46 protein-coding genes, 1 pseudogene and 2 riboswitches are annotated in these 56,815 nt (G+C 75.2%); of the genes and pseudogenes, 23 read left to right on the top strand and 24 right to left on the bottom strand.

Going from position 1 to position 56,815, the window contains the following annotated elements:
- Positions 1-180: 180 nt before the first annotated feature.
- From ACFXAM_RS05595 to ACFXAM_RS05605, 3 genes and pseudogenes are all read right to left on the bottom strand, one after another.
- Entirely contained in the window at positions 181-1,674 is a 1,494-nt protein-coding gene (locus tag ACFXAM_RS05595) for an MFS transporter (protein WP_380287717.1), read from the bottom strand.
- A gap of 140 nt (positions 1,675-1,814) precedes the next feature.
- Complete coding sequence (locus ACFXAM_RS05600; RefSeq protein ID WP_380287813.1) at positions 1,815-2,264, bottom strand: DUF2382 domain-containing protein; 450 nt, start codon at positions 2,262-2,264, stop codon at positions 1,815-1,817.
- Positions 2,265-2,744: 480 nt separating this feature from the next.
- Positions 2,745-3,119, bottom strand: a pseudogene (locus ACFXAM_RS05605) (PRC-barrel domain-containing protein); the annotation flags it as partial.
- Between the two features lie 216 nt (positions 3,120-3,335).
- Positions 3,336-3,439: riboswitch (glycine riboswitch) on the top strand.
- A 237-nt stretch (positions 3,440-3,676) separates the two neighbouring features.
- Between ACFXAM_RS05605 and gcvP the strand changes: the two are divergent.
- Positions 3,677-6,577 carry an aminomethyl-transferring glycine dehydrogenase gene (gcvP, locus tag ACFXAM_RS05610; RefSeq protein ID WP_380287718.1) on the top strand — a complete coding sequence of 967 codons (2,901 nt, stop codon included), beginning with the start codon at positions 3,677-3,679 and terminating at the stop codon, positions 6,575-6,577.
- A gap of 110 nt (positions 6,578-6,687) precedes the next feature.
- Here the strand turns inward: gcvP and ACFXAM_RS05615 are convergent, their stop codons facing one another.
- Together ACFXAM_RS05615 and ACFXAM_RS05620 are read right to left on the bottom strand one after the other, a co-directional pair.
- Positions 6,688-6,879 (bottom strand): DUF5999 family protein, encoded by a 192-nt coding sequence (locus ACFXAM_RS05615; protein WP_266273201.1) that lies wholly within the window; start codon positions 6,877-6,879, stop codon positions 6,688-6,690.
- A gap of 341 nt (positions 6,880-7,220) precedes the next feature.
- Positions 7,221-7,835: a hypothetical protein gene (locus ACFXAM_RS05620; RefSeq protein WP_380287719.1), complete on the bottom strand. Its 615-nt coding sequence runs from the start codon at positions 7,833-7,835 to the stop codon at positions 7,221-7,223.
- 365 nt (positions 7,836-8,200) lie between these two features.
- Here ACFXAM_RS05620 and ACFXAM_RS05625 point away from each other — a divergent pair, with 365 nt between their 5' ends.
- Both ACFXAM_RS05625 and ACFXAM_RS05630 read left to right on the top strand, forming a co-directional pair.
- Positions 8,201-9,706 carry a glutamate--cysteine ligase gene (locus ACFXAM_RS05625; RefSeq protein ID WP_380287720.1) on the top strand — a complete coding sequence of 502 codons (1,506 nt, stop codon included), beginning with the start codon at positions 8,201-8,203 and terminating at the stop codon, positions 9,704-9,706.
- 157 nt (positions 9,707-9,863) lie between these two features.
- Positions 9,864-10,652: a CPBP family intramembrane glutamic endopeptidase gene (locus tag ACFXAM_RS05630; RefSeq protein WP_380287721.1), complete on the top strand. Its 789-nt coding sequence runs from the start codon at positions 9,864-9,866 to the stop codon at positions 10,650-10,652.
- On the opposite strand, the gene ACFXAM_RS05635 is transcribed toward ACFXAM_RS05630, so the two are convergent.
- The 6 genes from ACFXAM_RS05635 to ACFXAM_RS05660 form a co-directional block, all read right to left on the bottom strand.
- Positions 10,630-11,085, bottom strand: coding sequence for an HAD domain-containing protein (locus ACFXAM_RS05635; protein ID WP_380287722.1), 456 nt, complete (start codon positions 11,083-11,085; stop codon positions 10,630-10,632). The two genes, ACFXAM_RS05630 and ACFXAM_RS05635, sit on opposite strands and share 23 nt — an antisense overlap.
- Before the next feature lie 109 nt (positions 11,086-11,194).
- Positions 11,195-12,472 (bottom strand): MFS transporter, encoded by a 1,278-nt coding sequence (locus ACFXAM_RS05640; RefSeq protein ID WP_380287723.1) that lies wholly within the window; start codon positions 12,470-12,472, stop codon positions 11,195-11,197.
- 84 nt (positions 12,473-12,556) lie between these two features.
- Positions 12,557-13,258, bottom strand: a complete 702-nt coding sequence (locus ACFXAM_RS05645; protein WP_380287724.1) for a dienelactone hydrolase family protein — start codon at positions 13,256-13,258, stop codon at positions 12,557-12,559.
- 78 nt (positions 13,259-13,336) lie between these two features.
- Positions 13,337-14,749, bottom strand: a complete 1,413-nt coding sequence (locus ACFXAM_RS05650) for a sugar porter family MFS transporter (RefSeq protein ID WP_380287725.1) — start codon at positions 14,747-14,749, stop codon at positions 13,337-13,339.
- 119 nt (positions 14,750-14,868) lie between these two features.
- Positions 14,869-15,522, bottom strand: coding sequence for an FMN-binding negative transcriptional regulator (locus tag ACFXAM_RS05655; protein ID WP_380287726.1), 654 nt, complete (start codon positions 15,520-15,522; stop codon positions 14,869-14,871).
- Between the two features lie 12 nt (positions 15,523-15,534).
- The gene (locus ACFXAM_RS05660; protein ID WP_380287727.1) at positions 15,535-16,218 is read right to left on the bottom strand and encodes a pyridoxamine 5'-phosphate oxidase family protein; all 684 of its coding nucleotides are present in this window, start codon (positions 16,216-16,218) and stop codon (positions 15,535-15,537) included.
- A gap of 35 nt (positions 16,219-16,253) precedes the next feature.
- Here ACFXAM_RS05660 and ACFXAM_RS05665 point away from each other — a divergent pair, with 35 nt between their 5' ends.
- Positions 16,254-17,618 carry an aminotransferase class I/II-fold pyridoxal phosphate-dependent enzyme gene (locus ACFXAM_RS05665; protein WP_380287728.1) on the top strand — a complete coding sequence of 455 codons (1,365 nt, stop codon included), beginning with the start codon at positions 16,254-16,256 and terminating at the stop codon, positions 17,616-17,618.
- 23 nt (positions 17,619-17,641) lie between these two features.
- Here ACFXAM_RS05665 and ACFXAM_RS05670 read toward each other — a convergent pair whose 3' ends face one another.
- A complete protein-coding gene (locus ACFXAM_RS05670; protein WP_380287729.1) occupies positions 17,642-19,000 on the bottom strand; it encodes an NAD(P)/FAD-dependent oxidoreductase in 1,359 nt (452 codons plus the stop codon).
- A 205-nt stretch (positions 19,001-19,205) separates the two neighbouring features.
- Here ACFXAM_RS05670 and ACFXAM_RS05675 point away from each other — a divergent pair, with 205 nt between their 5' ends.
- The 3 genes from ACFXAM_RS05675 (at position 19,206) to ACFXAM_RS05685 (ending at position 21,011) form a co-directional block, all read left to right on the top strand.
- A complete protein-coding gene (locus ACFXAM_RS05675) occupies positions 19,206-19,961 on the top strand; it encodes a HipA family kinase (RefSeq protein ID WP_380287730.1) in 756 nt (251 codons plus the stop codon).
- 125 nt (positions 19,962-20,086) lie between these two features.
- Positions 20,087-20,473: a DUF3037 domain-containing protein gene (locus ACFXAM_RS05680; RefSeq protein ID WP_380287815.1), complete on the top strand. Its 387-nt coding sequence runs from the start codon at positions 20,087-20,089 to the stop codon at positions 20,471-20,473.
- Between the two features lie 94 nt (positions 20,474-20,567).
- The gene (locus ACFXAM_RS05685) at positions 20,568-21,011 is read left to right on the top strand and encodes a MarR family winged helix-turn-helix transcriptional regulator (RefSeq protein ID WP_380287731.1); all 444 of its coding nucleotides are present in this window, start codon (positions 20,568-20,570) and stop codon (positions 21,009-21,011) included.
- Here the strand turns inward: ACFXAM_RS05685 and ACFXAM_RS05690 are convergent.
- Positions 21,005-23,194, bottom strand: coding sequence for a HelD family protein (locus tag ACFXAM_RS05690; protein WP_380287817.1), 2,190 nt, complete (start codon positions 23,192-23,194; stop codon positions 21,005-21,007). The two genes, ACFXAM_RS05685 and ACFXAM_RS05690, sit on opposite strands and share 7 nt — an antisense overlap.
- Before the next feature lie 172 nt (positions 23,195-23,366).
- Between ACFXAM_RS05690 and purB the strand changes: the two genes are divergently transcribed.
- On the top strand, positions 23,367-24,806 hold the full coding sequence (gene purB / locus ACFXAM_RS05695; RefSeq protein WP_380287732.1) for an adenylosuccinate lyase: 1,440 nt from the start codon (positions 23,367-23,369) through the stop codon (positions 24,804-24,806).
- A gap of 67 nt (positions 24,807-24,873) precedes the next feature.
- On the opposite strand, the gene ACFXAM_RS05700 is transcribed toward purB, so the two are convergent.
- A complete protein-coding gene (locus ACFXAM_RS05700; protein ID WP_380287733.1) occupies positions 24,874-26,400 on the bottom strand; it encodes an MFS transporter in 1,527 nt (508 codons plus the stop codon).
- Between the two features lie 312 nt (positions 26,401-26,712).
- A riboswitch (cyclic di-AMP (ydaO/yuaA leader) is annotated at positions 26,713-26,873 on the top strand.
- 2 nt (positions 26,874-26,875) lie between these two features.
- On the opposite strand from ACFXAM_RS05700, the gene ACFXAM_RS05705 reads away from it, so the two are divergent.
- Both ACFXAM_RS05705 and ACFXAM_RS05710 read left to right on the top strand, forming a co-directional pair.
- Positions 26,876-27,883, top strand: coding sequence for a peptidoglycan DD-metalloendopeptidase family protein (locus ACFXAM_RS05705; RefSeq protein WP_380287734.1), 1,008 nt, complete (start codon positions 26,876-26,878; stop codon positions 27,881-27,883).
- A 357-nt stretch (positions 27,884-28,240) separates the two neighbouring features.
- Positions 28,241-29,848 (top strand): APC family permease, encoded by a 1,608-nt coding sequence (locus tag ACFXAM_RS05710; RefSeq protein ID WP_380287735.1) that lies wholly within the window; start codon positions 28,241-28,243, stop codon positions 29,846-29,848.
- A 102-nt stretch (positions 29,849-29,950) separates the two neighbouring features.
- On the opposite strand, the gene ACFXAM_RS05715 is transcribed toward ACFXAM_RS05710, so the two are convergent.
- The 4 genes from ACFXAM_RS05715 to ACFXAM_RS05730 all read right to left on the bottom strand — a co-directional run bounded on the left by ACFXAM_RS05715 (position 29,951) and on the right by ACFXAM_RS05730 (position 33,241).
- A complete protein-coding gene (locus tag ACFXAM_RS05715) occupies positions 29,951-30,679 on the bottom strand; it encodes a DUF2470 domain-containing protein (RefSeq protein ID WP_380287736.1) in 729 nt (242 codons plus the stop codon).
- Positions 30,680-30,826: 147 nt separating this feature from the next.
- Positions 30,827-31,234 carry a RidA family protein gene (locus ACFXAM_RS05720; RefSeq protein WP_380287737.1) on the bottom strand — a complete coding sequence of 136 codons (408 nt, stop codon included), beginning with the start codon at positions 31,232-31,234 and terminating at the stop codon, positions 30,827-30,829.
- Positions 31,235-31,283: 49 nt separating this feature from the next.
- Positions 31,284-32,036, bottom strand: a complete 753-nt coding sequence (locus ACFXAM_RS05725; RefSeq protein WP_380287738.1) for an IclR family transcriptional regulator — start codon at positions 32,034-32,036, stop codon at positions 31,284-31,286.
- Positions 32,033-33,241 (bottom strand): sugar kinase, encoded by a 1,209-nt coding sequence (locus ACFXAM_RS05730; RefSeq protein WP_380287739.1) that lies wholly within the window; start codon positions 33,239-33,241, stop codon positions 32,033-32,035. The genes ACFXAM_RS05725 and ACFXAM_RS05730 overlap by 4 nt, the downstream gene beginning before the upstream one ends.
- Before the next feature lie 181 nt (positions 33,242-33,422).
- On the opposite strand from ACFXAM_RS05730, the gene ACFXAM_RS05735 reads away from it, so the two are divergent.
- The 6 genes from ACFXAM_RS05735 to ACFXAM_RS05760 all read left to right on the top strand — a co-directional run bounded on the left by ACFXAM_RS05735 (position 33,423) and on the right by ACFXAM_RS05760 (position 41,802).
- Positions 33,423-34,769, top strand: a complete 1,347-nt coding sequence (locus ACFXAM_RS05735) for an amino acid deaminase (protein ID WP_380287740.1) — start codon at positions 33,423-33,425, stop codon at positions 34,767-34,769.
- Entirely contained in the window at positions 34,769-36,436 is a 1,668-nt protein-coding gene (locus ACFXAM_RS05740; protein ID WP_380287741.1) for an amidohydrolase family protein, read from the top strand. Before ACFXAM_RS05735 ends, ACFXAM_RS05740 begins: the two co-directional genes overlap by 1 nt.
- Positions 36,437-36,593: 157 nt before the next feature.
- A complete protein-coding gene (locus tag ACFXAM_RS05745) occupies positions 36,594-37,277 on the top strand; it encodes a bifunctional 4-hydroxy-2-oxoglutarate aldolase/2-dehydro-3-deoxy-phosphogluconate aldolase (protein ID WP_380287742.1) in 684 nt (227 codons plus the stop codon).
- A gap of 273 nt (positions 37,278-37,550) precedes the next feature.
- On the top strand, positions 37,551-39,185 hold the full coding sequence (locus tag ACFXAM_RS05750) for an alpha-amylase family glycosyl hydrolase (RefSeq protein WP_380287743.1): 1,635 nt from the start codon (positions 37,551-37,553) through the stop codon (positions 39,183-39,185).
- Positions 39,186-39,407: 222 nt separating this feature from the next.
- A complete protein-coding gene (locus tag ACFXAM_RS05755) occupies positions 39,408-40,514 on the top strand; it encodes a hypothetical protein (RefSeq protein ID WP_380287744.1) in 1,107 nt (368 codons plus the stop codon).
- 301 nt (positions 40,515-40,815) lie between these two features.
- Positions 40,816-41,802, top strand: a complete 987-nt coding sequence (locus ACFXAM_RS05760) for an SMP-30/gluconolactonase/LRE family protein (protein WP_380287745.1) — start codon at positions 40,816-40,818, stop codon at positions 41,800-41,802.
- 292 nt (positions 41,803-42,094) lie between these two features.
- Here ACFXAM_RS05760 and ACFXAM_RS05765 read toward each other — a convergent pair whose 3' ends face one another.
- A complete protein-coding gene (locus ACFXAM_RS05765) occupies positions 42,095-42,847 on the bottom strand; it encodes a (2Fe-2S)-binding protein (protein WP_380287746.1) in 753 nt (250 codons plus the stop codon).
- Between the two features lie 180 nt (positions 42,848-43,027).
- Between ACFXAM_RS05765 and ACFXAM_RS05770 the strand changes: the two genes are divergently transcribed.
- The 3 genes from ACFXAM_RS05770 to ACFXAM_RS05780 all read left to right on the top strand — a co-directional run bounded on the left by ACFXAM_RS05770 (position 43,028) and on the right by ACFXAM_RS05780 (position 45,767).
- Positions 43,028-44,371 (top strand): histidine kinase, encoded by a 1,344-nt coding sequence (locus tag ACFXAM_RS05770; RefSeq protein WP_380287747.1) that lies wholly within the window; start codon positions 43,028-43,030, stop codon positions 44,369-44,371.
- 125 nt (positions 44,372-44,496) lie between these two features.
- Positions 44,497-45,009, top strand: coding sequence for a hypothetical protein (locus ACFXAM_RS05775; protein ID WP_380287748.1), 513 nt, complete (start codon positions 44,497-44,499; stop codon positions 45,007-45,009).
- A gap of 74 nt (positions 45,010-45,083) precedes the next feature.
- Positions 45,084-45,767 carry a response regulator gene (locus ACFXAM_RS05780; protein ID WP_380287749.1) on the top strand — a complete coding sequence of 228 codons (684 nt, stop codon included), beginning with the start codon at positions 45,084-45,086 and terminating at the stop codon, positions 45,765-45,767.
- A gap of 297 nt (positions 45,768-46,064) precedes the next feature.
- On the opposite strand, the gene polX is transcribed toward ACFXAM_RS05780, so the two are convergent.
- Both polX and ACFXAM_RS05790 read right to left on the bottom strand, forming a co-directional pair.
- The gene (gene polX / locus ACFXAM_RS05785; protein WP_380287750.1) at positions 46,065-47,795 is read right to left on the bottom strand and encodes a DNA polymerase/3'-5' exonuclease PolX; all 1,731 of its coding nucleotides are present in this window, start codon (positions 47,793-47,795) and stop codon (positions 46,065-46,067) included.
- Between the two features lie 133 nt (positions 47,796-47,928).
- Positions 47,929-48,690: an ATP-binding protein gene (locus tag ACFXAM_RS05790; protein ID WP_380287751.1), complete on the bottom strand. Its 762-nt coding sequence runs from the start codon at positions 48,688-48,690 to the stop codon at positions 47,929-47,931.
- A gap of 377 nt (positions 48,691-49,067) precedes the next feature.
- Between ACFXAM_RS05790 and ACFXAM_RS05795 the strand changes: the two genes are divergently transcribed.
- The gene (locus ACFXAM_RS05795) at positions 49,068-49,700 is read left to right on the top strand and encodes an ArsR/SmtB family transcription factor (RefSeq protein ID WP_380287752.1); all 633 of its coding nucleotides are present in this window, start codon (positions 49,068-49,070) and stop codon (positions 49,698-49,700) included.
- The gene (locus ACFXAM_RS05800; RefSeq protein WP_380287753.1) at positions 49,697-51,100 is read left to right on the top strand and encodes an MFS transporter; all 1,404 of its coding nucleotides are present in this window, start codon (positions 49,697-49,699) and stop codon (positions 51,098-51,100) included. Before ACFXAM_RS05795 ends, ACFXAM_RS05800 begins: the two co-directional genes overlap by 4 nt.
- Before the next feature lie 344 nt (positions 51,101-51,444).
- Here ACFXAM_RS05800 and ACFXAM_RS05805 read toward each other — a convergent pair whose 3' ends face one another.
- Complete coding sequence (locus ACFXAM_RS05805) at positions 51,445-52,272, bottom strand: DUF6629 family protein (protein ID WP_380287754.1); 828 nt, start codon at positions 52,270-52,272, stop codon at positions 51,445-51,447.
- 18 nt (positions 52,273-52,290) lie between these two features.
- Positions 52,291-53,280, bottom strand: coding sequence for a DMT family transporter (locus tag ACFXAM_RS05810; protein ID WP_380287755.1), 990 nt, complete (start codon positions 53,278-53,280; stop codon positions 52,291-52,293).
- A gap of 375 nt (positions 53,281-53,655) precedes the next feature.
- Between ACFXAM_RS05810 and ACFXAM_RS05815 the strand changes: the two genes are divergently transcribed.
- Positions 53,656-53,919, top strand: coding sequence for a dsRBD fold-containing protein (locus ACFXAM_RS05815; RefSeq protein WP_376090492.1), 264 nt, complete (start codon positions 53,656-53,658; stop codon positions 53,917-53,919).
- Here the strand turns inward: ACFXAM_RS05815 and ACFXAM_RS05820 are convergent.
- Positions 53,913-55,394, bottom strand: coding sequence for an MFS transporter (locus tag ACFXAM_RS05820; RefSeq protein ID WP_380287757.1), 1,482 nt, complete (start codon positions 55,392-55,394; stop codon positions 53,913-53,915). The genes ACFXAM_RS05815 and ACFXAM_RS05820 overlap by 7 nt on opposite strands.
- 107 nt (positions 55,395-55,501) lie before the next feature.
- On the opposite strand from ACFXAM_RS05820, the gene ACFXAM_RS05825 reads away from it, so the two are divergent.
- On the top strand, positions 55,502-56,326 hold the full coding sequence (locus ACFXAM_RS05825; RefSeq protein WP_380287759.1) for a TetR/AcrR family transcriptional regulator: 825 nt from the start codon (positions 55,502-55,504) through the stop codon (positions 56,324-56,326).
- The last annotated feature ends 489 nt before the right edge of the window (positions 56,327-56,815 follow it).

Here is a 56,815-nt window from a genome sequence, read left to right on the forward strand (position 1 = left end):
GGGGGGGGGGTGGGGGTGGGGGGGGTGGGGTTGTTGGTCGTGGACGCGTCGCGGCCCCGCCGGGGGGGGGTGCGGGGGGGGGCCGCGTGCGGTTCGGGGCTCGGCCGGCCGCGATGCCCTGGGCGGCCGTCCGGGTCCGGTCCCCGCGCCCTGTCCCTGGGCGCGGGGGCGGACGCCTCGTCAGGCGTCGGTCTTCACCGGCTCCCGGCCGGGGATCGGGTCCGCCACCCGGTTGCCGGTGGTCACGCTGACGACCGGCTTGACGGTGCGGATGAGGAACGGGACGGCGCCGGCCACGACGCAGACCACGGCGGCGGTCCAGAACGCGTGCCGGTAGGCGTCCAGGGTGGGCAGCGCGACCGGGATCGGCAGCTTCATGGTGTCGCCGGTGAGGATGGCGGCCATGACGGCGGTGCCGATCGCGCCGCCGACGGTGCGCAGCACGGCGTTCATGCCGTTGGCGATGCCGCTCTGCTCGACCGGGACGGCGCCGTTGATGTAGGCGGGCATCGCCGAGAAGGCGAGGCCGATGCCGAGGCCGAAGATCGCCGAGGAGAGGTAGATGTCGCCCTCGTGGCTGTGCCGCAGGGCCAGGTAGGCCATCGCGACGGCGCCGAGGACACCGCCGAGGACCAGCGGCAGGCGCGGGCCGCGGCGGGCGATCAGCAGGGCGCCGAGCGGGGCGGCGACCATCGAGCCGAGGGCGGAGGGCAGCAGCATCACACCGGCGTGCAGCACGGTGGCGGTGAAGCCGTAGTGGGCGAACTTCTCCGGGGTCTGGGCGAAGTTGCTGATGACCATGAAGGAGCCGTACATGCCGAAGCCGATCAGCAGGCCGGCCAGGTTGGTGAAGGCGACGGCCGGACGGGACATCATCGTCATGTCGACCAGCGGGTGCGCGACCTTGACCTCGATGACGCCCCAGATCAGGGCGACCACGGCGGCGACGGCGAACAGGCCGAGGGTCCTGGTGGAGGTCCAGCCCCAGGTGTTGCCCTGGCTGACCGCGACCAGCAGGGCGGAGAGCCAGCCGGCGAGGGTGAGCGCGCCGAGCGGGTCGGCGCCGCCGTCCTTGTCGGTGACCGGGTCGGTGGGCACCCGCAGGGCGACCAGGGCGACCGCGATCAGACCGAAGACCAGGCCCATCCAGAAGATGGACTTGTAGCTCCAGTGCTCCAGCAGCAGGCCGGTGGCGACCAGGCCGAGGCCGCTGCCGACGCCCATCGAGGCGCTGATGGCGGCGACGCCGCCGGTCACCTTCTGCTTGGGGAGTTCGTCACGGACGATGCTGATGGCGAGCGGCAGCACGCCGCCGCCGGCGCCCTGCAGCACGCGGGCGACGACCAGCCAGGTGAAGGAGTGCGTGGAGACCGCGAGTGCGGAGCCCGCGACCAGGCCGGCGAGCGAGATCAGCAGCATCGGCTTGCGGCCGCGCAGATCGCCGAAGCGGCCCAGCAGGGGGGTGAGCACGGCGGCGGACAGCAGGTTGGCGGTCATCAGCCAGGTGATGCTGGAGCCGGAGACGTCCAGTTCCTTGGCGAGCGAGGGCAGGATCGGGACGACCGCGGTCTGCACCACGCTGAACGACAGCATCGCCAGGATGAGGGCCGGCAGGACCCGGGCGCTGCTCTGCTTCTTCTCGGCCGCGGTGGTGGGCTGTGGTGCCTCACTCACGGTTGCTTCCTCCCGTACATAGTGAATGAACTGAAGTAACCATGCCGAGAGATACTTCAGCATGTCAAATATTCATTGGTTAAGCCTTGGTAAAAAGGAAGGACCCCGGCCGGGGCGGCCGGGGTCCGGTGCCGGAGGTGTCAGACCAGCGGCCGGGCCGGCTCCGGGCGGGCCGGGGCCTGGGCGGCGGGCGGTGCGGCGGGCGGCGGTGACGAGGGGGCGGCCGGGGCGGCGGTGACGTCGTCGTGGACCTCGACCTGCTCGCGCCGCAGCTCCTCGCGGACCACCTCCTCGGTGGTGTACCGCTCGACCACCAGGCGGACCCTTTCGAGCGGCGCCAGGTACTTGCGGACCACCGGGCGTTCCTCGCGCAGGGTGACCTCCTCCACCGCCTCGGCGATCTCCTTCTCGTCGAGCGCGGCCCGTTCGGCCTCGCCGACCGGGATCCGCTCGACCCGGACCCGCTCGCGGACCACCGGGACCCGGCGCTCCACCTGCTCGCTGGTGACGTACTTGCGTAGCTTGGCGGTGCCGATCACGTGCCACTCGGTGGTGATGTCCAGGCGCTCCTCGCGGCAGGTGATCTCCAGCCGGCCGGTGGGGGAGGGGGCGGCCGGACCGGTCTCCGGGCGCGCGGACCGCGGCTGGGGCTGGGACGGGGGCTGGGCCTGTGCCTGCGGCTGGGGCTGCGGTTCGACGGCCGGCTGCGCATGGCCGGGCGGGGTGGCGGCCGGCTGCGCGGCTGCGGGCTGCGCGGTGGGCGGCGCGACGGGCGGCGGGACGGGCGGGGCGGCCGGTGCCGCGGCGGAGGGTGCGGGCGCCGGGGCGGCGGGGGCCGCGGGGGTGACGGGTGCGGGAGTGGCGAGGGGGCGCGCGGGAACCTCCGGGGCGGGGCCGGACGGCTTGTCGAGGTCGGCCGCCCGGTGGAAGGTGAGCGCCTTGGCCGGGCGCGAGGCGTTGGTGCCGGGGGTCGCGCCCGTCCCGTTGGTGGCGCCCGCCCCGTTGGTCGCGGGCGTTCCGTGGGCGGCGGGAGCGGTCGCCGCGGCGGCACCGGTGCCGGCGGTGGTGGTGCCGAAGTCGAGGTCGTCCGGTTCCGCCGCCGGGCCCCCGCCCGCCCGCGGCCGGTCCTGCGCCGGGGTGTCCAGTCCGTAGTAGCGGTAGAGCTGGAGCTCCTGGGCGGGCGACAGGTGCTGGCCCACGCCGAAGTCCGGTGACTCCTTCACCAGGGACTTGTCGTACGGCACCCGCAGCTCGTCGCCGGAGAACTCGCTGGTGGTGAGGGGGACGAAGGCGTCCCGGCCGAAGATGCCGGTCCGGACGGCGGCCCATTCGGGACGGCCGGTGGCGTCGTCCAGGTACACCTCGTCGATGGTGCCGATCTTGTCCCCGTTGCGGTCGACCGCCTTGTGGCCGATGAGGTCCCGGGGGTCGATGTCGGTCTGCACTCTTTTCCTCCAGTGCGGTGAGGTCGCGGAAACGCCCGCAGGACAGCGGCACTTCACACCAAATGCCATGAATCGGGCGGGCGCGACCGGGGTGCGGCCGGACGGGCCCGGGGCTGCGCCGACCGGGTCACCGCGGGGTGTCAGCCGCGAAGTCGCGGTCGGGCCTGACGCACCCGTGATCGGGGTGCCTCCCGCTGGTACCCTGGGCGCGACCGCCGAGCCCGCTCGGGAGAGTCCCCGACAGCGGAAACCGCTGGTCGGGGCGCCGAAGGAGCAACTCCTCCCCGGAATCTCTCAGGCATCCGTACCGTGCGGGATAGGTCACTCTGGAAAGCAGGGCAGGATCGCGGGCGAGGGAGCCGGCGGACCCCACCCTCACCGACGGTGCAAGCCGGCGGGGCGTCCCACGGCGCTCCGCGCGGGCGAAGCTCTCAGGTCCCGATGACAGAGGGGGAGGCCTGTCGGGTTCGTCCGACCGGGCCCCCGCTGTTGTCCGCAGCGGTGAGGCGCCGGCGTGCGCACCCCCGCCGGTCCGTGACCAGGAGGCCTCGACCACCATGAACGCCCAGCCGAACTCGGGACGCCCCACCACCCCCGCGACCCTCACCGAGCTCGAACAGGCCAGCCCCTTCGAGAACCGCCACATCGGCCCCGACGCCGCCGCGCAGGAGAAGATGCTGGCCCAGGTCGGCTACGGCTCGCTGGACGAGCTGGCCACCGCCGCCGTCCCCGAGGCGATCCGCTCGATCACCGCGCTCGACCTGCCCGCCGGGCGCAGCGAGGCCGAGGTCCTCGCCGAGCTGCGTGAGCTGGCCGGCCGCAACACCGTCCTCACCTCGATGATCGGCCTGGGTTACTACGGCACCTTCACCCCGCCGGTGATCCTGCGCAACGTCATGGAGAACCCGGCCTGGTACACCGCCTACACCCCGTACCAGCCGGAGATCTCGCAGGGCCGCCTGGAGGCGCTGCTCAACTTCCAGACCCTGGTCGCCGACCTGACCGGCCTGCCCACCTCCGGCTCCTCCCTGCTGGACGAGGGCACCGCCGCCGCCGAGGCGATGGCGCTGGCCCGCCGCGTCACCAAGGTCAAGGGCGGTGTCTTCCTGGTCGACGCCGAGACCCTGCCGCAGACCGTCGCGGTGATCAACACCCGCGCCGTGCCGACCGGTGTCGAGGTCGTCGTCGCCGACCTGTCCGAGGGCATCCCGGCCGAGATCGCCGAGCGCGGCGTGTTCGGCCTGCTGCTCCAGTACCCCGGTGCCACCGGTGTGGTCCGCGACCTCGCCCCGGTGATCGAGCAGGCCCACGGCCTGGGCGCGATCGTCGCCGTCGCCGCCGACCTGCTGGCCCTCACCCTGCTGAAGTCCCCGGGCGAGCTCGGCGCCGACATCGCCTGCGGCACCTCGCAGCGCTTCGGCGTGCCGATGGGCTTCGGCGGCCCGCACGCCGGCTACCTCGCGGTGCGCGCCGAGTACGCCCGCTCGCTGCCCGGCCGCCTGGTCGGCGTCTCCGTCGACGCCGACGGCAACCGCGCCTACCGCCTGGCCCTGCAGACCCGCGAGCAGCACATCCGCCGCGAGAAGGCCACCAGCAACATCTGCACCGCCCAGGTGCTGCTCGCCGTGATGGCCTCGATGTACGCGGTCTACCACGGCCCGGACGGCCTGGCCGACATCGCCCGCCGCACCCACCGCTACGCCGCCGCCCTCGCCGCGGGCCTGCGGGCCGGTGGCGTGGAGCTGCTGCACGGCGAGTTCTTCGACACCGTCACCGCGGTCGTCCCCGGCCGCGCCGCGGAGATCGCCGCCGCCGCCCGCGCCCAGGGCATCAACGTCTTCCAGGACGGCGCGGACCGGATCTCGGTCTCCACCGACGAGACCACCACCCGCGAGCACCTGGCGGGCGTGTGGGCCGCGTTCGGCGTCGAGGGCGTCGAGGTGGCGGAGGACGCCGAGGCGCTGCCCGCCGCGCTGCTGCGCGAGGGCGAGTACCTGACCCACCCGGTCTTCCACAGCCACCGCTCGGAGACCGCCATGCTGCGCTACCTGCGCCGCCTGTCGGACCGGGACTACGCGCTGGACCGCGGCATGATCCCGCTGGGCTCCTGCACCATGAAGCTCAACGCGACCACCGAGATGGAGTCGGTGACCTGGCCGGAGTTCGGCCAGCTGCACCCCTTCGCGCCGGTCGACCAGGCCGAGGGCTTCCTCACCCTGATCCGCGGGCTGGAGCGCCAGCTGGTCGAGGTGACCGGCTACGACGCCGTCTCCATTCAGCCGAACGCCGGTTCCCAGGGCGAGCTGGCCGGTCTGCTGGCCGTGCGCGCCTACCACCACGCCAACGGCGACACCCAGCGCGACGTCTGCCTGATCCCGTCCTCCGCGCACGGCACCAACGCCGCCTCCGCGGTGATGGCCGGCATGCGCGTGGTCGTGGTCAAGACCCTGGTCGACGGCGACGTCGACGTCGAGGACCTCAAGGCCAAGATCGAGCAGCACCGCGACAGCCTCGCCGTGCTGATGGTCACCTACCCGTCCACCCACGGCGTGTACGAGACCCAGATCACCGAGATCTGCGGCCTGGTGCACGAGGCCGGCGGCCAGGTGTACGTCGACGGCGCCAACCTGAACGCGCTGGTCGGCCTCGCCAAGCCGGGCAAGTTCGGCGCGGACGTCTCGCACCTGAACCTGCACAAGACCTTCTGCATCCCGCACGGCGGCGGCGGCCCGGGCGTCGGCCCGGTGGCGGTGCGCGCGCACCTCGCGCCGTACCTGCCGAACCACCCGCTCCAGGAGGAGGCCGGCCCGGCCACCGGCGTCGGCCCGATCTCGGCCGCCCCGTGGGGTTCGGCGGGCATCCTGCCGATCTCCTGGTCGTACGTCCGGCTGATGGGCGGCGAGGGCCTCAAGCGCGCCACCCAGGTCGCGGTGCTGAACGCCAACTACATCGCCAAGCGGCTGGCCCCGCACTTCCCGGTGCTCTACACCGGCCCGGGCGGCCTGGTGGCGCATGAGTGCATCATCGACCTGCGCCCGCTCACCAAGGAGACCGGCGTGACGGTGGACGACATCGCCAAGCGCCTGATCGACTACGGCTTCCACGCGCCGACGATGTCCTTCCCGGTGGCCGGCACGCTGATGATCGAGCCGACCGAGTCCGAGGACCTGCACGAGATCGACCGGTTCTGCGACGCGATGATCGAGATCCGGGCCGAGATCGACAAGGTCGGTTCGGGCGCCTGGGCGGCCGACGACAACCCGCTGCGCAACGCCCCGCACACCGCCGCCACGCTGGCCGGCGACTGGGCGCACGGCTACACGCGGCAGGAGGCGGTCTTCCCGGCCGGCGTGAACCCGGCGGACAAGTACTGGCCCCCGGTCAGCCGGATCGACGGCGCGTACGGCGACCGCAACCTCGTCTGCTCCTGCCCGCCGCTGGACGAGTACGGCGTCTGACCGGCGCACGGCGCGTGGCGCACGGCCTCGCGGCACGCGACAGGGCCCCGGCGGATCACTCCGCCGGGGCCCTGCCCGTTGCGCGCGTTCCCCCGTGGACGCCCGGCGGCTCAGACCGCGCTCGCGGCCGGGCGGCGCGGGGCGATCACCCGGCCGTCGGGCAGCAGCTCACCGGTGTCCTCGAACAGCAGGACGCCGTTGCAGAGCAGGCTCCAGCCCTGCTCCGGGTGGCAGGCCACCGGCACGGCGGCCTCGCGGTCCTCGGACTCGGCCGACGGGCATTCAGGACGGTGCTGGCACATACACGTACCCTCGCTTCGCTCTGCGATCCTCCCCGTGGTGCGGTGGCGCCGGTGGCCGGCGGCCGCCGCCGCGGTGGTCGGATTCTGTCCGGCGCCGGGCCGGGTGTGGACCAGCGCTCAAGTGGGTAGGACAGGAGGTCCTTCCACGCTGGTTCCCAGTGTCGGCATCTGCGGACGCGCGCGCAGCGATTTCGTGACATGCGCCACAACCCCCGGGCAGAGATCACCCGTTCAGGTGGTCGGGCGCCGCGGGCCGTGCCGGACGGGCCATCCGGCGCACGGCCCGGTCGGGCCATGCCGGATGGCCCGACCGGGTGGCGGGCCGGACGGCGGCCGGGACCTCAGAGCGCCCCGGAGGGGAGCCGGGCGCCGTCCGTCGTGCCCAGCAGCAGTGGCCGGGGGGCGGCCTGGGTCCGGGCGACGGGCGTGCGGGCCAGCAGCGGCAGCACCTCGGCGGCCGGGTGGGCGCGGTGCGCGGTGACGCCCATCGGGGCCGGCGCCAGCGGGATCAGCAGGTCCGCGCCGCCGTCCGGGCTGTGCAGCCACAGCGCCGTCGCGTACTGGCCGGGAAAGGTCAGCAGCCGGGGCTGGCAGCGGGACCGCGATGACTGGGTGAGCTGCCAGGCCTCGCGCAGCGCCCGGAGCGTGGAGTCGAGGTACGGCCCGGCGGTGAAGTGGGAGAAGGTGTGGCCCTCCGCCCCCTGCACCACCTCGGCGGCGGCTGCCACCTCGGTGCCGTCCTTGATGAGGAACCGCCACCCCGTGCGGCGGGCGGCGGCGAGTTCGGCCCGCGGCCCCTCCAGGACGTGGACGGCGAGCGGGTGCGCGGGGAGGAGCGGCCCGGTCGGGTGACGCAGCGCGGCGGCGGCGGGTTGGCGCAGCGCGGTCTCCGAGTCGAGCGCGGCGAGGACCGCGCGCAGGGCACTGGGCGGGGGCTGGGGGGTCTGCAGAGTCATGGCAAGGTCGCCTCTCCGTGCGAGATCGGCGTGCGAGTGCGGCATACCGGCATGGCTGGTGCGTCGACGGTGACGGGACCTGGGCCTTGTCCGGTTGGGCAGGATCGCGGTGCCGGCGCGGCCGTCGTCGCCGGGGTCTCGCGGGCGATGGCGGGCCGGGCCGTGGCGCAGTGCGAATTCTACTCGAACAGGTGCACAGGGTGACCTGTTTATCACAGGCGGTGGCCCCGGGCAAGTCGGTAGTTGCGCTGAAACGGCATCAGTTTCCTTGCAATGCAAGCCAATCGAAGCGTTCGGGTATCGATCTTCGGGGTGGGCATGATGCTTGCACGGTCGGGGGCCGGCCGGCTCAGGAGGAGGAGACCATGGGCGAGAAGGTCGTGGCGACCCGGGCGGACCTTTCGGACCGGCAGATGTACCGGCGAAAGCTCCAGTCCTGCCTCGACGCGCTCGGCCGGATGCTGCGGGAGGAGCGGTTCGACCGCCCCAAGGGCGTCATCGGCGTGGAGATCGAGCTCAACCTGGCCGACGAACAGGGCCTGCCGCTGCTGAACAACGCCCAGGTGCTCACCGCGATCGGCTCCGCCGACTTCCAGACCGAGCTGGGGCGCTTCAACATCGAGGTCAACATCGCGCCGCACCGGCTCTTCGGGCACGTCTTCGAGGAACTGCGCGAGGAGATCGACACCGGGCTGCGCTACGCCGACCGGCGGGCCGCCGAGGCCGGCGCGCGGATCGTCATGGTGGGCATCCTGCCGACCCTGGAGCTCGACCACACCGGGCTCGACGCGATGTCCCACAACCAGCGGTACAGCCTGCTCAGCGACCAGATCCTGGCCGCCCGGGGCGAGGACATCACGCTGGACATCGAGGGCGTCGAGCACCTCCAGCTGGAGTCGATCACCATGGTCGCCGAGGCCGCCGCGACCTCGCTGCAACTGCACCTCCAGGTGACGCCGCAGCGCTTCTCCTCGGTGTGGAACGCGGCCCAGGCGATCTGCGGGCCGCAGCTCGCGCTCGGCGCCAACTCGCCGTTCCTGTTCGGGCGGGAGCTGTGGCGCGAGACCCGGCCGGTGCTCTTCCAGCAGGCCTGCGACACCCGTTCGGCGGAGCTCAAGGCGCAGGGCGTGCGCCCGATCACCTGGTTCGGCGAACGCTGGGTGGACTCGGCGTACGACCTGTTCGAGGAGAACCTGCGGTACTTCCCCGCGCTGCTGCCGATCTGCGACGACGAGGACCCGGCCAAGGTGCTGGCCTCCGGCGGCGTGCCCCGGCTGGCCGAGATGCGGCTGCACAACGGCACCATCTACCGCTGGAACCGGCCGGTGTACGACGTCAGCGGCGGGGTGCCGCACCTGCGGGTGGAGAACCGGGCGCTGCCGGCCGGGCCGACGGTGGCCGACACGCTCGCCAACGCGGCGTTCTACTACGGCGTGGTGCGGGTGCTGGCCGAGCAGTCCCGGCCGATCTGGACCAGGCTGCCGTTCGAGCGGGCCGACGAGAACTTCCAGCAGGCCGCCCGGTACGGCGTGGACGCGGTGTTCCAGTGGCCGAAGCAGGGCCGGGCCGGTCGCGCCGGCGGGCTGACCACCGTGCCCGCCGTCGACCTGGTGCTCAACGAACTGCTGCCGATGGCCTACCAGGGCCTGGACGCCTGGGGCGTGGAGCCGGCCGACCGGGACCGCTACCTCGGCATCATCGAGCAGCGCTGCCTGCGCCGGGTCAACGGCGCGTCCTGGCAGAGCGCGACCTTCCACCGGCTGCGCGAGCAGTACGGGATGGAGCGGCCGGCCGCGCTGGCGGCGATGACCCGGCGGTACATGGAGCACATGCGCGGCGGCGAGCCGGTGCACACCTGGCCGGTGGGGTAGGCCCCCGGACCCCCGGGCCCCGGACCCCCGGACCCCGTCCCCGGACCCCCGGCCCGCCGGGCGCGCTGTGGAAGGATGATCGCTCCGGTCCGCCGACGGCCGCCCGCCGGCGCCCGGAGCGCCGCCCGTCCGCCGCCGCCCGTGCTGGAGCACCCCCGTGACGACCGTTCCGACCGTACCGGAGACCGCGAAGCCGACCCGCCGCCTGCTCGGGGTGGAGCTGCTGACCGTCCTCGGCCTCTCGCTCGGGGCGAGCGGCATCAGCGCGCTGATCAGCTTCACCGGCTCGCTCACCGAGACGCTGAAACTGGGCCAGCAGGTCGCCACCCTGAACGGCTCGCGCGCCCCCGGCCGGCCCTGGCTGGACCTGGTCTGGCAGCTCTACTACATCGGCCGCGGGCTGATGCCGGTCGTGCTGGTCGGCTACCTGCTGGTGCGCGAGGGCACCACGCTGCGGGTGCTGGGCTTCGACCTCGGGCGCAAGCTGGGCGACCTCGGCCGGGGCGCGGCCGTCGCGGCGGCGATCGGCGGCTCGGGGCTGGCGCTCTACCTGGCCTCGCAGGCGGCCGGCTACAACCTGACGGTCGCGCCGTCCGGGCTGCCGGAGGTCTGGTGGCGGATCCCGGTGCTGCTGCTGTCGGCCTGGCAGAACGCGATCCTGGAGGAGGTCGTCGTCCTCGGCTACCTGCTGCGCCGGCTCGGGCAGCTGGGCTGGTCGTGGCTGGCGGCGCTGGCGGCGAGCTCGCTGCTGCGCGGCTCGTACCACCTGTACCAGGGCGTCGGCGGGCTGGTCGGCAACATCGTGATGGGCGTGGTGTTCTGCCTGCTGTACCGGCGGTGGGGGCGGGTGATGCCGCTGGTGGTGGCGCATGCGCTGATCGACACGGTGGCGTTCGTCGGGTACGCGCTGCTCGCCGGGCACGTCAGCTGGCTGCCCACCGGCTGAGCGGGAGCACCGCCCCGGGGCGCGGCGGGCGGGCCAGCAGCCGGTCCACGTGGTGGCGTTCGAGGCCCTGGCCGGGGTCGACGGCCAGCAGCAGGCGGTCGCGGCGCCAGAGCGAGTTGCGGACCAGCCGGGGCGGGATCACGTCGTCGACCCAGGCGAACGGGCGGCCGGCGGCGTACCGCAGCAGCGGCGCCCACTTGCGGGCGGAGAGCAGTTCCATCAGCGGCAAGATGTGGGTGTTGGCGTGTTCCTCCCACGTCGTCGCCCAGACCAGTTCGTAGCGGCCGGCCAGTTCGCGCAGCCAGGTGCCGTGCCGGGCGGAGAGCAGCACGGTGTAGCCGAACAGGGTGTGGGCGTCGAAGTCGGCCTCGGGTGCGGGGCAGACCGGGTTGAGCACACCGTCGACGTCCAGGAACAGCAGTGGCTTGGGCATCGGGGGTCTCCCAGGTCTCATCCGTCGTCACCTGGACGGACGTGCCGCGCCCTCCGGTGGTTGCCCGCCGGAGGGCGCACACGGGGGCGCACGGGGTGCGCCGGGCGGTTCAGCCGGTGGTGGCGGGGACCGGGAGCGCGTCGGCGGCCGGGGCGGCCGGGCGCCGGGAGAGGCGACGGACCTCCGGTTCCAGCAGCACGGCGGCGCTCAGCACCAGCGAGATCACCGCGCAGGCCCAGAGCGCGCCGGACAGGCCCAGCCGGCCGGCGACCGGGCCGGCCAGCGCGGTGCCGAGCGGTGCCAGCGACAGCGAGCCGAGTTCGTCGTAGGCGATGATCCGGGAGAACGCCTCGGGGGGAATCTCCTGCTGCAGCGCGATCATCCAGTTGACGCCGAAGACGGTGACGCCGACGCCGGAGAGGAACATCGCCGCGCAGAGCACCGGCAGCGGGGCGGACGCCGCCAGGGCGAGCGCGGGCACGCCGAACAGGAAGACGCCCCAGTTGCCGGCCAGCAGGATCCGCCGCGGCTGCCAGCGGGTCATCAGCACGCCGGTGGCGACCAGACCGACGCCGTAGGCCGCCATCGCCAGGCCCCAGTCCCGGGCACCGCCGAGCCGTTCCTTGGCGAAGGCCGGGCCGTACACCGCCTCGACCGCGCCGACGCAGGCGACCAGCACCGAGAACTGGAGGACGACCACCCAGAGCCAGCGGCGGGAGGAGAACTCCTGCCAGCCCTCGCGCAGGTCGCGGAGCAGCCCGCCGCCCCCGGCCGGGGCCGCCGGGGCCTGCGGCTCCAGCAGGAAGCGCAGCGCGGCGGCGGCCAGGAAGCAGACCGCGTCCAGGGCGAGCACCCAGCCGGCGCCGACCCCGGCGGTCAGCGCGCCGCCGAGCGCGGCGCCGCCGATCTGCGAGCCGTTGAAGCCCATCCGGTACACCGAGAAGGCGCGGGCGGCGTGCTCGGGGGCGACGCTCTCCATGATCATGCCGCCGGCGGCGGGGGTGTAGAACGCGTAGCCCGCCCCGGCGCCGGCCGACAGCAGCATCAGCTGCCACAGGGCCGGGTCGCCGGCCAGCACCAGGGCGGCGAGGGCGCCCTGGGCGACGGCGCTGAACACATTGGCGGCGACCATGACGTGGTGGCGCGGCAGCCGGTCGGCGAGCGCGCCGCCGACCACCAGCAGCAGGACGGTGGGCAGCAGCCGGGCGGCGGTGACGTAGCCGACGTCGGTGGTGGAGCCGCCGCCGTCCAGGATGGCGAAGGCGGTCGCGATGGGCGCGCCGGCGTTGCCGAGGCCGCTGACCACGGTGGCGGTGGTCTGGATCCGGAAGTTGCGGCTCGCCCAGGCGAGGCGGCCGGCGGGGGAGGGTGGCGGTTGGCTCTGCACCCCGTGACTATGCCGGGGCGGATGGTCCGTGTCCATCCGATTACAGGGGGCGCCGGACGGGCGCCGACGGGGTGCTCCCGGCGGTCAGCCGAGGTGGCCCCGGAGGAAGGTCAGGGTGCGCCGCCAGGCGATCTCGGCCTGCAGCGGGTCGTAGGTACCGAGCAGGTTCTCCTCGTTCATGAAGGCGTGCCCGGCCGGGTAGAAGTGGATCTCCGGGCGGACGTCGGTGGCCTCGCCGATCCGGATCGCGGCCTCGTCGACGGCGGCCATCGGGATCGCGCGGTCGTGCTCACCGTAGTGGCCGAGCACATGGGCGGTCAGGCCCCGGTACTCGAAGTCCGGGTCGGGCGGCAGCCCGTAGAACGGGACCACCGCGGCCACCCGGTCGCCCTCGGCGGTGGCCAGCAGCAGGGCGAAGCCGCCGCCCATGCAGAAGCCGACCACCCCGACCGCGTCGCCGACCACACCGTCCAGCCCGAGCAACAGGTCGACCGCGCGGCGCAGGTCCCGCACCGCCCGCTCGACCGGGAGCTCGCGCTTGAGCCGGGCGGCCTCGGCGCTGTCGTGGGTGGTCGCGCCGCCGAAGAGGTCCGGCGCGAGGACGGTGAAGCCCTCGGCGGCGAACCGGTCGGCCACGCCGGCCAGGTACGGGGTCAGGCCCCACCACTCCTGGATCACCACCAGGCCGGGGCCGACGCCCAGCGGCGGGCGGGCCAGGTAGCCGTGGGCCTCGCGGCCGTTGCTCGGGAAGGTGACGTTCTGCCGGGAGCCGCCCTGGTCAGGCATGGCTTCCTCTCGGGGGACGGGCCGCCGGGCGCGGCGGCGGGTCGGTGGCCGGGGGCGTGGAACGGCGGGGCCGGTGGGTCAGCCCATCTCCTCCAGGGCACGGCCCTTGGTCTCCTTGATGCAGAAGGCCACGAAGGGGATCGAGAGCAGCGCGAAGGCCGCGTAGATGACGTAGGTCGCCGACAGGTTCCAGTCGGCGAGGTCGGGGAAGCTGACCGTGATCGCCCAGTTGGCGATCCACTGGGCGGAGGCGGCCACGGACAGCGCGAGCGCGCGGATCCGGTTCGGGAACATCTCGCCGAGCAGCACCCAGACCACCACGCCCCAGGAGAAGGCGAAGCAGAGCACGAAGACGTGCGCGGCGATCAGCGCGACGGTGGCGTGGGTGTTGTCCAGGGTCGCGGCGTCGCCGGTGCCCTCCCGGTAGGAGAAGGCCCAGGCGGCGGTGCCCAGCGCGGCGGCCATGCCGGCCGAGCCGGCCAGTGCCAGCGGCTTGCGGCCGATCCGGTCGACCAGGGCCATCGCGATCACCGTGCCGATCACGTTGATGATCGAGGTGGAGAGGCTGATCAGCAGCGAGTTGGACTCGTTGATGCCGACCGACTGCCACAGGAAGGAGGAGTAGTAGAAGATCACGTTGATGCCGACGAACTGCTGGAACGCCGAGGCGCCGATGCCGACCCAGACGATCGGCAGCAGGCCGAACCGGCCGCCGAGCAGGTCCTTGAGACGGGGTTTGCGGGCGGACTCCAGCACCGCGCGGATCTCGGCCACCCGCGCGTCGAGGTCGACGTCCTCGCCCTCGACCTCCCGCAGCACCCGGCGCGCCTGCGCCTCCCGGTGGTCGGCGATCAGGTAGCGCGGGGACTCCGGGATGGCCAGCGCCATCAGACCGTAGACCAGGGCCGGGATCGCCTCCACGCCGAGCATCCACTGCCAGGCCTGGACGCCGCCCAGGTGGCCGGTGGACTCCCCGCCGGCGGCCTGGTTGAGCGCCCAGTTGGCGAGCTGGGAGACGGTGATGCCGAGCACGATCGCCATCTGCTGGAAGGAGGCCAGCCGGCCCCGGTAGGCGGTCGGGGCGACCTCGGCGATGTAGGTCGGGGCGATCACCGAGGCGATGCCGATCGCCACGCCGCCGACCACCCGCCAGGTGGCCAGCACCTCGATGTTCGGCGGGAACATCGAGCCGATGCCGCTGACCGCGAAGAGGAACGCGGCCAGCAGCATGGTGCGCACCCGGCCCAGGTGGTCGGCGAGCCGGCCGGCCACGACCGCCCCGGCGGCCGAGCCGAGCAGGGCGATGGCCACCACGAACGCGGTGGTGCCGTTGCCCACCTGGAAGTGCTTCTGGATGCCCGTCACCGCGCCGTTGATCACCGCGCTGTCGTAGCCGAACAGGAAACCGCCCATCGCGGCGGCGGCCGAGATGAACACCACGTGCCCGAGGTGCGCCTCGCCGGAAGCCGGATGGGTGTGGGGCCTGGACACGCGCGCTCCCCGGGGTCGACGGTCCCGCCCGCACGGCCGGGCGGGCAGGGTTCGTCTCACATTCGATCAGCGCGGGGGGCCTCGCGTCGCGGCGGCTGGGCCGAACGGGTGACGGGGCGTCAGCTCGGCGCGCGGTTCCCCGGCACGGCGGGTGCCGTCCGGCGGGCGTTGCGGCGCAGCAGCTGGGTGCGGGCGCCGGCGTCCAGCGGGCGGGCGCGATCGGCGAGCCGCTCGGCCAGCGCGTACTGCTCGGCGGCCGGCTTCTTGTCGTCGTACTTGAACTTGGCCCGCACCTCGCGGATCGTCAGCCGCAGCCCGGTCAGGCCGGGGAGCAGCCGGCCGAGCTCGCCCTCGCCGGGGGCGACCCGCAGCTGCGGGCTCTCCGGCTGGAAGTGGGCCAGCTGCCGGTTGAGGATCTCCGCCTTGCCGGCCGCGTCCTCGACCGGCACGGCGGTGGCGTGGAACTGCACCGAGGCGTAGAAGCTGGTCGGGGTGCCGGGCTCGCCGCGCCAGTGGCCGGGGGCGAAGGCGTAGTCGTCGGTGACCGCGAGGGTGACCTCCGGATCCGCCCGGACGGCCGCGAGCAGCGGGTTGGGGGCGGCCAGGTGGAGCAGGATCTCGCCCCGGTCGGCGTCCAGCAGGAAGTGGGTGGGCACCAGGACCGGGCCGTGGCCGGGCCCGCCGTTGGCGGCGAGCAGCCCGAAGTCGCGGCCCTCGGCGAGCCAGGCGCGCCATTCGTCCTCGTCGCCGCGGTCCCAGGATCGGATCAGCATCGGGGTCTCCGGTCAGACGGCGCGCGGGGCGGTGAGGGCGGCGAGGTTGGCGGGCAGCGGCACGGTGGTGGAGGCGTCCGGCTCGGGGGCGCCGTAGCCGGCGGTGACCGGGACGACGCCGGCCCAGTACGGCAGGGCGAGGTCCTCGGGGTCGTCGTCGGCGAGGTCGGCCCGGGTCTTGGCGGAGACCTCGTCGAGGTCGAGGCGGATCACCGCGGTGGCGGCGAGCTCCTTGGCGTTGGCCGGGCGGACCTCGGCGGAGCGGCCCGGGACCACCTGGTCGACCAGCGCGTCCAGCGCGACCGTCAGCTCCTCGGGGTCGGTCACCTGGTGCGCGGTGCCGTGGGCGACCACCGAGCGGAAGTTGACCGAGTGGTTGAAGGCCGACTTGGTCAGCACCAGGGCGTCCACCAGGGTGACGGTGACGCAGACCGGCAGGCCCTGCCCGCCCCTGGCGCCGCGCAGCGGGCGGCTGCCGGTGGAGCCGTGCACGTAGAGGCGGTCGCCGACCCGGGCGTGGATGGTGGGCAGCACGACCGGCGCCCCGTCGGCGACGAAGCCGAGGTGGCAGAGGTAGGTGGCGTCCAGGATCGCGTGGATCGCCTCGCGCTCCCAGGTGGCGCGCTCCTTGTAGCGGGTGGGGGTGGTGCGCGGGGTACGGGGGTAGGACGTGTCGCTGTCCGGCGTGGTCGACATGACAAACCTCTATGTACTAGTGCATAATCTATTTTGTGCTAGGAGACTATCGGATCACCGGTCGGCGTGCCAGCGAGATCGCGGCCGAGGTCGAGCGGGGCGTCAGCGACGGCCGGCTCGCCCCCGGAACCCCGCTGCCGCCGCTGCGCGACCTCGCCGCCGACCTCGGCGTCAACCCCAACACGGTGGCCGCCGCCTACCGGCTGCTCCGCGACCGCGGCGTGATCGAGACCGCCGGCCGCAAGGGCAGCCGGATCCGCCCGCGCCCCGCCCACACCCCGCGCGACCAGATCCGCCTGCCCGTCCCGCCGCACGCCCGCGACCTCTCCGACGGCAACCCCGACCCGGCGCTGCTGCCCGACCTCACCCCGGCCCTGGCCGCCGCCGCCGAGGCCGCCCGCCGCACCCCGGTCCGCTACGGCGACCCGGCCGCCGACCCGGGCCTGCTCGCGCTGGCCGGCGCGGGCTTCGCCGCCGACGGCCTGCCGTCCGGGCCGGTCGCCGTCGCCTCCGGCTCGCTGGACACCATCGAGCGGATCCTGGTCACCCGGCTGCGCCCCGGCGACGCCGTCGCCGTCGAGGACCCGGGCTGGGGCAGCCTGCTCGACCTGCTGCCGGCGCTCGGCCTGCGCACCGTGCCGGTCCGGCTCGACGACGCGGGCCCGCTGCCGGAGGCGCTCGCCGGGGCGCTGGAGGCCGGCGCGCGGGCGGTGATCGTCACCAGCCGGGCGCAGAACCCGACCGGTGCCGCGCTCACCGCCGGGCGGGCCGCCGAGCTGCGCGCGGTGCTGGCCGGGCACCCGGACGTGCTGCTGATCGAGGACGACCACGGCCACGGCATCGTCGACCTGCCCTACCACCCGCTGGCCGGGGCGGGCCCGGCGCACTGGGCGGTGGTGCGCTCGGCGGCCAAGGCGTACGGGCCGGACCTGCGGTTGTCGGTCGCGGTCGGGGACGCGGACACCGTCGGCCGGGTGCTCGGGCGCCAGCGGCTGGGGACGGGCTGGGTCAGCCACCTGCTCCAGCACACGGTGGCCGAGCTGTGGCGCACCGACGCGGCGCCGGCCGACCGGGTGGCCGGCGCCTACCGGGAGCGCCGGGAGGCGCTGATCGGCGCGCTGGCCGAGCGGGGGATCGCGGCGCACGGCGCGAGCGGGCTGAACGTCTGGGTGCCGGTGGCGGACGAGGCCGTCGCGCTCGCCGCGCTGCTCCAGCGGGGCTGGGTGGCGGCGCCCGGGGCGCGCTTCCGGCTGCAGTCGCCGCCCGGGCTGCGGATCACCGTCGCCCGGCTCGACCCGGCGGACGCCCGGCGGCTGGCGGGGGACCTCGCCGCGGTGCTCGGCGGGGCGGAGGGGACCGCCGGGCCGGGGGCGCAGGGCGCGGCGTCCCGGCCGGTCTGACGAAGGCCGCCGGCCGCGGCCGCTCAGCCCTTGGCGAGCAGCGCCTGGGCGTGCTCCCTGACCTGGTCCTTGGTCAGATAGGCGTCGGTGTACTCGAAGTCGCGCAGCCGGGCGGGCTGGCGGGCGAGGAAGCCGGTGCGCACGAAGTCGTCGCCGGCGGTGGCGTTGAGCATCCAGTTGGCGCCCACCCGGAACTTCGCGACGTTGGTGCGCATCGCCATCAGGTGGTAGCCGCGCGCCACCAGCTGGGCGGGCACCCCGCGCAGCTCCACCCCGACCGGCTTGGAGACGGCGTCCTTGCCGCCGAGGTCCACGACCAGGCCCAGGTCCTTGTGGTAGTACGGCTCCAGCGGCTGGTTGCGCAGCGCCGCGATGACGTTGCCGGCCACCGCCCGGCCCTGGCGGGCCGAGTGCTGGGCGGTCGGCGGGCAGACCGCGCCGTCGCCCTTGGCGAGGTCCGGCACGGCGGCGGCGTCGCCGAGCGCGAAGACGCCCTCGTACTGCGGCACCCGCATCTCCGCCGTGACCGCGATCCGTCCGCGCACCGTCTCGGCGTCCAGGGTGGCGATCAGCGGGCTCGCCGCGACGCCGGCCGTCCAGATCAGCGTCCGGCAGGGCAGCACCCGGCCGTCGGTGAACTTGACCGACTCGGCGCCGACCTCGGCCACCGAGACGCCCAGCGACACCTCGACGCCGCGCTCGCGCAGCACCTCCAGGGCGGCGGTGCCGAGGGCGTCGCCCAGCTCGGGCATCAGCTTCGGCGCGATGTCGATGAGGTGCCACTTGATCTGCCGGGCGTCCAGCCGCGGGTAGCGGTGGGCGGCCGCGGTGGTGAGCCGCTGCAGGCAGGCGGCGGTCTCGGTGCCCGCGTAGCCGCCGCCGACCACCACGAACTGGAGCCGCGACTCGCGCTCCTTCTGGTCCGGGCTGGCGGAGGCGAGGTCGAGCTGGGCGATCACGTGGTCGCGGACGTAGGCCGCCTCGGCGAGGGTCTTCATGCCGCGCGCGTAGTCGGTCAGGCCGGGGATGTCGAAGGTGCGGGTGACGCTGCCGGGGGCCAGCACCAGGTAGTCGTACTTCTGTGCCACCACCTCGTCGGTGATCTTGCGGACCACGCAGACCTTGGAGGCCGGGTCCACGCCGATCGCGCCGCCGGGGACGATGTGGGTGCGCCGCAGCGAGCGGCGCAGCGAGACGGCCACCGACTGGGGGGTGAGCACGCCGGCCGCCACGTGCGGCAGCAGCGGCAGGTAGAGCTGGTAGCTGAACGGGGTGACCAGGGAGATCTCCGCCTCCGCGGGGGAGAGCCTGCGCTCCAGGCGGCGCGCGCACTCCAGTCCGGCGAAGCCGCCGCCCACGATCAGGATCCGGGCTCGTTCCATCGCGTCCCTCACAGTGCAGTCGGTACCGGTGCAAGTGGTTGCCCCACGGCGCGGCCGGCGTGCCGCGGGTCGTGGTCGTCGGGTGCCCCGATCACTGTCCGCCACACTCGCACGGAGCAGCCGGGGCTGCCACCGGAGACGACCCGGGCGGGCGAGCGTGCCGAGCGACACCCGCCCCGTGCATATGCCCGATAGGCTGTCCGCCGTGCTCCCCGAGGTGACGGCGGTCCGTTATGTGACGCCACTGCGAGAAGGCGGCTCGATGCCGGGCCTGGTCGAGGCCGACGACCGGCGTCTGTACGCCCTGAAGTGGGTCGGCGCGGCCCAGGGCCGCAAGGCGCTGGTGGCCGAGGTGCTGGCCGGCGAGCTCGGCCGGCAGCTCGGCCTGCCGGTGCCCGCGCTGGTGACCGTCGATCTGGACCCGGTGCTGGCCCGCAGCGAGCCGGATCCGCAGATCCAGGACCAGATGCGCGCCAGCGGCGGGCTCAACCTGGGCATGGCCTTCGTCAGCGGCGCGCTCAACTTCGACCCGGTCTGCTTCGAGGTGGACGCCGGGCTGGCCGGGCAGGTGCTCTGGTTCGACGCGCTGATCGGCAACGTCGACCGCTCCTGGCGCAACCCCAACCTGCTGGTCGCCACCGGCGGCCTGCGGCTGATCGACCACGGCGCGAGCCTGATCTTCCACCACAACTGGGCGGGCGCGGCCGGCTGGACCCGCCGTCCCTACGACGCCTCCGACCACGCGCTGCTGGGCGCGGGGCCGGACCTGGCGGCGGCCGACAAGGCGCTCGCACCGCTCGCCGAGGCGGCGATCGCGGAGGCGGTGGCGCAGATCCCCGACGTCTGGCTGGCGGACGAGCCGGGGTTCGACTCGCCCGGGGCGGTGCGCGAGGCGTACCGCGCCCAGCTGTCCGCGCGACTGGCCGGTCCGCGTGACTGGCTGCCGGAGGTGTCCGCATGAGCGAGCCGGGCTTCGAGGAGTTCGGGCTGTCGGAGTCCCGTCTGTCCGGGTCCCGCCTGTCCTGGGCGGCGGACACCGGGCCGGCCGAGCTCCGGACGGGAGAGTCGGCGCGCTCGGCGACGCCGCTGCGGGCCGAGCTGCACGAGTACGAGTACGCGGTGATCCGGGCGGTGCCCCGGGTGGAGCGCGGCGAGTGCGTCAACGTGGGCGTGCTGCTGTACTGCCGGCAGGGCTCCCACCTGGCCGCGCGGACCCATCTGGACCAGGCGCGGCTGCTGGCGCTGGACCCGGTCGCCGACGTGTCGGCGGTGCGCCGGGCGCTGCACGGGATCGAGCTGGTCTGCGCGGGCGGTCCGCAGGCCGGTCCGGCCGCGGCGGACGCCCCCGGGCAGCGGTTCCGCTGGCTCACCGCCCCGCGCAGCGCGGTGGTGCAGCCGGGGCCGGTGCACACCGGGCTGACCGCCGATCCGGAGGCGGAGCTGCGGCGGCTGTTCGACCAGCTGGTGCTCTGAGCACGGGGGCTTCCCGGGTCCGGCGGTTTGGCCGCCGGACCTTTGCCGTCCTCAAATCTTGAGTAAGTGAAGCAGTCGGTCGTAGGCTGACCCCATGGGTTCGACGACGACCACGACCGTACCGACCAACGCCGAGCTGATGGAGGCGCTGGCCGCCGTCGGCGGTGCGTACTTCCAGGACTTCGCGGCCGCCGCCGCCCGGCACGGTCTCTCCTCCTCGCAGGCCAAGGCGCTCGGCGCCGTCCAGGAGCCGGTGCCGATGCGCGCGCTGGCCGGGCGGCTCGGCTGCGACGCCTCCAACGTGACCGGCATCGTCGACCGGCTGGAGGCGCTGGGCCTGGCCCGCCGGGAGGCCTCGGCGGGCGACCGGCGGGTCAAGATCGTCGTCATCAGCGAGCAGGGCCGGGAGATCCTGGCGCTGATCCGCGGCGAGATGGGCCGCACCCACCAGGCCTTCGAGAGCCTCAGCGGCGAGCAGCGCGCCGCGCTGCACTCGATCTGCCTGCACGTGCTGCCGGTGCTCAGCGGGCGTCAGTAGGCCCGGTCGCCGGGACCGCCCGCCCGGTCCGCCGGGTCCGCCGGTCCGGGACCACCGCGGACCGTCAGGGCCGATGCGACGGCGGGCGGCAGCGGGGCGTGGTGGAGCAGGGTGAGGCGCCGGGTCGCGCGGGTGAGGGCGACGTAGAGGTCCGCCGGCCCCTGGGCGAGCAGCGCGGCCGGGTCGACCAGCGCGACCTCGTCGTACTCCAGGCCCTTGGCCTCCCGGACGGTCAGCGCCCCCAGCGCGGCGGCGAGGGCGTCCGGGGCGATCACCCCGCGGGTGCCGGGGCCGGTGGGCAGGGCGGCCAGGGCCGCGGCGTAGTCGCCGTCCGGAACGGGCACCGGCCGCGGGCGCGCTGGGGTCTCCCGGACGGCCCGCGGCGGCTCCTGGCCGGGGGCGTGGGCGCGCAGCACCGCCGCCGCCGGCGCCATGATCGCGGCCGGCGTCCGGTAGTTGACGGTGAGCTTCTCCTCGCGCCAGCGGCCCGGCAGTTCGCGGTCCAGCACCTCCGCCCAGGACGCCCGGGCCCCGGCCGGCGAACCGGTCTGGGCGAGGTCGCCGACGATGGTCAGCGAGCGGGTCGGCACCCGGCGCAGCACGGTGCGCCAGGCCATCGCGGACAGTTCCTGCGCCTCGTCGACCACCACGTGCCCGTAGGCCCACGTGCGGTCGGCGGCGGCGCGCTCGGCGGTGGTGCGCTCCGGGCCGGTGTCGCGGAAGCGCTCGGCGAGCAGCCCGGCGTCCAGGGCGGCGTGCTGGTCCGTGACGGTGAGCACGCCCTCGGCGTAGGCCCGTTCCTCGTCCAGCGCCCGTGCGGCGGCGCGGGAGCGGGCCCGGACCGCGGCGCCGTCCTCGCCGAGGAGCTCGGCGGCCTCGTCCAGCAGCGGGACGTCCCCGGTGGTCCACGGCGTGCCGGCCGGGCGCAGCACGGCGGAGCGTTCGGCGGGGGAGAGGCCGGGGGCCGCGGTCGCCAGCAGGGCGGGGTCGGAGAGCAGCCGGTCGATCAACCGGCCCGGTGTCAGGACCGGCCAGAGGGCGTCCAGTGCGGCGCGGACCCCGGGCTGCGCCCAGAGCTCGCCCGGGGCGTAGCGGGCCTCCTCCTCGTCGTACGGACGGCCGAGGGAGAGCGCCTGCGCCACCGCGAGGGCGTCCAGCAGGGTGCGCAGGAAGAACCCGCGGGCCCGGTTGTGCGGCAGGCGCAGGCCGCGCGCGGCCGTCCTGGCCTCGGCGCAGGCCCGGTGCGGCAGCCGCAGGTGCTCGCCGAGCAGGAGGTCGCCGGCGGGCAGCGGCTGGTGGGCCTCGACGGCGCGCCGCACCGCGTCCGCCATCCACGGGCCGCCCTTGACCACCGCGGCGGCGGGCGCGTCCTCGACGGCGGTCCGGACGCCGGGGAACAGTTCGCCGACGGTGCTCAGCACCACCTCGCTCTCGCCGAGCGCGGGCAGCACCTGGTCGATGTAGCGCAGGAACGCCGGGTTGGGGCCGACCACCAGGACGCCGCGCCGCTCCAGCACCGCGCGGTGGGTGTACAGCAGGTAGGCGGCGCGGTGCAGCGCGGTGACCGTCTTCCCGGTGCCGGGGCCGCCCTGGACGACCAGTGCGCCGGGCAGCGGGGCGCGGATCACCCGGTCCTGCTCGGCCTGGATGGTGGCGACCACGGTGGCCATCCGGCCGGTCCGCTCGCGGTCGAGGGCGGCCAGCAGCGCCGCCTCGCCGACGAGGCCGCGCCGGCCGCCCTCGTCCAGGCCGGCCAGGTCGAGCGCCTCGTCGTCCAGTCCGGTCAGGGTGCGGCCGCTGGTGCGCAGGTGGCGGCGGCGGAGGAGGTCGCCCGGGTCGGCCGGGGTGGCGGTGTAGAACGGGCGGGCGGCCGGCGCGCGCCAGTCGATCAGCACCGGCTCGTACGTCCCGGCCGTTTCGTCGGTGAGGCCGATCCGGCCGATGCGGCGGACCGTGCCGTCGCGGTGGTCGAGGCGGCCGAAGCAGAGTCCGCGCTCGACGGCCTCCAGCCGGGCGGCGCGGCGGACGGCCTCGGCGGCGTGCAGCTCGCGCTCCAGCCGGGCCTGGTGGGTGCCGCCCGGGCCGGCTTCGCGGCCGGCCGCCGCGAGGGTCCGGCGGGCGCGCTCGCGGGCGGCGTCCAACTGGGCGTAGAGGCCGGTCAGGTGGGCCTGTTCGGTGCGCAGGGCCTCGGCCAGGGAGGCGTCCGGTCCGGTCGGAGGAGGGGGAACCGCTGGAGATCCGTTCACGGGTGTGGTATCCTTGCGGCGAGGAGTTTGTTGGGCTCATTGCCTTGACTGCTCAAGTGTCCCAGCCTACCCGAGCCCGGGCCGTTCCGGCTGACCTCGGCTGTTAGGCTTGCGAAGCGTGAGCGCGAAGCCCCAGATCCCCAATGTCCTGGCCTCCCGGTACGCCTCGGCGACCCTGGCCCAGCTGTGGTCCCCCGAGCACAAGGTGGTGCTTGAGCGCCACCTCTGGCTCGCCGTCCTGAAGGCCCAGCAGGACCTCGGTGTCGAGGTGCCCGCCACCGCCGTCGCCGACTACGAGCGGGTGATCGGCCAGGTCGACCTCGCCTCCATCGCCGCCCGCGAGCGGGTCACCCGGCACGACGTCAAGGCCCGCATCGAGGAGTTCAGCGACCTCGCCGGCCACGAGCAGATCCACAAGGGCATGACCTCCCGGGATCTGACCGAGAACGTCGAGCAGCTGCAGATCCGCCAGTCGCTGGAGCACGTGCGCGACCGCACCGTCGCCGTGCTGGTGCGCCTGGGCCGGCTCTCGGCCGAGCACGCCGAGCTGGTCATGGCCGGCCGTTCGCACAACGTGGCCGCGCAGGCCACCACCCTGGGCAAGCGCTTCGCGTCGATCACCGACGAGCTGCTGGTCGCCTTCCGCCGCCTGGAGGAGCTGATCGCCCGCTACCCGCTGCGCGGGATCAAGGGCCCGGTCGGCACCGCGCAGGACATGCTCGACCTGCTCGGCGGCGACACCGACAAGCTCGCCGAGCTGGAGCGCCGGGTCGCCGCGCACCTCGGTTTCGAGAACGTGCTCATCAGCGTGGGCCAGGTCTACCCGCGCTCGCTGGACTTCGAGGTGCTGACCGCGCTCGTCCAGCTGGCCGCCGCGCCGTCCAGCCTGGCCAAGACCATCCGCCTGATGGCCGGCCACGAGCTGGTGACCGAGGGCTTCAAGGAGGGCCAGGTCGGCTCCTCGGCGATGCCGCACAAGATGAACACCCGCTCGTGCGAGCGCGTCAACGGCCTGGCCGTCATCCTGCGCGGCTACGCGTCGATGACCGGCGAGCTGGCCGGCGACCAGTGGAACGAGGGCGACGTCTCCTGCTCGGTGGTCCGCCGGGTCGCGCTGCCGGACGCCTTCTTCGCCTTCGACGGCCTGCTGGAGACCTTCCTGACCGTCCTCGACGAGTTCGGCGCCTTCCCGGCCGTGATCGAGGCCGAGCTGGACCGCTACCTGCCGTTCCTGGCCACCACCAAGGTGCTGATGGGCGCGGTGCGGGCGGGTGTCGGCCGGGAGACCGGTCACGAGGTCATCAAGGAGCACGCCGTCGCCTCCGCGCTCGCGATGCGGGCCGGCGCCCGGGAGAACGAGCTGCTGGACCGGCTGGCGAACGACGAGCGGATCCCGCTGGACCGGGCCGCGCTGGATGCGCTGCTGGCCGACAAGCTGTCCTTCACCGGTGCGGCCGGGGCGCAGGTCGCCGAGGTCGTCCGCCAGGTCGAGGCCGTCGCGGCCGCATACCCGGAGGCCGCCAAGTACGCGCCGGGCGACATTCTCTGACGGAACGTCACGCCCGTCCGCCCGCCGCTCCGGCGGGCGGACGGCCGGGTCGCAGCCCCGTCGCCGGTCAGGCGGCGGGGCCCTCGCGGCGTTCGGCCGCGACCGGGGCCGGGTGGCCGGGGTCGAGCGGCGGGCCGTTGGTCGCGCAGGCGTAGCGGCAGTCCGGCTCCGCCACCGGGTGCGCGTCCTCGGGGGCCAGCACGTTGCCGTGGACGGCCACCAGCGCGGTCAGCCCGCCGGCCACCAGCAGCCCGGCACAGATCAGCATCGAGGTGCGGAAGGCGGAGTCGACCGCGTCCGGCACCTGGTAGGCGTCGCCGCTCAGCCCCGACAGTGCGGGCAGCGCCGCGACCGCCAGCAGCCCGGCCGCCCGGGCGGCGGCGTTGTTGACCCCGCTGGCGATGCCCGCGTGACGCACCTCCACCGCCGCCAGCACGGTGGCGGTCAGCGGCGCGACCAGCAGCACCATGCCGCTGCCCATCACGGCGACGGCGGGCAGCACGTCCGTCCAGTACGAGGCGCCGGGGCCGATCCGCAGCATCAGCAGGACGCCCGCCGCGCAGAGCAGCGGGCCGACGGTCAGCGGCAGCCGCGGGCCGATCCGCTTGCCGAGCCGGCCCGCCCGGGCCGACAGCACCAGCATGATCACGGTGATCGGCACCAGGGCCAGCCCGGAGACCAGCGGGGAGAACCCGGAGACGATCTGCAGCTGCACCACCAGCAGGAAGAAGACGCCGCTGAACGCCGCGTAGACGGTCAGGGTGACCAGGTTGACGGCGGTGAACAGCCGGGAGGAGAACAGGCCCAGCGGCAGCATCGGCTCCGGGGTGCGGCGCTCGACCGCCACGAAGGCGGCGCCGAGCAGCAGGCCCGCCGCCCCGGTGACCCAGACCGCGGGGGACAGGCCCTTCCCGGCGGCGGTCAGCGCATAGGTGACGGCGCCCAGCGCCAGGGCGGCCAGCACCGCGCCGAGCACGTCGAAGCGGCCGGTCGCGGACTCGTCGCGGCTCTCCGGCACGTGCCGGGCGGAGACCGCCACCACCAGCGCCGCCAGCGGCAGGTTCAGCAGGAAGATCCAGCGCCAGCCCGGGCCGTCCACCAGCCAGCCGCCGAGCAGCGGGCCGACCGCCGCCGAGACCCCGCCGAGGCCGGACCAGAGTCCGACCGCCGCCGAGCGGTCCTCCGGGTGGAAGACGGCCTGGAGCATCGCCAGCGAGCCCGGGGTGAGCAGCGCGCCGCCGACGCCCTGGACGGCGCGCGCGACGATCAGCACCTCGACGGTGGGCGCGGCGGCGCAGGCCGCGGAGGCGGCGGCGAACCAGACCACGCCGAGCAGGAAGACCCGGCGCCGGCCGTACCGGTCGCCGAGCGCTCCGCCGAGCAGGATCAGGCCCGCCAGGGTGAGCAGATAGGCGTTGAGCGTCCATTGCAGGGCGTCGAGTTGGGCGCCGAGGTCGGCGCCGATCCTGGGCAGCGCGACGTTCACGACGGTCCCGTCGAGCATCGCCATGCTGGAGCCGAGCACCGTCGCCAGTAGTACCCAGCGACCCTGCGCGGTGCCCAACCGCAGGGTGCCGGCCTCGGAGGTGGCCACGGCCCATGGTCGGTCCGGCGGGGCCCACGTGACAAGGGTCACCGGGGGTGTGTCGGGGGATGTCCTTTCCGTGAGTGATCGTGTACGCACTGGTTCCGGCATTGGCGCAGGGTTGCGGATCACGTGCGCGCGGTGAATGGATTGTGTGCGTACTGTGCATGCCTTTTCTGCGCAGCGTCACGGTGGGGCGGACTTTGGTCCCGGGCCGCGGAGATCGACATTGCTTCACCCGAACGGATGAGTTTTAGTTCAGCGACCGCCCGGCGTCAGCCCGGGTGGCCACCGGGTGGAACGCCTAGTCCTGCCGCTGCCCGGTGGTACGCAACGAACTCTGTACGGCAGGAGCGGGGGACCCACAGGTAAGTCGCCGGACCCGAATTCGCGGTCCGGCTAGGGGTGAAGCCGCCTTTTGCGGCCGGGCAACTCCAGCCCGAACCCGACAGCTCACCTCGCAGGCGTCGGAGAGGACATTTCCATGCCCGCACAGGCTCGTCGTATCGCCCTGCCCCGCGCCGCCCGCATCGGCATCGCCACCGCTGTCACCGGTGCCGCCTTCGCCCTCCCGCTGGTGACCACCGTCTCCGCCCAGGCGCACGAGGTTCCGGCCGCCAAGCCCGCCGCTCAGGCCGCCGCCCAGGCCGCGCCGGCCGCTCAGGCCGCTGCTCCCGCCGCCCAGGCCGAGGAGAGCTACAAGGTCGTCGGTGGGGACACCCTGTCGAAGATCGCCGACGCCAAGAACGTCACCGGTGGCTGGCAGGCGCTGTACGAGCACAACCGCTCGGTCGTCGGCGCCAACCCGAACCTGATCTTCCCGGGCCAGCAGCTCGCGCTCGGCACCAAGGCCGCCCCGGCCGCCAAGCCCGCCGCCCCGGCGGCCAAGCAGGCCGCGCCCGCCGCCAAGCAGGCCGCGAAGCCGGCCGCTCCGGCCGCCAAGCCGGCCGCCCCGGCGACCAAGCCCGCCGCTCCGGCCGCGAAGCCGGCCACCCCGGCGACCAAGCCGGCCGCCCCGGCCGCCAAGCCCGCCGTGCAGACCACCGTCGCCCCGGTGACCGCGACCCCGGTCGTCGCCGCCACCTCCGGCTACGTCGCCCCGCTGGCCAACCCGAAGCTCGGCACCGCCTACGGCGTGGCCGGCTCGATGTGGTCCTCCGGCCACCACACCGGCGCCGACTTCGTCGCCTCCACCGGCACCCCGCTGCGCGCCGTCGCCAACGGCACCGTGGTGAAGGCCGGCAACGGCGGCGCCTACGGCAACGAGGTCGAGATCAAGCTCGCCGACGGCAAGTACGCCCAGTACGCGCACCTGTCCTCGATCGGCGTGAAGGTCGGCCAGACCGTCACCGCCGGCCAGCAGATCGGCCTCTCCGGTGCGACCGGCAACGTGACCGGCCCGCACCTCCACTTCGAGATCCGCACCGGCTCGGAGTACGGCTCGGACATCGACCCGATCGCCTACCTGCGGGCGCGCGGCGTCGCGATCTGACCCTCCGGTCGGATCACCTCCGCCACCGCTGGGTGCGGGGCGAGACGGCTCCCCCGGGATGGTCATGTCGGGTGACCGCTCGACCGGGTGAGCACCGCACCTCCAGCGGATCGACGGGCGCGGGACACGCCCGTCCGGCCGGCCCGGTTCGCGAGACCTCCCTCGCGAGCCGGGCCGGCCGTCGTCGTCCCCCGGTCGAACGGGCCGGCCCGCGGCTCGAACAGGGCGTCAACCCGGCGGTGCTGACGCCGGGTCACCCCGCTTTGCGGGCCCGGGTGCGGCCCGCCGATGCTGTCGGCTTGTCATCGCCCGTCCGCTCCGGCGGGCGGCGCAGCCACGGCAGGTGAAGGGTGCCGGATGGCCATCCAGCGCGGGGACGCGACCGGGGACGTGACCGCGGGCGCGGGGCGGCGGGACGGGGTGGACCGGCTGAAGGCGGACTCGGTCGGTCTGCCGGGCGTGGTGTTCATGGCGGTCGCCACGGCGGCGCCGATCACCGCGATGACCGGCAACCTCCCGATCGTCATCGGCCAGGGCAACGGCGCCGGGGCGCCCGCCGCCTACGTGTTCGCGACCCTGGTGCTCACCGTCTTCTCGGTCGGCTACGTGGCGATGGCCCGTCACATCACCGCGGCCGGGGCGTTCTACGGCTACATCTCGCACGGGCTGGGCCGGGTGGTCGGGATGGCCTCGGGGCTGCTGGCGCTGCTCGCGTACGTCGTCTTCGAGGCGGCCGTCCTCGGCTTCTTCGCGTACGCGCTGCGCGCGCTGGTCGCGGCGCAGCTGGGGGTGGTGCTGCCGTGGGGCTGGTACGCGGGGCTCGGGCTGCTGGTGATCGCGGTGATGGCCTGGTTCGACCTGCACCTGACCGCGCGGGTGCTCGGGGTGGCGCTGGTGCTGGAGGTCGCGGTGCTGGGCGCCGTGTCGCTGGCCGTGCTGGTCACCGGCGGCGGGCCGGACGGGCTGGTGGCCGGGGAGGCGCTGGATCCGCTGAACGCCTTCCGCGGCGCCGGTGGCGCCGGTGGCGCCGGTGGCGCCGGCGGGGACGGCGGAGGGGCGGGCGCGGGGCTGGGGCTGTTCTTCGCGTTCTGCTCCTGGGTCGGCTTCGAGTCCACCGCGATGTACGGCGAGGAGTCCCGCGACCCGAAGCGGGTGGTGCCGAGGGCGACGCTGATCTCGGTGGTCGGCGTCGGGCTGTTCTACGTCTTCGTGTCCTGGATGATCGTCTCCGGCAACGGTGCGCGGCGCGCGGTGGAGGTGGCCCGCGGCGCGGTCCCCGGCAAGGACGGCAACAGCCTGTTCTTCGACCCGCTGGGCGCGCACCTCGGCGGCTGGGCGGTCACGGTCTTCCAGTGGCTGGTGGTGAGCGGCTCCTTCGCCTGCGCGATGGCCTTCCACCAGTGCGCGGCCCGGTACCTGTACGCGATCGGGCGCGAGGGGTTCGTCCACCCGGCGCTGGGGCGCACCCATCCGCGGCACGGCTCGCCGCACGTCGCCTCGGCGGCCCAGTCGGTGGTCGCGGCGGCGCTGGTGGCCGGGTTCCTGCTGGCCGGGATGGACCCCTACGCGCACCTGTACACGCTGCTGGCGCTGCTCGGGACGATGGCGATCCTGATCGTGCAGACGCTCTGCTCGTTCGCCGTGGTCGGCTGGTTCCACGTGCAGGGCCGCCATCCGGGGACCCGGCACTGGTTCCGGACGCTGGTGGCGCCGCTGGCCGGCGGGGTGGGCATGGCGGGGGTGGTGGCCCTGCTGGTGGTCCACCGGGACGCGGCGGCCGGCGCGGCCGCCGGCACGCTGCTCTTCCGGCTGATGCCGTACCTGGTGACCGGCACCTTCCTGGGCGGCCTCGGGCTGGCGCTGTGGATGCGCGCCCGCCGGCCGGACCGGTACGCCCGGATGGGGCGGATCGTCCTGGAGGACGCGGCGGAGCGCTCCGGGGAGGCCGAGCCGGTGGGTGCCTGACGGCCCGCCGGGCGGTTCGGCGGCGGCGGTACAGGGACGGGCGGTTCGGCGGCGGCGGTTCCGGGACGGGTGGCTCGGCGGCGGGCCGTCAGGGCGGGCGGTTCAGGGGCGGGCGGCGGGCAGCTCCTGCTCGGCGGCGGTCAGCAGCTGGTGCATCCGGTGCCCGAACTCGTCGGCGTCGCGGGCCGGTTCGGGGAAGACCAGGCGGACGTCGCGGTGGCCGTGCGGGTGGTCCAGGCGGAGCACCAGGCCGTACCGGTCCAGGGCGAGCGGGCGGACGGCGGGGCGGGCGGCGAGCAGCGCCGGGTCGAGCAGCCGGGTGAGCACGGTGAGCGCGTCCCGGTGGTCGTCGGCGAGGTGGGTGAGCAGGCCGGCCTCGTAGCGGGCCAGCGGATCGGGCCCGGCGGCCGCGAGGTCGGCGCCGGTGATCGCGGTGGTGCCGTACGGGGTGGAGAGCACCGCGTGGGCGACGTCCAGGCGGAGGTGGACGCTGAGGCCGTCGTCGGCGAGGTGGGCGAGGTCGAGCCGGCCGGCCAGGGTGAGGCGGCCGCGGACCCGGTCGCGGACGGCCACCGGGGCGATGTCGGTGAGGTCGAGCACGACCGCGAGGCCGTCCGGCCCGTGGGCGGCGGCGACGGTCAGCGGGGCGTCGAGCGGGGCGCGCAGCCGCAGCCGGGAGCCGTGCACCGAGACGGGGGTGGTCAGTTCGTGCTGTTCGCCGAGGGCGCGGACGACCACCGAGGAGGCGGCGGTGAGCACACCGGCGATCCGCTCGGCGGCGCTCGGCTCCGAGGGCACGGCGGTCTCGGCGTCGTGGGGGTGCGGGCTCATGGGTGCGGGACCTCCGGCGGGCTGCCTGCCTGTTGGTTAGGTGAGCCTAACCTAATGAGTTGCGGGGGGGAGGGCAAGGCGCCTTCGGGACGGATGCGAAAGGGCCCGGACGCATGGTCCGGGCCCTTCGGGTCGTGCCGGGGGAGGTCAGGCGACGACGGCCTGGGCGTCGATCTCCACCAGCATCGGCTCCTGCGGCAGCTCGACGAAGATCGTCGTGCGGCACGGCTTCACGCCGCCCGGCTTGATGTTCTCCTCGATGAAAGCGGCGTAGACCTCGTTCATCAGCGGGAAGTCGGCGCGCTTGGTGAGGTACACGCGGAACATCACCACGTCCTCGATGGTGGCGCCGCCCGCCTCGACGATCGCCTTGACGTTCTCCAGGGTGCGCCGGGTCTGCGCCTTCACGTCGCCGTGGTACAGGTACTCGCCGGTGGCCGGATCCTGCGGGCCCTGGCCGGAGACCTGGAGGATCGGGCCCTTGCGGACGCCCTGGGAGAACATCCAGGCCGGGGCGGGGGCGCCGTCGGTGCGGATCTCGGTCTTGTCGCTCATGCGGTTTCGCTTCCTCGGTGGGGTGCGGTCGGGGGTCGGGGGATCGGCTTCAGGGGTGGTGCGGGACCTGTCCGCAGTCGGCGGAGACCGCCCTGGTGGTGGCGAGGAGCTGCGGCAGCAGTTCCAGCACCTGCTCGTACGGCAGGACGACGTCGGGGACGGAGATCGAGGCGGCGGCCACCACCCGGCCGCTGGCGTCCCGGATCGGCGCGGCCACGCAGTTGATGAACGCCTCGTGCTCGGCGTGGTCCTGCGCCCAGCCCTGGGCGGCGACCTTCTCCAGCTCCGCGAGCAGCGCCTCGGGCGTGGCCAGGGTGCGCGGGGTGTGCGGGACGAAGTCGATCCCGGCCACCACCCGGCGCCGCTCCGGGGCGGGCAGGTCGGCGAGCAGCACCTTGGAGACGGCGGCGCTGTGCAGGGCGGCCCGCAGGCCGATCCGCGAGTACATCCGCACCGGGTGGCGGGAGTCGTACTTGTCGATGTAGACCACCTCGCCGCCCTCGTACGCGGCCAGGTGCACGGTCTGGCCGGTGGCGGAGTTGAGCTCGGCGAGGTGCGGGGCGGCGATCCGGCGCACCCCGCGCTGCTCCAGGGCCAGCCCGGAGAGGGCGAACAGGCCGGCGCCCAGGTGGTAGCGGTAGCCGGCGTCCCGGTAGACGAATCGTTCCTCTTCGAGGGACTGGAGCAGCCGCAGCACGGTCGTCTTGTGCACGCCGAGCACCTCGGCCAGCTGGTCCAGGGAACGTTCGCCCTCGCCGAGCTCGGCGAGGATGCGCAGGGCGCGGGTCACGGTCTGGCTCATGGTGCTCCAAGGGCCTTGGCGGCGGCCGGTCGAGGGTCGGCGGCACCGCCCCCGGGGGCGGCGGTCTCCGCGGTGGGCGCGGGGGCGGCCGGTGCGGACAGGACAGGAGACACGATGCCATCCGCCGAGACCCGGGTGGCCGCCCAGTCCTCGGGCGAGGCGTCGAGCAGGGCCGTGACCACCGCCGCCGGCGGCAGCTCGGCCTGGTCGCCGTGGGCGGTCAGCGCGCAGGCCGCGCTCAGGTGGCCCAGCCGCAGGCGGCGGCGCTGGTCGAGGCCGCGGACGGTGCCGGCCAGGTAGCCGGCGGCGAAGGCGTCCCCCGCGCCGGTCGCCTCGACCACCTCGACGGCCAGCGCCGGTTCGCCGACCGTGCTGCCGTCGCGCCCGACCGCGGTGACCAGCCGGGCGGCGTCCTTGACCACCAGGGTCGCGGGGGAGGGGAAGCGCCGACGCAGCTCCTGCGGGTCGCCGGTGCCGAAGGCGGTCTCCGCCTCGTCGGCGCCGAGCAGCAGCAGATCGGCGGCGTCCAGCAGCGGCGGCAGCACCGAGGGGTCGCGCTCGCGCCAGAGCGCGGGGCGCCAGTTGAGGTCGAAGCTGACCAGCCGGCCGGGGCGGCGGTCGGCGAGCAGGGCGCGCAGCAGCGCGAGGCAGTCGTCGGACAGCGCGGCGGTGATGCCGGACAGGTGCAGCAGCCGGGCCCCGGCCAGCAGCCGGGCGGCGGCCGGGTCCGTCAGCAGGGCCGGGGAGAGGGCGGCGGCGGCCGAGCCGCGCCGGTGGTAGTGCAACCGGCTGCGCCCCGGGCCGAGGTCGTGGCGGTCGCCGGTGGTGCCGCCGACCTCCTTGAGGTAGAGGCCGGTCGGACGGTGCGGGTCGACGGCGACCGCGGAGACGTCCACCCCGCGGGCGCTCAGTTCGCCGAGCAGGCGGCGGCCGAAGCCGTCGTCGCCGACCCGGCTGAGCCAGGCGCTCGGCACCCCCAGGGCGGCGAGCGCGCCGGCCACGTTGGACTCGGCGCCGCCGACCGAGAGCCGGAAGCTCTCCACCGACTCCAGCGGCCCGGGCCGGTCCGGCAGGAGGACGGCCATCGACTCGCCCACGCAGACGGCGACCGGGGCGGCGGGCGTCGGGCCGGGGGCGGGCGGGGCGGCCGCCGGACGGCCGGGCGGTGGGGTGCCCGGGCTCACGGCGGCGTCCTGGCGTGGCATCTGCTGGGCTCCTCGGAGTGCTGCGGCCCGGCCGGGTGGGGGGTGCTGTGGCGAGCCTGCCTGACCCGCCGTGCGGCGGGCGGCTGTCGTTGACCTTCGTCCGGCGCCGATGCTAGAACCGTGTTGCCAGCATGTGCAACCCTCATTGCGCATGTTGCAACATGGCAGATGGAGGAAGACGGTGGACCAGACCTTCGCAAGCAGTGGCACCGGCCCGGGCCTCGACACCCGGGCGGTGGCGGCCCTGGCCGAGGAGGTGCTCGACTGGCGGTTCAAAGCGCTGCCGCCGGCCGCCGCGGGCCTGACCGTCAGCCAGTACCTGGCCACCGGGCCCGCCCTCGCCGACCTCGGCACCCCGCTGCTCACCCTCGACGCGGGCGCGCTGGACCACAACCTGCGCACCATGGCCCGCTGGTGCGCCGACGCGGGCGTGGCGCTCGCGCCGCACGGCAAGACCACCATGGCGCCCGCGCTCTGGCAGGCGCAGCTGGAGGCCGGCAGCCACGGCATCACCCTCGCCAACCTGCCGCAGCTGCGGGTCGCCCGGGCCTTCGGCGTGCGGCGGCTGCTGCTCGCCAACGCGCTGCTCGACCCGGCCGGCCTGCGCTGGCTGGCGGGCGAGCTGGCCGCCGACCCGGACTTCGCGTTCGCCTCCTGGGTGGACTCCGTCGAGAGCGTCCGGCTGATGGACCGGGCGCTGCGCGCGGCCGGTGCCGAGCGCCCGGTCGAGGTGCTGGTCGAGCTCGGCGGCTCGGGCGGGCGCACCGGGGCGCGCACCGTCGACGCGGCGGTGGAGATCGCCGACGCCGTCCGCAGCGCGCCGACCCTCCGGCTGGCCGGCATCGGCGGCTACGAGGGCGCGCTGGCGCACGACGCGAGCGAGGGCGGCCTCGGCGCGGTGCGCGGCTACCTGCGCTCGCTGGCCGACCTGCACGGGCGGCTTGCCGGCCGGTACGCGGACGGGGCGGCGCCGGTGGTGACGGCCGGCGGCAGCGCGTACTTCGACCTGGTGGCCGAGGAGCTGGCCGCGCTGCCGGAGGCGTTCGTGGTGCTGCGCTCGGGCGCGTACATCGCGCACGACGACGGCTTCTACCGGGGCATCTCGCCGCTCGGCCGCGGGGCCGGGCGCGAGCGGGGCGCCCTGCGGGCGGCGCTGCACGGCTGGGCCAGGGTGGTGTCCCGGCCGGAGCCTCAGCTGGCGCTGCTGGACGCGGGCAAGCGCGATCTGCCGTTCGACGAGGGGCTGCCGGAGCCGCAGCTCGTGCGGGGCGGTGCGGGGCCGGGCGGCGCGGGGCCGGGCGGTGCGGGCGTCGCGGAGTTCGCCGGGACGGCGGCGCGGATCACGGCGCTCAACGACCAGCACGCCTTCCTGCGCGACGCGGGCGACCTCGCCCCGGTCGGCGCCGTGCTGCGGCTCGGCATCTCGCACCCCTGCACCGCCTTCGACAAGTGGGCGCTGATCCCGGTGCTGGACGACGCCTCGGCCGCCGAGCCGAAGGTCACCGGACTGGTCAGGACGTTCTTCTGATGAGCGGTGCACGGACCGACGGCAGGGGCGCGGCGAGTCCGGCCGCGGCGGGCCGGGGCACGGTCTTCCGGGGCGCGACGGTCGTCGACGGCACCGGCGCCGGGCGGTACCGGGCGGACGTCCGGGTCGCCGACGGGGTGATCGTCGAGGTCGCCGGCCCGGGCGCCGCGGCGGGCGGCGCGGCCCGCACGGTGGACGCCGACGGGCTGGTGCTCGCCCCCGGCTTCATCGACATGCACGCCCACTCCGACCTCGCCCTGCTGCGCGAACCCGAGCACCCGGCCAAGGTCACCCAGGGCGTGACCTGCGAGGTGCTCGGCCAGGACGGCCTGTCCTACGCGCCCGTCGACGACACCACGCTGCCCGCGCTGCGCCGCCAGATCACCGGCTGGAACGGCGACCCGGACGGCTTCGACTGGGACTGGCGGACCGTCGGCGGCTACCTGGACCGGCTGGACCGCACCGGCCCCGCCGTCAACGCCTGCTACCTGGTGCCGCACGGCTCGCTGCGGATGCTCGCCATGGGCTGGGAGAACCGGGCCCCGAGCGAGGACGAACTCGACCGGATGCGCGAGCTGTTGGCGCAGGGCCTGGCCGAGGGCGCGGTCGGCATGTCCAGCGGCCTGACCTACACCCCCGGGATGTACGCCGGGACCGAGGAGCTGGTCGAGCTCTGCCGGGTCGTCGCCGGGTACGGCGGCTTCCACGCGCCGCACCAGCGTTCCTACGGCGCGGGCGCGCTGGAGGGGTACGCGGAGATGGTCGAGATCGCCCGGCGGTCCGGCTGCCCGCTCCACCTCACCCACGCCACGATGAACTTCGGCGTCAACCAGGGCCGGGCCGGCGAGCTGCTGGACCTCGTCGACCGGGCGCTCGACGACGGCGTCGACCTCACCCTGGACAGCTACCCCTACCTGCCCGGCTCCACCACCCTGGCCGCCCTGCTGCCCAGTTGGGCCACCGAGGGCGGCCCGCAGGCCACCCTGGCCCGGCTCGGCGACCCGGCGGCGCGCGAGCGGATCCGCTACGAGGTGGAGGAGAAGGGCAGCGACGGCTGCCACGGCGTGGTCACCGACTGGGCCACCATCCAGCTCTCCGGCGTCGGCTCGCCCGAGCTCGCCGACGCGGTCGGCCGCACCGTCGCCGAACTCGCCGCCGCCGAGGGCCGCAGCGGCACCGAGGTCTTCCTCGACCTGCTGATCCGGGACGGGCTGGCCACCACCATCCTCCAGCACGTCGGCCACGAGGAGAACGTCCGGGCGATCATGCGCCACCGCGCGCACACCGCCGGCAGCGACGGGCTGCTCGTCGGTGCCCGGCCGCACCCGCGCGCCTGGGGCACCTTCCCGCGCTACCTCGCGCGCTACGTCCGGGAGTTGGGCGTGCTGACGCTGGAGGAGGCGATCGCCCGGATGACCGGCCGCCCGGCCGCCCGGCTGCGGCTGCACCGGCGCGGGCGGATCGCCGCCGGGTATCACGCCGACCTCGTCCTGTTCGACCCCGAACGCGTCCAGGACACCGCCACCTTCGAGCAGCCCAGGCAGCCGGCCACGGGCATCGAGCACGTCGTGGTGAACGGCACCGCCGTCGTCGAGCACGGCCGTGTCACCGGTGCGCGGCCCGGCCGGGCGCTGCGCCGGACCGGGCGGGGGGTGGAGGCCGGGTGAGGCGCGGGGCCGGTCCTGCGGTCGTCTCCGGTGCTGGTGCTGTTCCTGTCCCCCTGTTCCTGTCCCCGTCCTCGTCCCCGTCCTCGTCCCCGTCCTCGTCCCCCGGGCCTGTGTTCGTGCCCGCTCCCGTAGTTCCGAGTGAATGGATGAATGCCCTGTGAACCCCAACCCTGCGAACGCGCGCCCGGTGAACCGGAAGGCGTCCGCCGAGGCCGTGGCGGCGTCGGCGCGGGCCGCGCTCGCCGCCGAGCCGGTGATCGCGGTCGTCCGCGCCCCGCGGATACCGGACGCCGCCGCGCTCTGCGCGGCACTGGCGGAGGGCGGCATCACCTGGACCGAATTCACCTTCACCACGCCCGATGTGACGACCCATCTGCGCAAGGCGGCGCAGGCCGGCCACCGCGTGGGGGTCGGCACCGTGCTCACCGCCGAACAGGCCGAGAGCGGGCTCGCCGTCGGCGCGTCGTTCCTGGTCACCCCCGGTCTGCGCCCCGAGGTGGCGGACGCCGCGCACGCGGCCCGGGTCCCGGTGGTGCTCGGCGCGCTCACCGCGACCGAGGTGGCCCAGGCCGTCGACCTCGGCGCCGCCGCGGTGAAGATCTTCCCCGCCCGGGCCTTCGGCCCCGGCTACTTCAAGGACCTGCGCGGACCGTACCCGGACGTCCCGCTGGTCGCCTCCGGCGGTGTCAACGCGGGCAACGCGGCGGAGTTCCTGGCGCACGGCGCGCTCGCGGTCTGCGCCGGGACGGACGTGGTGGCGCCCGAGGTGGTCGCGGCGGGCGACTGGGCCGAGATCACCCGGCGGGCACGGGCGTTCACCGAGGCCTGCGCGGCCCGGTAGCGGTCGCTGCCGGGCCCGGCTCCGGTCAGGTCCTCTCCTTTCCCGGTCCTTCCGGCCCTCCCGGCCCTCCCGGCCGGCTCGGTCCGGGAGGGGAGAGGGAGGGCGCCAGGGGCGCGGGGGAGCGGAAGGGGCTCGGGAGGGCGCGCGGCACGGCCCGGGGCTGCTTCCGGGAACCGCGTCGCGAGGCACCGGGAGTGGCCGGGCCGGGCTGTTGGGGCGGCCGGGATTCGACGAGAATCGGTAGCCCCCGGCACCCGGCAGGAGGATCCACCCATGACCTCGACCCGCCCCGGCCCCGAGTGGCTGACCGACGCCGTGCTCTACCAGATATACCCCCAGACCTTCGCCGACTCCGACGGCGACGGCATCGGCGACTTCGCGGGCATCACCGAGCACCTCGACCACCTCGCCTGGCTGGGCGTGGACACGGTCTGGCTGAACCCGTGCTTCGCCTCGCCGTTCCGCGACGCGGGGTACGACGTCGCCGACTACTTCACCCCCGCCCCGCGCTACGGCACCGCCGGCGACCTCGCCGCCCTCGTCGACGCGGCGCGACGGCGGGGCATCCGGATCCTGCTGGACCTGGTCGCCGGCCACACCTCCGACCAGCACCCCTGGTTCCGGGCGTCGGCGCAGGACCCCTCCGACCACCGCTACATCTGGTCGGAACAGCCGCTGGAGGGCTTCGTCGCCTCCCCGGGCAGCCGGGCCGGCTGGTACCGGCCGAACTTCTTCGACTGCCAGCCGGCGCTCAACTTCGGCTACGCGCGCGAGAACCCGGACGAGCCCTGGCGCCAGCCGGTGGACGCCGAGGGCCCGCGCGCCAACCGCGCCGCGCTGAAGGCCGTCATGGCCCACTGGCTCGGCCTCGGCGTGGCGGGCTTCCGGGTCGACATGGCGTCCTCGCTGGTCAAGGACGACCCGGGCTTCGTCGAGACCGGCAAGCTCTGGACCGAACTGCGCGACTGGCTCGACCGCGACCATCCGCAGGCCGCCCTGTTCGCCGAGTGGGGCGACCCGGCCGCCGCCGTCACGGCCGGCTTCCACGCCGACTTCTTCCTCCAGTTCGGCGGACCGGGCGACGGCCTGCCGCTGCGCTCGCTGTGGAACAACAACGCGGGGACGGTGAAGGAGTACTGGAAGCAGGGCCCGTGCTACTTCGAGGCCGAGGGGCGCGGCACCCCGCAGGTGTTCCTGGACGCCTGGCGCTCGGCGGCCGAACTGACCGAGGGCGCCGGGCACATCGCCCTGCCCACCGCCAACCACGACTTCTCCCGGCTGGCCACCGGGCCGCGCACCGCCGACCAGCTCGCCCCGGCCTTCGCCCTGCTGCTCACCTGGCCGACCCTGCCGGCGGTCTACTACGGCGACGAGATCGGCATGCGCTTCGTGCCGGACCTGCCGGACACCGAGGGCAGCGGGCTCGGCGCGACGTACAACCGGGCCGGCTCGCGCACCCCGATGCAGTGGGCGCCCGGAGTGAACGCGGGCTTCTCCACCGCGCCCGCCGACCGGCTCTACCTGCCGGTCGACCCGGACCCGCACCGCCCGGACGTCGCCACCCAGCGGGCCGATCCGACCTCGCTGCTGCACACCGTGCGGCGGCTGATCGCGCTGCGCCGGGCGCACCGCGGCCTGGGCGCGCGGGGCTCGGTGGAGGTGCGGCACGCCGGGTACCCGCTGGTGTACACCCGGTCCGGGCGCTACCTGGTGGTGGTCAACCCGCGGCGGGAGCCGGCGGTCGTCCCGGCGGACGTGGCGTTCGGCGGGCCGGGCGGGACGGGAGGCTCCGGTGGGCCCGGCGGGTCGGGTCGGGCGCGGCCGCTGGACGTCCAGGGCGTGCGCATCGGCGCGGAGGGTGAGCTGCGGGCGGACGGGTTCTCGTACGGCGTGTTCGAGCTCGGGTAGCGCCGTCGGGGGCGCGCGGAAGGTGTGAGGCCTCGATCACCGGGGGCGGACTTCGGTCCGCCCCCGAAGTGGTTGTAGACTGCATCCAGATAGTTGCATTTACCACCCGACTGTCGCCCGGTGGTCGATCCGGTCGAGTTTGATCGAGCCGCTCCGGCCGATCGAGTTGATCGAGCCGATCGATCCTGGGCGACCTCGTCGGAGGACGGACCGAACTCCCCCATGAGCACACCCCGGACCACCGTCGCAGCGCCCCCGTCGGGGCACGCGCTCAAGCACCTGGCGCTCCACCTGCTCACCCCGCTGCTGATGTGCCTGGGCATGGCGCTCGCCTACCAGGGCGCCTTCCACCAGCCCGAACCGCACCACCTGAAGGTCGCCGTCGTCGGCACCACCGCGCAGGCGCGGGAGCTGGCCACGGCCGTGCAGGGCGCGGCGGGCGACGCGCTGGACGTCGCGACGCTGCCCGACCGCGCGGCCGCCGAGCAGCGGCTGCTCGACCGCGAGCTGGTCGGCGCGTTCGTGCCGGACGCCGGCCGCCCGGAGCTGCTCGTCGCCAAGGCCGACTCGGACACCTCGGCGATGGCGGCCGAGAAGGTGTTCCAGCGCGTCGCCACGGAGCAGGGCGTGCCGCTGGCCGTCACCGACCTCACCACCCCGAGCACGGGCGACCCGACGGGGCAGGGCCTGTTCTTCCTGCTGGTCGCGCTCAGCATCGGCTCCTACGGCAGCGTCGCGGTGATCGGCGCGGCCGGTGCGGCGATGAGCATGCGGATCCGGGTGCTGACCGGCCTCGCCGTGTCGCTCGCGGTGAGCCTGATCGGGATCGTCACCGCGGGGCCGGTCTTCCACGTCGTGGATCACGACCTCGCCGCGGTCTGGGCGCTCGGCTGGCTGTACTCGGCGGGGGTGATCGGCATCGGCATCGGCCTGCACAGCTTCCTCAAGCGGTGGACCACGCTGGCCATGATGGTGCTCTTCGTGATGCTGAACTTCACCAGCTCGGGCGGGGTCTACCGGCCGGATCTGCAGAACGGCTTCTTCGGGGGCCTGCACTCCTTCTGGACCGGTGCCGGCTTCCTGGAGGGCGCGCGCAGCCTGCTGTACTTCGACGGCGGGGCGGGGTTCGGCGGGAACCTGCTGGTGCTGGTGCTCTGGCTGGTGGCCGCGGGTGCGCTGGTCGCCGCCGCGGCGCTGTACGAGAAGCGTGGCCGGGTGGCGGCGGCCGGGGTCGGTTCCGGGCCGGGCGCCGAGGCCGGTTCCGGGGCCGGTTCCGCGGCCGGTTCCGGGGCCGAGGAGGAGATGGAGGAGTCGGCGGTCGCGATCTGACCGGCCGTCGACTCGGGGGACTGCTTCACCGGGTGCCGGGGGCATCGGCGCCGGGTGGGGATCGGCGGCCCGCGACCGGCCCCGGACAAGCCGGTCGCGGGCCGCGCTGCCGATGCCCGGCGATGCCCGGCGGTGTGCGGCGGTGTGCGGTGGTGCGCGGAGGTGCGTGGCGCGGCGGTCGGCGCGGCCGACCGGGGGATCCTCGCGGCGGCGCCGAGCGGCACCGCCGGGGCGGCTGCACGGCGTGCTCTGCTGACGGGGGCCGCCACCCGCCGTCCGCCGTCCTCCGAGGAGTGCCGCCGTGCCCCGACCGTTCCGCCGCCCCGCCCGTCGTCCGGCCCCCGCCGCCCTGCGCTCCGGTGCCCCGGCCGTCGCCGTCCTCGCGCTGGCGCTGCTCGCCGGCAGCCCCGCCGTGGCCGTGGCGCCACCGCTCTCCGACCCCCGGATCGTCGCCCACTTCGACGTCTCCCAGGGCCTCCAGCCCGAGAACATCGCCCTGGAGCCCGACGGCGCGGTGGACCTCACCTTCTCCAACGCCCGCCAGGTCGGCCGGGTCGCCACCGACGGCCGGCTCATCGTGCTGGCTACCATGCCCGCGCCCGCGCACCCGGCGACCCCGCTGCTCGGCCGGGCCGTCGTCTCCGGCCTGGTCCGCGCCCACGACGGCACCCTGTACTTCGCCTACGCCACCGGCACCGAGGACCTCACCGGCATCTGGCGGCTCTGCCCGGGCGGCGCGCCCGAGCGGATCGCCGCGTTCCCCGCCGACAGCCTGCCCAACGGCCTCGCGCTGGACGAGCACGCGGGCGTGCTCTACTCCGCCGACTCGGCGCTCGGCCTGATCCGGGTCGTCCCGCTGCACGGCGGCGCCCCGGCGGTCTGGTCGGACGACGCCCGGCTCAAGCCGGTCGGCGCCTTCGGCGCCAACGGCCTCAAGGTGCACCGGGGCTCGGTGTGGGTCGGCAACACCGACACGGCGTCCCTGCTGCGCATCCCGGTCCGCCCGGACGGTTCCGCGGGTCAGGCGGAGGTTCGTGCCGAGGGCCTGGAGGGGCTCGACGACTTCGCCTTCGTCGGGGCCGGAGACGATCTGCTCGCGGCGCTCAACCCCTCCAGCCGGGTCGTCCACGTCGGTCCGGACGGCACCTGGCACACCGTCCTCGACGCGGCGGACGGGCTCTCCAACCCCACCTCCGTCGCGATCGGCGGGGACACCGTGTACGTGCCGAGTGCCGCGTTCTTCACCCTGACCGATCCGAACCTGCTGGCCGCGACGCTGGCGCGGTAGGCGGTAGGCGGTAGGCGGTAGGCGGTAGGCGGTAGGCGGTAGGCGGTAGGCGGTAGGCGGTAGGCGGTAGGGCGCGTGGCGTGTCTGCGGCGCGTCGCGGTCCGCCTGGACGGTTTCGCGGGTTCGGTGGGAGTCGGTGTCGCGTTCGTCCGGGGCCGGGGGTGGTCTGCTCGGGGTGCTCGCGCTCTTCAGCCGGGTCGTGCGCCCCTGCCTGTCGGCCGCACGCCGGCCCGTCAGGGGCCGCTCCGTGCCGCGGGCACTGCCGCGTGGGTGGTTCGAGGGCTCGGCCGGCTCAGCGGCGGTCCGGGGCGCGGGTGAAGCAGCAGTCGCCGCAGACGCCCGCCTGCGGGCCGAGCCGGTAGTACAGACAGCAACTGGTGCGCCGGAACGCCGTGCCGGCCGGCGTCGCGGTGAGCGTTCCGGTCCCGGCCAGCGGCGGGTGGCCGAGCACCTCGGCGACGAGGGCGCGGGCGGTGCCGTGCGGGGCGGCGTGCGCGGTCTGCGCGTCCAGCACGCGCAGTGCGCCCGCCAGGGCGGAGGCGGCGTTGCCGCGCAGCAGTCCGTCCGCGAGCGGGACCACGGACCGGACCGCCGCCGCCAGATCCGCCAACTGCCCCTCGACGACGGTCCGCCGGAAGCGGTCCGGGAGCGGGGCCCGGTCGGCCCGCGCGGGCCCGCCCGGGTCCGGGTACGGCAGCCACAGGCCGACCGGCCCCTGTTCGGGGACCCGGATCCAGGCCCGGTCCGGGTGCAGGTCGGGCACCTCGCCGAGCAGAACGGCCGCGCCGAGGCCGACCGAGCAGAACCGGGCGGCCAGGCCGAGGTGCAGGACGGAGGCCGCGACCCGGGGCTCGGTGGTGCCCAGCCGCCGGGCCACCTCCCGCACGCGCCGCGCCAACGCGCCGTCCGGGGCCGGGTCGTAGAACTCCCGCAGCGGCCGGAAGCCCGGCGGCGGGACCTCGCCGGGCGTGGCGGCGGCGTCCAGGGCGAAGTACGGGCCGAGGGCGGCGAGCCGGCGGTGGTCGGGCGGCGGCGCGTCGCTCATCGGGTCCTCCGGTTCTGTCGTCTCCGTGCTGCGGCGGCGGGGCGGGGGCGTCGGTGCCGGCCGGACGAACGCTACCGTGCGGCGGCGTCGGCGCGGCACGGCGGCCGCAGGCATCCCGGCCCCTGCGGGACGGGAAGGACCCCGGGAGGGCGGGGGACGGCCGGACCGTAGGCTCGGGGCATGGCTGTCGAGTCCGGCCCCGGTCCGGTGCCCTCCCCGTCCGGCGCGTCCTCCGGTACCGGCGCGCGGCTCCGTGCGCGGTTCCGTCGGCCGGTGGGGGTGGTGGCGGCGCTGGTCGTCCTCCTGCCCGTCGTGCTGGCGCACTCGGGGCAGCACCTGGCCGCGCTGCTCCTGGCGGCGCAGGCCGCCCTGACGGTCCTGGTGGCCGTGGTGCCGTGGCCCTGGCGGCGGGCGACGCTCGCACAGGCGGCCGGGGCAGTGGCCGCACTCTCGCTGCTGCTCGACCTCGGCTACGCGGGCCCGTACCGGCTGGCCGCGTTCTGGCTGCCGTTCGAGTGGACGGCGTTGCTGGTGCTGGCGGGGCGGGCGGCCCGGCGCGCCCGGGGTCGCTGGGCGGGTCCGGCCGGCGTGCTGACGGTCCTGGCGGTTCCGGCCGTGCCGCTGCGGTTCACCCTCCGGACACCGCAGGGGAGTTGGACGGGCTCGGCCATCGTCGTGCTGCTCTCGCTGGTGCCGCTGGCGGTGGTCGTCGGCGCCGGACTCTATCTGCGGGTGCTGGACGCCCGGCGCGAGCGCGCCGTCGCCCGGGCCCGGCGCGAGCAGCGGCTGGAGGTGGCGCGCGGGCTGCACGACTTCGTCGCGCACGAGATCACCGGCATCGTGCTGGAGGCGCAGGCCGGGCAACTGCCGGGCCAGGAACCGGAGGAGACGGCAGCGCTGCTGCGCCGGCTGGAGGAGGCCGGGCTGCGCGCGCTGGACTCGATGGACGCCATGGTGGGCGCGCTGCGGGAGCCGCGCGAGGAGGGGGACGGGGCGGATTCTCCGGGGGGTGCCGCCGGTGCCGCCAACGCCGTTGGTGCCACTGGTGCCACTGGTGCCGTCGGTGCCACCCGGGTGTACGGGCTGGCGGATCTGCCGGAGCTGGTGGGCCGGTTCAGCGGGACCGGGCCGACCCGTGCCCGGCTGGAGGCGGCGCCGGAGGCCGTCGGGCTGCTCGGCGGGGAGGCCGGGGCCACCGCGTACGCGGCCGTGCTGGAGGCGCTCACCAATGTGCGGCGGCACGCTCCGGGTGCCGCGGAGGTGGTGGTGCGGGTGGAGGTGCGGCCAGGGGCGGCGGCCGTGGCGGGGCGGGTTGTGGCGGGGCCGGCCGTGGTGGTCGTGTCGGTGAGCGACGACGGCGGGGGCGGATCCGGCGTCCGGGGGCTGCTCCGGCGCCGTGCGGGCAGCGGCGGCACCGGGCTGGTGGCGCTCGCCGAACGGCTCGCCGCGCACGGCGGCGCGCTGGAGGCGGGGCCGCTGCGCCCGGCAGGGTGGCGGGTCGGTTGCGAACTGCCCGTGCGGTAGGCCGATCGGCAGGGGTGGCGGGCCGAATCCGGCGCCGAAGATCTGCCGATCGGCAGATGGCACCGGGGCGGCGGGAGGCGATGCTCATAGCCGTGACCGACGCGCCCGTCGAAGGAGGAGCCGCCATGGCCGCCGTATCCGCCGTATCCGCCGTATTCGTCGTACCCGCCGAACTCGCCGCACCTGCCGAACTCGCCGCACCCGTTGACCTCGCCGCACGCGCCGCGCCCGGAGTCCCGCGGCGGCCCCGGGGCCGGATGCCCGCCGCCGTCGCGGCCCTGGCCCTGGCCGTCCTGCCGGCCACCGTGGTCGGCTGCGCCAAGGCCGCCGACGCCACGCCCGAGTCGACGGTGTTCGGCTACAGCGGCAGCACGTTGAACGTGGTGACCAGGCACCACGTGCCGACCGATCTCGTCGCGACGGACCGTCAGGACGTCAAGGTGACGCGTTGGTTCAAGGCGGACGGGATCGGCAGGGAGCGGACCGGGTGGGAGCTGGAGGGCGACACGCTGACCCTGGAGGCGAGTTGCTCGGGCTTCGCCAACTGTGACGCGCGGTTCCGCGTCGAGGTGCCGCCGCACATAACCGTGCTGCGCGACGGCCGGGCGACCGACCTCAAGGGCGCCGGGCCCGCCTGAGCGCCCGGGCGCGGCCGAGTGCCCGGTCCCGCCCGGGTGCGGCCCGCCCTCGGCGTCGTGCGAGACTGCCGTGCGTGACGAGTCCGAACCCGGAGCCCATCCGCACCCTGATCGCCGACGACCAGGAGGCCGTGCGCCGGAGCGTGCGGCGGATCCTGGAGGCCCAGCCGGACATCACGGTGGTCGGCGAGGCGGCGGACGGGGTCGCCGCGCTCGAACTCGCGGCGGAACTGCGCCCGGACGTCGCGCTGGTGGACATCCGGATGCCCCGGATGGACGGGCTGGAGCTGACCAGGCGGCTGGCCGCGCCCGGGGCGGCGACGCCGGTGCGGGTGGTGGTGCTGACGACCTTCGACCTCGACGAGTACGTCTACCCGGCGCTGCGGCACGGGGCCTCCGGGTTCCTGCTGAAGCGGTCCGGCCCGGCGCTGCTGGCCGAGGCGGTCCGGGCGGCGGCGGGCGGCGAGAGTCTGATCAGCCCGTCGGTCACCGTGCGGCTGCTGCAGCACGTGAACGCGCCCCGGCGGGTGGACCGCCGGTCGGCCCCGGCGTCGGCGCTGACCGAACGGGAGGTGGAGATCGCCGGACAGGTCGCGGCCGGGCGGACCAATGCGGACATCGCCGCCGAGCTGTTCATCTCGCCGGGCACGGTGAAGACCCATGTGGCGAGCATCCAGCGCAAGCTCGGGGTGCAGAACCGCGTCGGCATCGCCGTGCACGCCTGGGAGATGGGGTACGCGGTGCCGTCCGCACGCTGACGCGGGCCGCACCGCGCGGCGGGAGGCGGCGGACATGCGGAACCTGCGGGGTGGAGGTGGCCTCCGGACGTCACGTCCTCCGGCCTGACGGTTCGATCGTCGACCGAGGTACCAGCGGCAGACCCTGATCCGTCTCGATCTGTCGCCACTGCCTCCTGCGGTCGAACTTCCTCTGACCCCGCAGGTCCACCACCATGATGCGCCCGGGGCGGCGGATGCACCAGGGGTTTCGGGAAGAAATCCACCAAATCAGCCGAATTCGGGCAGCCGGTGCCCGGGTGGCACGACGCCGGCGGCTCAGCCTTGTAGCGCGTCCTTGCGCAGGAAGCGCTTCAGGCGCTGCCACGGCCAGGTGTTGATCACGTCCTCGGTGGTCAGCCAGGCGCGCTGCGCGGTGCCGATCCCGTAGCGGGGATAGGCGAGGTGCGGGGTGGCGTGGGCGTCGCTGTCGATCGCGAACTTCACCCCGTGGCGCTTGGCCCGCAGCACGTCCTCGTCCCGCAGGTCGAGGCGCTGCGGCGAGCTGTTGATCTCGATGGCGGTGCCGGTCCGGGCGGCGGCCGCGAAGACGGCGTCCAGATCGACGTCGATCGGCCCGCGACGGCCGATCCGCCGGGTGGTGAGGTGGCCGATGACGTGGACGTGCGGGTTCTCGCAGGCCCGGATCAGCCGGCGGGTCTGCGCGTCCCGGTCCGCGCCGAAGTGCGAATGGACGGACGCCACGCAGACGTCGAACCCGGCGAGGAACTCGGCCGGCCAGTCCACGCCGCCGTCCGGTCCGATGTTCAGCTCGGTGCCGTGCAGCAGCCGCATCCGCCGGTGGCGCCCGGCCAGTTCGCGCAGCCGTTCCCGCTGGGCGAGCATCTTCTCGTCGGTCATCCGCTGCATCACCAGGTCGGGGGCGTGATCGGTGACCGCGAAGTACGCGTAGCCGCGGGCGGCCGCGGTGTCGATCATCTCCTCCAGGGTGGCCAGCCCGTCGGTCAGGTCGGTGTGGGTGTGCAGGTCGCCGCGGAGGTCCGCCTCGGTCACCAGCTCCGGCAGCTCGCCGCGCAGGGCCGCCTCGATCTCGCCCCGGTCCTCGCGCAACGTCGGCGCGATCCACGGCAGGCCGAGCGCCGCGTACACCTCGTCCTCGCTCGCCGAGACGATCTTCTCGCCGCCCTCGGCCTCGAACAGCCCGTACTCGGAGAGCTTCAGCCCGGCCCGGACCGCCATCGTCCGCAGCTTGATGTTGTGCGCCTTCGAGCCGGTGAAGTACACGAGCGCCGCGCCCCAGTCCTCCTCGGGGACCACCCGCAGGTCCACCTGGATCCCGTCCGTGGTGCGCACCGAGGTCTTGGTCGGCCCGGTGCCGATCACCTCGGCCACGGAGGGCAGTGCGGTGAGCGCGGCCATCAGCGGCGCCGAGTCCTCGGCGGTGGCCAGCACGTCGATGTCGCCGACCGTCTCGCGCATCCGGCGCAGCGACCCCGCGTACGCGCAGCGGGTGCACCCCGGGACCGCGCTCAGCGCCGCGACCAGCTGGTCGGCCAGCGCGGTGGCGACGTCCAGCAGGGTCCGGCCGCCGGACTGCCGCATCAGCTCGATGCCGTGCAGGATCTTCTCGCCGCTGCGCTCGCCGAGTCCGGGGACCTCGCTCAGCCGGTCGGCGCGGATCGCCTCGGCGAGCTCGTCGACGGAGGCGATGCCGAGGTCGCGGTAGAGGGCGAGGGCGCGTTTCGGCCCGACGCCGGGCACCGACATCATCGCGCGGACCCCGGCGGGGATCTCGGCCCGGAGCGACTCCAGTGCCTCGATCCGCCCGTCGGCGAGGTACTCGGCGATCTTCTCGGCGGTGGACTTCCCGACGCCCGGGATCTGCTGGAGGCCCTTGACGTCCAGGCCGCCGATGTCGTCGGGATGGCCGCCGACCGCCCGGGCGGCCTTCTCGTAGGCGCGGGCGCGGAAGGCGTCGCCACCGGTGATCGAGATCAGGTCGGCGTACTCCTGGAGCAGCTCCCTGACCTTGTCGTTGAGCCGGGCCATGGGGACAGTCTAGGTTTCGCGGGTCCGCCCGGCGCTGCGCACGCGCGCCGGCCGGGCGTGGATGCCCGCTTCCCGGTCGTCACCCGCCGCCCCGGGTGGTGGGGTGGGTCCCGCCGCCTGGGTCGGCCGTTCCTCACTCCCGCGCGACGGCCAGCACCACGACCACGGTGAGCCCGCCGCCGGGTGTCTGCTCCACCGCCAGCCGGCCCCCGGCCGCCTGGACCAGCCCCGAGATCGACGGCCCGACCCGCTCGGGCCCGCCCACCGCCCCGCCCGGCGCGCGCCCGTGGACCGCGCCGAGCAGCCACTGCCGCGCCTCCGGCGGCGCCGACGCGCCCCGGTCCACCACCCGCAGCTCCACCCGGGCCGGCTCCGCCGCCCACGGTCCCGAGAACGGATCGGCCCGGACCAGCACCCGGGCGCCCGGCGGATTGCGGCGGATCGCGTGGTCCACCAGCCCGGCGAGCGCCGCCTCCAGCCGCACGGAGTCCGCGACCACCACCGGCAGCCCCACCGGCACCCGCACGGTCACCGTCGCCGCCCGGCCGCCGCCCCGCAGCACCCGCCCCACCAGCTCGGCCGGCTGGACGTGCCGCGCGTCCGGCACGCAGCCGCCGGCGCGGTCGGTCCAGCGCAACCGCTCCAGCTCCGGCCGCGACAGCAGCTGCGGCCCGGCCATGCCGCCGGACCCGGAACGGCCCGCCCCACCGGCGCCCGCCGTTCCGGCCGCGCCGCCGAACACCACCGCACGCCCGTCCGGTTCCGGGCGCCCGCCCCCGCCGACGCCCTTGAGCAGCCGCACGCCCACCAGCGCCCCGGACCGCCCGAGCGGACCGAGCCCGCCCAGCGCCCGGGCGCCCGACGCGACGTAGCCCCAGAGCTTCCCGCCTGTCATCGTCCTGCCCCTCGTCCCGCGCGGACCGGACCCGCCGCCTCCACGACGGGCCGGTGCGGACCGATTCCCCGGCCCTGCGCCAAGCCTGCGCCCCCGCCGTCCGGGTGACAATCCGGCCCCGGGGCCCCAGAAGGCACTGCCACCCCTCCGACCAGCGGGGCCACCACCCGCCGACCGACGGGAGCACCACACCGGCGCGCACCCGCCACCGTGCGCCCCCACCCCTCCCGTCCCGGGCCGCGGCGGCGCCGGGCCCTCACCGGTGCCGACGGCCGGGCGGCCCGACGCTCCCGCGGCCGCTCGCCCTGTTCGAATCCGCAAAGACTTCTTCGCAAAAAACCTTTGCGAAGAGGTCTTTGCGGTCCTATGGTGCTGCCATGACCGATGACCGCAGGTGGCCGCACAGTCCGGACCCGCAGACCGATGTCGTGATCGATGCCAGGGGCCTGCGGGCCCTGGCCCACCCGGTGCGGGTGCAACTGATCGGGTTGCTCCGCAAGAACGGCCCGTCCACCGCCACCAGGCTGGCCGAGCAACTGGGGCTGAACTCCGGCGCGACCAGCTACCACCTCCGCCAGCTGGCGGCCGCGGGCTTCGTCGCCGAGGACACCGAGCGGGGCAACGCCCGCGACCGCTGGTGGAAGTCGGTCCACCAGGTGACGTGGTGGACCGATCCCGACCTCGCGGAGCAGGAGCCGGAGGCCGCGCTCGGCTACCTGCGCTCGATCGTGGCGGCGCACACCCTGACCGCGCAGACGGCGCTCAACGCCCTGGAGACGATGCCGGTCGAGTGGCGGCACGCGCTGGACCTCAGCGACATGGTGCTCCAGCTCACCCCGGAGGAGGCCCGGACACTCGCCGGGGAGCTGGCCGACGTGGTCGCGCGCTACCGCCGGATCGAACCGGGGGCGCCCGTGCCGGAGGGCACGGACCGGGTGGCCGTGGTCGTCCAGGTGCTGCCCGAGCCGCAGGGCGGCCCGGCCGGTGACGAGCCGGAGGGGCGGTCATGACCGCACGGACCACGGCCTCCGCTCCGGCCCGGGGCGAGGCCGCGCCGCGCAGCCTGAAGCCGATGGCGGGTGTGCTGGCGGCGATGGCGATCTCGCTGACCGGCACCAGGGTGTCGGCCATCGCCCTGCCGTGGTTCGTGCTCGCCACCACCGGCAGCGCGACCATGACCGGCGTGGTCGCGTTCGTCGAGCTCGCGCCCTATGTGCTGGTCAAGGCGTTGGTGGGCCCGGTGATCGACCGGCTCGGGCCGCGGGTGGTCTCCTGGACCACGGACGCGGTGAGCGCCGTCGCGGCCGGCCTCGTGCCGCTGCTGCACGGGCTGGGGCTGCTGCCGTTCTGGCTGCTGCTGGTCATGGTCGCGGTGATCGGCGGCGCCCGCGGCCCGGGGGACCTCGCCAAGGAGGTCATGGTCCCCGAGGCGGCCGAGCGGGCCCGGTTCCCGCTGGAGCGGGCCACCGGACTGGCCGGTGTGACCGAGCGGCTGGCCAGCACGATCGGCCCGGCGGTGGGCGGCGGGCTGGTCGCCCTGCTCGGCCCGATGGCCGGTCTGACCGTCAATGCGGTCGCCTTCGCGCTCGGCTCGCTGGTCATCGCCGTCGCGCTGCCGCGCGGGACGGGTCACGCCGCCGCCCCGGCCGTGCCCGACGCCGAGGAGGAGCCGCCCGGCGGCTACTGGCAGCTGTTCCGGGAGGGCTTCGCCTTCCTGCGGCGCGAACCGCTGCTGCTGACGATCATCGTGATGATCGCGGTGACCAATCTCCTGGACGCCGCGTTCCTGACCGTGCTGGTCCCGGTCTGGGCCCGGGAATCGGGTGGCGGACCGGCCGCGATCGGTCTGACCGGAACGGTCTGGGGGGTCGCGGCGGTGGCCGGCAGCCTGATCGCGGCGGCCGTCGCCCACCGGCTTCCCCGGCGCACGGTGTTCTTCATCGGCTTCCTGCTGGCGGGCGCCCCGAGGTTCGTCGTGCTGGCGCTGGACGTGCCGATGGGCGTGGTGCTCGCCGTGTTCGTGGTGGGTGGCTTCGGGTGCGGGTTCATCAACCCGATCCTCGGCGCCGTCCTGTTCGAGCGGGTGCCGCGTCAGCTGCTGGGGCGGGTCAACGCGCTGGGCGACTCGCTCGCCTGGGCCGGGATCCCGCTGGGCGGCCTGCTGGCCGGTGCGACGGTGGCGGTGTCGGGGCTGATACCGGTGCTGCTCGTGTGCGGCGGTCTGTACTTCCTCGCCACCACCCTGCCGGGCCTGCGGCCGGAGTGGCGGGAGATGGACCGCAAGCGCGGCCGCGCCCCGGAGGCGGCCGCCGCCGCGAGCGGCGAACCGGAGGAGAAGGTGCCCGCTCCGCCCGTCCTGCCCACCTCGGCCGCCTCGGCCCGTGCGGCGGCCGTGGCCCCGACCGAGTGACGGAGGCGGGCAGGGCGGACGTGACGGTCAGCCGAGGTCGAAGGGGGCCGGGGCACGGTCCGCCCAGATCCGGGCGGAGGCCTGCTCGGGAGAGGGGACGGTCACCGCGGGGCGTCCGGGCGGCGGCCGGAGCCTGCGGGCGCTCGGCGAGCACCCGCACCCGCGCGAGGTGCTCCGCATGATGCTCCGGGAGACCCTCCCGCTGCACCCGGACGCCCGCGCGACCGGCCGGATGAGCGCCGCCCACGTCCTGGAGGCCCTGCACGACGAGGACGGGCGCGCCCTCGTGGAGCAACTGCTCCGGCAGGCCGTCGAGACCGGTCTGCTGCTCGCCCTCACCGGATTCACCACCTGCTCGAACCGGGGGCTGTCACCCCGGAGGAGGTGCTCACCGCCGTCGACGGCCACCCCGACCGGCTGTTCGGCCGCCGGTGATCCCCGCGGGGCCGGCGGCACGGGGGCGGTCGGCGGGGCGGGTCAGGGCGTGGGCGGGCCGCCGTGCGGGTGCTGCGGGCGCTGCGGGTGGGAGGTGCGGGGGCGGACGTCCAGTGGAGGAGGAGAACGGAGGCGACGGCGGCGAGGGCGCACCAGGTGGAGACGAAGGCCAGCCGCCACAGGAGCGCGCAGACCAGGGCGCCGATGCCGGTGATCAGGCCGAGCCGGCGCAGCAGCCGGTCACCGCTGGCCAGCAGGGCGCCGACGGTGGCGAGGAGGTAGCCCGTCAGGAGGAGTGCGGGGTGCGGGACGCCGATGCGGTAGTCGAGGGTGTGGGCGTGGGCGGTGACGCCGATCGGATGGGTGGCCACGGCGTGCGCCGTCGGCACGGCCACCAGGAGACCGAGCAGGACCAGCGCGGTGAGCAGCCGCCGTCGGGACCGGCCGGCGTCGACGGCCGCGCGGCGCACGCCGATCGGGACCAGCAGGGGGAGCAGGGGCAGGGCGATCACCGCCCAGGCCGTGCGGGCCCAGGCGGCCGGGGCGGCCGGCGGATCGCCGCCGGTGCCGAGCCAGACCACCGCCTCGATCAGCTGGTGTACCCCGAGGACGAGGGGCAGCGCGGCGAGCGGGAGGCGTTCGGACCGGCCGGCCCGGTGGGTGCGGACCAGGCAGAGCACACCGACGGCCGTCACCGCGCCGCCGACGACGAGGTCCGCCCGGGCACTCCAGCACATGGGGGCTCCCGAGCCCGCTCAGCGGGGGCCGGGGGACGGGTCGGTGGGTGGCGGGCCGGTGGGCGGGTCGTCCTCGGGGCCCTCGTCCGACCCGTTCGGCTCGTCCGAGTCGTCCGCCGAGTCGCCCGGCACTTCGCCGATGGACTCCAGGACGTCGCCGGTGGTACCGGGCAGGGCCGGGTGGCGGCCGATCACCACCACCCCGATGACGATGGCCACCAGGCCGGCCGCCTGCCAGGCCAGGGCGCCGGGGGTGACCCGCAGCCGGTCGCCGAGGAACCCCACCGCGCAGGCGATCCCGGTGATCGGCTGCGCGGCCGTCAGGGCGGGCAGGGACATCCGCAGCGGTGCGGCCTCGAAGGCGCTCTGCACCAGCAGCAGCCCGACCACCCCGGCCGCCACCACCGCGTACGGCTGCCAGCTCCGCAGCACCGCCTCCAGCCCCTGGTGGTCGAGCCGCTGGGTGGTGGTGCGGGTCAGCGCGTCCTGGAGCCCGTAGAGCAGGCCGGCGGCCAGGGCGAGCACCGTCGCCTCCTCGAACAGCGGCAGCCGGCGGGCCGTGGAGATCAGCAGCAGGGTGAGCCCGACCACCGTGCCGACCACCAGCCAGTGCCGCAGCTCGCTCGCCGGCGCGCCGCCGCCGGTGGGCCGGCCCGCCACGATGAACGCCGTCACCCCGAGCGCGAGCAGCAGCACCCCGGCCCAGCCGGAGCGCCCGAGCGTCTGGCGGGTCAGCACCCGGGCGAGCGCCATCGCGAAGATGAGGTTGGTGGCGAGCAGGGGTTCGACGAGCGAGACCTCGCCCTGGTTGAGGGCGAGTGCGGAGAGGATCAGTCCGGTGACCATGAAGCCGGTGCCGAGCAGCCACTCGGGCATCCGCAGGAGGTCCAGCAGCAGCCGCCAGTGCAGCAGATCGGCGCGCGGGGCCCGCTGCGCCGCGTGCTGCTGGAGGACGAATCCGAGGCCCAGGAAGCAGGCGGCGCTCAGGGCCAGGACGAAAACCGCCACGGAGGGACCACCCGAGGGTTGTTGACCGCACCGCACCGCCGCCCGGCTCCGGGGCGGCTCCTCGGGCGGGTCCGCCCGCGTGGCCCGGCGATCCGGAGCGGGGTGTCCCGCGGCATCGGCGCGTTGGGGCCAGCCTACCGCCGGGGTGGGGCGTCGACCCGTGGAACCGCGCCGCCCGGCGGGTCGCGCCATCCCGTCGCGCCGCCCCACCGACCCGCCCCACCGCGCGGACCCCCGGGCGGGGCGGCCCCCGGCCCGGCGCCCGGTTGCCGCCGCCGCACCGGGGGGCGCACGCTGGGGGGAGCGGCCGCCGCGGGAGCACCGCCCGTACCGGCCCGATCAGGCGCGACGGGGGTCGGCGCCAGGAGGTGTGGCATGCACAACCAGTGGGATGTGGAGCTGAGCTTCGAGGAGGACGGCGTCCACACCGGATGCCAGGCGAGGCTGACCGGCGCCCGGGCCCCGGGCCTCACCGCGCACGGGGAGTCGACCAGGAGCGTGGACGACCGCCCGCTCGCCAGGATCGGCGAGGAGGTCGCGGCCTCACGCGCGCTGGATGCGCTGTCCCGCAAGCTGAAGGCCCAGGCCGACGGGGAGATCGAGGACGAGGGCCACCGGCCCGGGTACCTGATCTACTGAGGCCCGGCGGCACGGCGGCCCGGGACGAGGAGCAGCGCGAGCAGGGCGGCCACACCGAGCACGGCGGCCGTGACCACGAACGCCCGGTCGTAGCCGGCCGCGAGGGCGGCCCGCGCGGCGTCGGCGCCCCCGCCGGCGCCCCCGTCGGCGGCGGCCCGGCGGGTGGCGGCCACCGCGACGGTCGACAGCACGGCGAGCCCGATGCTGCCGCCGCACTGGCGCCCGGCGTTGAGCAGTCCGCTGACCAGCCCGGCCTCGCGCGGGTCGACGCCCGAGGTGCCCATCGCGGTGTTGGCGACCATGCAGACGCCGACGCCCACGCTGGTCACGATCGACGGTCCGGCGAAGCCGGTCGGATAGCCGGAGTCCGGGCCGAGCCCGCCGAACCAGAGCATCCCCAGCGCGGCGAGCAGCAGCGCGCCGGTGAGCGTGGCCCGGCCGCCGAAGCGGGCGGTGAGGCGGCCCGCGACCATGCTGCCCGCCGCCGTCCCGGCGCAGAACGGCAGGAACGCGGCGCCGGCCGCCAGCGGGCCGTAGTCCAGGACGTTCTGCAGGAACAGCGAGCAGAAGTAGAAGCCGACCAGCATGCCCGCGCCGAGCAGCGTCACCAGCAGGCTCGACATCCACGCCGTCCGGGCCCGCAGCACGCCCAGCCGGACGATCGGCGTCCGCGCGAAGCGTGCCTCCCAGAGCAGGAAGAGCAGTCCGAGCAGCACGGCGGCGCCGAGTGTGGCGAGCGTCCGGACCGAGCCCCACGGGTGGCGGTCGGTCGCCATGAGGCCGTAGACCAGGACGGTCATCGCGCCGGTGCCGAGCGCGGCGCCGAGCACGTCGGGGCGGCCGGTGAGCGGCGGGCGGACAGCGGGCACCGAACGGACCGCCAGGGCGAGGCCGACCAGCACGATCGGCGCGTTGACGAAGAACACCCAGCGCCAGTCGAGCAGGTCGGTCAGCACGCCGCCGAGCAGGACGCCCAGCGCGCTGCCGCCCGCCGTCACCATCGACCAGATGCCGAGGGCCCGGGCCCGGGCGGCCCCGTCGGTGAAGGTCACCATGATCAGGGTGAGCCCGATCGGTGCCAGGACGGCGGCCGAGACGCCCTGGCCCGCCCGGGCCGCGATCAGCTGTGCGGGGGTCCGGGCGAACCCGCCGAGCACCGACGCGAGGCCGAACAGCACCAGGCCCCAGAGCACCGCGCGGCGGTGCCCGGTGAGGTCGGCGATCCGGCCGCCGAGCAGCAGTAGTCCGCCGAAGGCGAGTGCGTAGGCGTTGACCACCCACGGCAGGGCGCTGTCGGCGAAGCCGAGGGAGTGGCCCATCGCGGGGAGCGCGATGTTCACGATGCTGGCGTCGAGGGTGACCATCAGCTGGCAGACGGAGACGGTGGCCAGGACGAGGCCGGGGCGGGCGGTGACGGGGCGGGACGTCCTGGACGCGGGTGGGGTGGTGGTGCGGGACGGAGCGGGTCCGGGCATGGCGACCTCCGATGCGAACGTTGTTCGCGTAAGGTAAGCCTTACTTGAAGGGTGGTGCAAACGCCCAGGCCGGAAGGGGCTTGGCGCAGGCATGGCAGGATGGCGGGGTGTCAGAGCGGAGCAGCCGACCGGGCGTCGGCGAACACCAGGCGGACGGGCCGGACGGGCCGGACGCGACGGGCGCGCGGGGCGGCACGGCCGCGCCGGGCGGCTCGACGGCGGCCGAGGGGGCCGGCGCCGAGGGAGTCGCGGCCGGGCACGGTCGGTACGGGCGCAAGCGGCCGCGCCCCGGACTGACCACGGCGGGGGTGGTCGCCGCCGGGCGCCGGGTGATCGAGCGGGACGGCATCGACGCCCTCACCATGCGGGCCGTCGCCACCGAACTCGGCACCGCGCCCGCGTCGCTGTACCGGCACGTGACCGACCGCGAGGCGCTGCTGATCGCCGTCCTGGAGCAGATCGCCGAGGGCATGCCGGTCGGCGTGCCGGGCGCGACGCCGCAGGAGCGGCTGCTGCGCCGGCTGCTCGGCGCCCACGACTACATGGCCGGCCACACCTGGGTGCTGCACATCCTGATTCGGGGCGAACTGATCGCCCGGAACGCGCTGGCGTTCAACGACGCCTGTCTCGCCGATCTGATGGCCGCCGGCCTGCGGCCCGAGCCCGCGCTGACGGCGTTCCGTGCCTGCTGGCACCTGGTCCTCGGCGAGTTGCTCTCCGAACACCCCGTCAGCCCGCCGCGCGAGCCGAGCCAGCGGCGGGCGGTCATCGAGTCCGCGGACCGCGAGCGGCACCGCGCGCTGGGCCGGGTGCTGGACGAGGTGGGCTTCGTGGGGGTGGGCGAGCGCTGCGGTGACCTGGAGGTGTCGCTGGGGGCGCTGATCGGCGGACTGGTGGACCGCCAGGAGGCCGGGAGCCGAGAGCGGCCCTGAGCGCCGTGGCGTCCCGGCCGAGCTCGCGAAGGCGCCGCTCCGGCTCCGCCGGCTCGTAGGAGATCGTCACGATCCGGTAGGCCGCCCCGTCGGGGGTGCGCCGCTGGATGGTGGAGGAGCTCGGGCCGTCGACGGGTTCCGCGGGATTCCGGTGGCGGTCGTCGACGACGCACACCCGGCCGCCCGGTGCGAGGGCGGCGGCCACACCGATCGGCCGGCACGTGCGAGAGCCGGCACCTCATGAGGGCGACGACGTCGTGACGGCGGTCGGGTTCCCGGGCGAGCAGGACGGCCTCGACGACCTCGCACCGGGGCGCCGCGTGGCACGCGACGCGCGGCGGCCGCGAGCATCTCCGGGGAGGCGTCGACGGCCGGTGACCTCGTCGGCGTGGTGGAGCAACCAGGGTTCACGTGGCGGGACCGCGGGCCGGTTCCAGGACGCTGCCCGCCGGCCGGAACACGTCGAGCGTGGCCGTGGCAGTCCCCGAC

Origin of the sequence: Kitasatospora sp. NPDC059462 (assembly GCF_042749955.1) — a bacterium.
In the GTDB taxonomy this organism is placed as follows: domain Bacteria; phylum Actinomycetota; class Actinomycetes; order Streptomycetales; family Streptomycetaceae; genus Kitasatospora.

Coding starts and splice junctions, on each gene's coding strand:
- ACFXAM_RS05815 (WP_376090492.1), top strand. CDS start 53,656: ATGCACAACCAGTGGGATGTGGAGCTGAGCTTCGAGGAGGACGGCGTC.
- ACFXAM_RS05625 (WP_380287720.1), top strand. CDS start 8,201: ATGGGCGAGAAGGTCGTGGCGACCCGGGCGGACCTTTCGGACCGGCAG.
- ACFXAM_RS05715 (WP_380287736.1), bottom strand. CDS start 30,679: ATGAGCCCGCACCCCCACGACGCCGAGACCGCCGTGCCCTCGGAGCCG.
- ACFXAM_RS05750 (WP_380287743.1), top strand. CDS start 37,551: ATGACCTCGACCCGCCCCGGCCCCGAGTGGCTGACCGACGCCGTGCTC.
- ACFXAM_RS05730 (WP_380287739.1), bottom strand. CDS start 33,241: ATGCCACGCCAGGACGCCGCCGTGAGCCCGGGCACCCCACCGCCCGGC.
- ACFXAM_RS05805 (WP_380287754.1), bottom strand. CDS start 52,272: ATGTGCTGGAGTGCCCGGGCGGACCTCGTCGTCGGCGGCGCGGTGACG.
- ACFXAM_RS05660 (WP_380287727.1), bottom strand. CDS start 16,218: ATGTCGACCACGCCGGACAGCGACACGTCCTACCCCCGTACCCCGCGC.
- ACFXAM_RS05765 (WP_380287746.1), bottom strand. CDS start 42,847: ATGAGCGACGCGCCGCCGCCCGACCACCGCCGGCTCGCCGCCCTCGGC.
- ACFXAM_RS05670 (WP_380287729.1), bottom strand. CDS start 19,000: ATGGAACGAGCCCGGATCCTGATCGTGGGCGGCGGCTTCGCCGGACTG.
- ACFXAM_RS05685 (WP_380287731.1), top strand. CDS start 20,568: ATGGGTTCGACGACGACCACGACCGTACCGACCAACGCCGAGCTGATG.
- ACFXAM_RS05635 (WP_380287722.1), bottom strand. CDS start 11,085: ATGCCCAAGCCACTGCTGTTCCTGGACGTCGACGGTGTGCTCAACCCG.
- gcvP (WP_380287718.1), top strand. CDS start 3,677: ATGAACGCCCAGCCGAACTCGGGACGCCCCACCACCCCCGCGACCCTC.
- ACFXAM_RS05620 (WP_380287719.1), bottom strand. CDS start 7,835: ATGACTCTGCAGACCCCCCAGCCCCCGCCCAGTGCCCTGCGCGCGGTC.
- ACFXAM_RS05720 (WP_380287737.1), bottom strand. CDS start 31,234: ATGAGCGACAAGACCGAGATCCGCACCGACGGCGCCCCCGCCCCGGCC.
- polX (WP_380287750.1), bottom strand. CDS start 47,795: ATGGCCCGGCTCAACGACAAGGTCAGGGAGCTGCTCCAGGAGTACGCC.
- ACFXAM_RS05710 (WP_380287735.1), top strand. CDS start 28,241: ATGGCCATCCAGCGCGGGGACGCGACCGGGGACGTGACCGCGGGCGCG.
- ACFXAM_RS05615 (WP_266273201.1), bottom strand. CDS start 6,879: ATGTGCCAGCACCGTCCTGAATGCCCGTCGGCCGAGTCCGAGGACCGC.
- ACFXAM_RS05705 (WP_380287734.1), top strand. CDS start 26,876: ATGCCCGCACAGGCTCGTCGTATCGCCCTGCCCCGCGCCGCCCGCATC.
- ACFXAM_RS05800 (WP_380287753.1), top strand. CDS start 49,697: ATGACCGCACGGACCACGGCCTCCGCTCCGGCCCGGGGCGAGGCCGCG.
- ACFXAM_RS05740 (WP_380287741.1), top strand. CDS start 34,769: ATGAGCGGTGCACGGACCGACGGCAGGGGCGCGGCGAGTCCGGCCGCG.
- ACFXAM_RS05755 (WP_380287744.1), top strand. CDS start 39,408: ATGAGCACACCCCGGACCACCGTCGCAGCGCCCCCGTCGGGGCACGCG.
- ACFXAM_RS05655 (WP_380287726.1), bottom strand. CDS start 15,522: ATGCTGATCCGATCCTGGGACCGCGGCGACGAGGACGAATGGCGCGCC.
- ACFXAM_RS05770 (WP_380287747.1), top strand. CDS start 43,028: ATGGCTGTCGAGTCCGGCCCCGGTCCGGTGCCCTCCCCGTCCGGCGCG.
- ACFXAM_RS05790 (WP_380287751.1), bottom strand. CDS start 48,690: ATGACAGGCGGGAAGCTCTGGGGCTACGTCGCGTCGGGCGCCCGGGCG.
- ACFXAM_RS05645 (WP_380287724.1), bottom strand. CDS start 13,258: ATGCCTGACCAGGGCGGCTCCCGGCAGAACGTCACCTTCCCGAGCAAC.
- ACFXAM_RS05775 (WP_380287748.1), top strand. CDS start 44,497: ATGGCCGCCGTATCCGCCGTATCCGCCGTATTCGTCGTACCCGCCGAA.
- ACFXAM_RS05725 (WP_380287738.1), bottom strand. CDS start 32,036: ATGAGCCAGACCGTGACCCGCGCCCTGCGCATCCTCGCCGAGCTCGGC.
- ACFXAM_RS05795 (WP_380287752.1), top strand. CDS start 49,068: ATGACCGATGACCGCAGGTGGCCGCACAGTCCGGACCCGCAGACCGAT.
- ACFXAM_RS05820 (WP_380287757.1), bottom strand. CDS start 55,394: ATGCCCGGACCCGCTCCGTCCCGCACCACCACCCCACCCGCGTCCAGG.